The 57671-nt window shown below is 71.2% G+C and carries 44 protein-coding genes and 2 pseudogenes (1 of these 46 running past the window's edge); 25 read left to right on the top strand and 21 right to left on the bottom strand.

What is annotated here, in order from left to right:
- Nucleotides 1-341: the 5' portion of an SLC13 family permease gene (locus tag ACFQUZ_RS24940; RefSeq protein ID WP_377446333.1), read on the bottom strand. The gene continues 1324 nt to the left of window position 1, outside the view; the window shows 341 of its 1665 coding nt (coding positions 1-341); its start codon is at nucleotides 339-341; its stop codon lies off the left edge, out of view.
- 125 nt (nucleotides 342-466) lie between these two features.
- On the opposite strand from ACFQUZ_RS24940, the gene ACFQUZ_RS24935 reads away from it, so the two are divergent.
- The 4 genes from ACFQUZ_RS24935 to ACFQUZ_RS24920 are packed head-to-tail and all read left to right on the top strand — an operon-like array spanning nucleotide 467 to nucleotide 4555.
- Entirely contained in the window at nucleotides 467-1216 is a 750-nt protein-coding gene (locus ACFQUZ_RS24935) for an NUDIX domain-containing protein (protein ID WP_377446332.1), read from the top strand.
- On the top strand, nucleotides 1213-2181 hold the full coding sequence (locus tag ACFQUZ_RS24930; RefSeq protein ID WP_377446330.1) for a serine/threonine protein kinase: 969 nt from the start codon (nucleotides 1213-1215) through the stop codon (nucleotides 2179-2181). Before ACFQUZ_RS24935 ends, ACFQUZ_RS24930 begins: the two co-directional genes overlap by 4 nt.
- Before the next feature lie 35 nt (nucleotides 2182-2216).
- Nucleotides 2217-3176 carry a hypothetical protein gene (locus tag ACFQUZ_RS24925; protein ID WP_377446329.1) on the top strand — a complete coding sequence of 320 codons (960 nt, stop codon included), beginning with the start codon at nucleotides 2217-2219 and terminating at the stop codon, nucleotides 3174-3176.
- On the top strand, nucleotides 3173-4555 hold the full coding sequence (locus ACFQUZ_RS24920; RefSeq protein ID WP_377446327.1) for an adenylosuccinate synthetase: 1383 nt from the start codon (nucleotides 3173-3175) through the stop codon (nucleotides 4553-4555). The genes ACFQUZ_RS24925 and ACFQUZ_RS24920 overlap by 4 nt, the downstream gene beginning before the upstream one ends.
- 10 nt (nucleotides 4556-4565) lie before the next feature.
- Here the strand turns inward: ACFQUZ_RS24920 and ACFQUZ_RS24915 are convergent, their stop codons facing one another.
- Nucleotides 4566-5051: a hypothetical protein gene (locus ACFQUZ_RS24915; protein ID WP_377446325.1), complete on the bottom strand. Its 486-nt coding sequence runs from the start codon at nucleotides 5049-5051 to the stop codon at nucleotides 4566-4568.
- A 253-nt stretch (nucleotides 5052-5304) separates the two neighbouring features.
- Here ACFQUZ_RS24915 and ACFQUZ_RS24910 point away from each other — a divergent pair.
- The 4 genes and pseudogenes from ACFQUZ_RS24910 to ACFQUZ_RS24895 all read left to right on the top strand — a co-directional run bounded on the left by ACFQUZ_RS24910 (nucleotide 5305) and on the right by ACFQUZ_RS24895 (nucleotide 7769).
- Nucleotides 5305-6071, top strand: a pseudogene (locus ACFQUZ_RS24910) (Scr1 family TA system antitoxin-like transcriptional regulator).
- Nucleotides 6058-6246: a DUF397 domain-containing protein gene (locus ACFQUZ_RS24905; protein WP_377446324.1), complete on the top strand. Its 189-nt coding sequence runs from the start codon at nucleotides 6058-6060 to the stop codon at nucleotides 6244-6246. Before ACFQUZ_RS24910 ends, ACFQUZ_RS24905 begins: the two are co-directional and overlap by 14 nt.
- Nucleotides 6247-6384: 138 nt before the next feature.
- Nucleotides 6385-6768 (top strand): hypothetical protein, encoded by a 384-nt coding sequence (locus ACFQUZ_RS24900; protein WP_377446322.1) that lies wholly within the window; start codon nucleotides 6385-6387, stop codon nucleotides 6766-6768.
- A gap of 215 nt (nucleotides 6769-6983) precedes the next feature.
- Complete coding sequence (locus ACFQUZ_RS24895) at nucleotides 6984-7769, top strand: alpha/beta fold hydrolase (RefSeq protein ID WP_377446320.1); 786 nt, start codon at nucleotides 6984-6986, stop codon at nucleotides 7767-7769.
- A 347-nt stretch (nucleotides 7770-8116) separates the two neighbouring features.
- On the opposite strand, the gene ACFQUZ_RS24890 is transcribed toward ACFQUZ_RS24895, so the two are convergent.
- A complete protein-coding gene (locus tag ACFQUZ_RS24890) occupies nucleotides 8117-9355 on the bottom strand; it encodes an MFS transporter (RefSeq protein WP_377446318.1) in 1239 nt (412 codons plus the stop codon).
- Nucleotides 9356-9380: 25 nt separating this feature from the next.
- On the opposite strand from ACFQUZ_RS24890, the gene ACFQUZ_RS24885 reads away from it, so the two are divergent.
- Nucleotides 9381-10265: a winged helix-turn-helix transcriptional regulator gene (locus ACFQUZ_RS24885; RefSeq protein WP_377446317.1), complete on the top strand. Its 885-nt coding sequence runs from the start codon at nucleotides 9381-9383 to the stop codon at nucleotides 10263-10265.
- A gap of 177 nt (nucleotides 10266-10442) precedes the next feature.
- Here ACFQUZ_RS24885 and ACFQUZ_RS24880 read toward each other — a convergent pair whose 3' ends face one another.
- Nucleotides 10443-11318 (bottom strand): class I SAM-dependent methyltransferase, encoded by an 876-nt coding sequence (locus ACFQUZ_RS24880; RefSeq protein WP_377446315.1) that lies wholly within the window; start codon nucleotides 11316-11318, stop codon nucleotides 10443-10445.
- A 103-nt stretch (nucleotides 11319-11421) separates the two neighbouring features.
- Between ACFQUZ_RS24880 and ACFQUZ_RS24875 the strand changes: the two genes are divergently transcribed.
- On the top strand, nucleotides 11422-12375 hold the full coding sequence (locus ACFQUZ_RS24875; RefSeq protein WP_377446313.1) for a GNAT family N-acetyltransferase: 954 nt from the start codon (nucleotides 11422-11424) through the stop codon (nucleotides 12373-12375).
- On the opposite strand, the gene ACFQUZ_RS24870 is transcribed toward ACFQUZ_RS24875, so the two are convergent.
- From ACFQUZ_RS24870 to ACFQUZ_RS24855, 4 genes are all read right to left on the bottom strand, one after another.
- Nucleotides 12309-15017 (bottom strand): glycoside hydrolase family 2 protein, encoded by a 2709-nt coding sequence (locus tag ACFQUZ_RS24870; protein WP_377446311.1) that lies wholly within the window; start codon nucleotides 15015-15017, stop codon nucleotides 12309-12311. The two genes, ACFQUZ_RS24875 and ACFQUZ_RS24870, sit on opposite strands and share 67 nt — an antisense overlap.
- A 44-nt stretch (nucleotides 15018-15061) precedes the next feature.
- Nucleotides 15062-15940, bottom strand: a complete 879-nt coding sequence (locus ACFQUZ_RS24865; RefSeq protein WP_377446309.1) for a carbohydrate ABC transporter permease — start codon at nucleotides 15938-15940, stop codon at nucleotides 15062-15064.
- Nucleotides 15937-16893, bottom strand: coding sequence for a carbohydrate ABC transporter permease (locus tag ACFQUZ_RS24860; protein ID WP_377446307.1), 957 nt, complete (start codon nucleotides 16891-16893; stop codon nucleotides 15937-15939). Before ACFQUZ_RS24860 ends, ACFQUZ_RS24865 begins: the two co-directional genes overlap by 4 nt.
- Nucleotides 16894-17011: 118 nt before the next feature.
- A complete protein-coding gene (locus tag ACFQUZ_RS24855) occupies nucleotides 17012-18292 on the bottom strand; it encodes an ABC transporter substrate-binding protein (RefSeq protein ID WP_377446305.1) in 1281 nt (426 codons plus the stop codon).
- 343 nt (nucleotides 18293-18635) lie between these two features.
- Here ACFQUZ_RS24855 and ACFQUZ_RS24850 point away from each other — a divergent pair.
- Together ACFQUZ_RS24850 and ACFQUZ_RS24845 are read left to right on the top strand one after the other, a co-directional pair.
- Nucleotides 18636-18840 (top strand): annotated as a pseudogene (locus tag ACFQUZ_RS24850) (LacI family transcriptional regulator); the annotation flags it as partial.
- 159 nt (nucleotides 18841-18999) lie between these two features.
- Complete coding sequence (locus ACFQUZ_RS24845) at nucleotides 19000-20325, top strand: MFS transporter (RefSeq protein WP_377446303.1); 1326 nt, start codon at nucleotides 19000-19002, stop codon at nucleotides 20323-20325.
- On the opposite strand, the gene ACFQUZ_RS24840 is transcribed toward ACFQUZ_RS24845, so the two are convergent.
- Complete coding sequence (locus ACFQUZ_RS24840) at nucleotides 20307-21722, bottom strand: M20/M25/M40 family metallo-hydrolase (protein WP_377446301.1); 1416 nt, start codon at nucleotides 21720-21722, stop codon at nucleotides 20307-20309. The genes ACFQUZ_RS24845 and ACFQUZ_RS24840 overlap by 19 nt on opposite strands.
- A 260-nt stretch (nucleotides 21723-21982) precedes the next feature.
- Between ACFQUZ_RS24840 and ACFQUZ_RS24835 the strand changes: the two genes are divergently transcribed.
- Entirely contained in the window at nucleotides 21983-22411 is a 429-nt protein-coding gene (locus ACFQUZ_RS24835; protein WP_377446299.1) for a PspC domain-containing protein, read from the top strand.
- A 59-nt stretch (nucleotides 22412-22470) separates the two neighbouring features.
- Nucleotides 22471-22758 carry a hypothetical protein gene (locus tag ACFQUZ_RS24830; protein ID WP_377446298.1) on the top strand — a complete coding sequence of 96 codons (288 nt, stop codon included), beginning with the start codon at nucleotides 22471-22473 and terminating at the stop codon, nucleotides 22756-22758.
- A 68-nt stretch (nucleotides 22759-22826) separates the two neighbouring features.
- Here the strand turns inward: ACFQUZ_RS24830 and ACFQUZ_RS24825 are convergent, their stop codons facing one another.
- The gene (locus ACFQUZ_RS24825) at nucleotides 22827-24266 is read right to left on the bottom strand and encodes a hypothetical protein (protein ID WP_377446296.1); all 1440 of its coding nucleotides are present in this window, start codon (nucleotides 24264-24266) and stop codon (nucleotides 22827-22829) included.
- Nucleotides 24267-24324: 58 nt separating this feature from the next.
- Complete coding sequence (locus ACFQUZ_RS24820) at nucleotides 24325-25380, bottom strand: LacI family DNA-binding transcriptional regulator (protein ID WP_377446294.1); 1056 nt, start codon at nucleotides 25378-25380, stop codon at nucleotides 24325-24327.
- A 141-nt stretch (nucleotides 25381-25521) separates the two neighbouring features.
- Between ACFQUZ_RS24820 and ACFQUZ_RS24815 the strand changes: the two genes are divergently transcribed.
- From ACFQUZ_RS24815 to ACFQUZ_RS24805, 3 genes are read left to right on the top strand one after another with little or no spacing between them, the layout of a single operon-like run.
- A complete protein-coding gene (locus ACFQUZ_RS24815) occupies nucleotides 25522-26676 on the top strand; it encodes a Gfo/Idh/MocA family protein (protein WP_377446293.1) in 1155 nt (384 codons plus the stop codon).
- 5 nt (nucleotides 26677-26681) lie between these two features.
- Nucleotides 26682-27839 (top strand): dihydrodipicolinate synthase family protein, encoded by a 1158-nt coding sequence (locus tag ACFQUZ_RS24810; protein WP_377446399.1) that lies wholly within the window; start codon nucleotides 26682-26684, stop codon nucleotides 27837-27839.
- Nucleotides 27821-28663: a sugar phosphate isomerase/epimerase family protein gene (locus ACFQUZ_RS24805; protein WP_377446292.1), complete on the top strand. Its 843-nt coding sequence runs from the start codon at nucleotides 27821-27823 to the stop codon at nucleotides 28661-28663. Before ACFQUZ_RS24810 ends, ACFQUZ_RS24805 begins: the two co-directional genes overlap by 19 nt.
- 150 nt (nucleotides 28664-28813) lie before the next feature.
- On the opposite strand, the gene ACFQUZ_RS24800 is transcribed toward ACFQUZ_RS24805, so the two are convergent.
- Complete coding sequence (locus ACFQUZ_RS24800; protein ID WP_377446398.1) at nucleotides 28814-29248, bottom strand: winged helix-turn-helix transcriptional regulator; 435 nt, start codon at nucleotides 29246-29248, stop codon at nucleotides 28814-28816.
- A 160-nt stretch (nucleotides 29249-29408) separates the two neighbouring features.
- Here ACFQUZ_RS24800 and ACFQUZ_RS24795 point away from each other — a divergent pair, with 160 nt between their 5' ends.
- The 3 genes from ACFQUZ_RS24795 (at nucleotide 29409) to fxsT (ending at nucleotide 36276) form a co-directional block, all read left to right on the top strand.
- Nucleotides 29409-30833 (top strand): MFS transporter, encoded by a 1425-nt coding sequence (locus ACFQUZ_RS24795; protein ID WP_377446290.1) that lies wholly within the window; start codon nucleotides 29409-29411, stop codon nucleotides 30831-30833.
- A 230-nt stretch (nucleotides 30834-31063) separates the two neighbouring features.
- Nucleotides 31064-32314, top strand: a complete 1251-nt coding sequence (locus ACFQUZ_RS24790) for a TIR-like protein FxsC (RefSeq protein ID WP_377446289.1) — start codon at nucleotides 31064-31066, stop codon at nucleotides 32312-32314.
- A 2-nt stretch (nucleotides 32315-32316) separates the two neighbouring features.
- The gene (gene fxsT, locus ACFQUZ_RS24785) at nucleotides 32317-36276 is read left to right on the top strand and encodes an FxSxx-COOH system tetratricopeptide repeat protein (RefSeq protein WP_377446288.1); all 3960 of its coding nucleotides are present in this window, start codon (nucleotides 32317-32319) and stop codon (nucleotides 36274-36276) included.
- Nucleotides 36277-36300: 24 nt separating this feature from the next.
- On the opposite strand, the gene ACFQUZ_RS24780 is transcribed toward fxsT, so the two are convergent.
- The 5 genes from ACFQUZ_RS24780 to ACFQUZ_RS24760 all read right to left on the bottom strand — a co-directional run bounded on the left by ACFQUZ_RS24780 (nucleotide 36301) and on the right by ACFQUZ_RS24760 (nucleotide 41329).
- A complete protein-coding gene (locus tag ACFQUZ_RS24780) occupies nucleotides 36301-38154 on the bottom strand; it encodes an HEXXH motif-containing putative peptide modification protein (protein ID WP_377446287.1) in 1854 nt (617 codons plus the stop codon).
- Complete coding sequence (locus ACFQUZ_RS24775) at nucleotides 38139-39377, bottom strand: FxsB family cyclophane-forming radical SAM/SPASM peptide maturase (RefSeq protein WP_377446286.1); 1239 nt, start codon at nucleotides 39375-39377, stop codon at nucleotides 38139-38141. Before ACFQUZ_RS24775 ends, ACFQUZ_RS24780 begins: the two co-directional genes overlap by 16 nt.
- Nucleotides 39378-39387: 10 nt before the next feature.
- Nucleotides 39388-39561, bottom strand: coding sequence for an FxSxx-COOH cyclophane-containing RiPP peptide (fxsA, locus tag ACFQUZ_RS24770; RefSeq protein ID WP_377446285.1), 174 nt, complete (start codon nucleotides 39559-39561; stop codon nucleotides 39388-39390).
- Nucleotides 39562-39658: 97 nt separating this feature from the next.
- A complete protein-coding gene (locus ACFQUZ_RS24765; RefSeq protein WP_377446283.1) occupies nucleotides 39659-40486 on the bottom strand; it encodes an aminoglycoside N(3)-acetyltransferase in 828 nt (275 codons plus the stop codon).
- A gap of 234 nt (nucleotides 40487-40720) precedes the next feature.
- Nucleotides 40721-41329, bottom strand: coding sequence for a Clp protease N-terminal domain-containing protein (locus ACFQUZ_RS24760; protein WP_377446281.1), 609 nt, complete (start codon nucleotides 41327-41329; stop codon nucleotides 40721-40723).
- A 339-nt stretch (nucleotides 41330-41668) separates the two neighbouring features.
- On the opposite strand from ACFQUZ_RS24760, the gene ACFQUZ_RS24755 reads away from it, so the two are divergent.
- A complete protein-coding gene (locus tag ACFQUZ_RS24755; protein WP_377446280.1) occupies nucleotides 41669-42934 on the top strand; it encodes a phosphatase PAP2 family protein in 1266 nt (421 codons plus the stop codon).
- Nucleotides 42935-43022: 88 nt separating this feature from the next.
- Entirely contained in the window at nucleotides 43023-43463 is a 441-nt protein-coding gene (locus ACFQUZ_RS24750; RefSeq protein WP_377446279.1) for an OsmC family protein, read from the top strand.
- A gap of 99 nt (nucleotides 43464-43562) precedes the next feature.
- Here ACFQUZ_RS24750 and ACFQUZ_RS24745 read toward each other — a convergent pair whose 3' ends face one another.
- Nucleotides 43563-45401: a glycoside hydrolase family 2 protein gene (locus ACFQUZ_RS24745; RefSeq protein WP_377446278.1), complete on the bottom strand. Its 1839-nt coding sequence runs from the start codon at nucleotides 45399-45401 to the stop codon at nucleotides 43563-43565.
- Between the two features lie 35 nt (nucleotides 45402-45436).
- Here ACFQUZ_RS24745 and ACFQUZ_RS24740 point away from each other — a divergent pair, with 35 nt between their 5' ends.
- Together ACFQUZ_RS24740 and metH are read left to right on the top strand one after the other, a co-directional pair.
- Nucleotides 45437-45619 (top strand): hypothetical protein, encoded by a 183-nt coding sequence (locus ACFQUZ_RS24740; protein ID WP_377446277.1) that lies wholly within the window; start codon nucleotides 45437-45439, stop codon nucleotides 45617-45619.
- A gap of 99 nt (nucleotides 45620-45718) precedes the next feature.
- Nucleotides 45719-49348, top strand: coding sequence for a methionine synthase (metH, locus tag ACFQUZ_RS24735; RefSeq protein WP_377446276.1), 3630 nt, complete (start codon nucleotides 45719-45721; stop codon nucleotides 49346-49348).
- 105 nt (nucleotides 49349-49453) lie between these two features.
- Here the strand turns inward: metH and ACFQUZ_RS24730 are convergent, their stop codons facing one another.
- Nucleotides 49454-53200 (bottom strand): S8 family serine peptidase, encoded by a 3747-nt coding sequence (locus tag ACFQUZ_RS24730; protein WP_377446275.1) that lies wholly within the window; start codon nucleotides 53198-53200, stop codon nucleotides 49454-49456.
- 123 nt (nucleotides 53201-53323) lie between these two features.
- Here ACFQUZ_RS24730 and ACFQUZ_RS24725 point away from each other — a divergent pair, with 123 nt between their 5' ends.
- Nucleotides 53324-54295 carry a helix-turn-helix domain-containing protein gene (locus ACFQUZ_RS24725; protein ID WP_377446274.1) on the top strand — a complete coding sequence of 324 codons (972 nt, stop codon included), beginning with the start codon at nucleotides 53324-53326 and terminating at the stop codon, nucleotides 54293-54295.
- 93 nt (nucleotides 54296-54388) lie between these two features.
- On the opposite strand, the gene ACFQUZ_RS24720 is transcribed toward ACFQUZ_RS24725, so the two are convergent.
- Nucleotides 54389-56896, bottom strand: a complete 2508-nt coding sequence (locus tag ACFQUZ_RS24720; RefSeq protein ID WP_377446273.1) for an RICIN domain-containing protein — start codon at nucleotides 56894-56896, stop codon at nucleotides 54389-54391.
- Nucleotides 56897-57017: 121 nt separating this feature from the next.
- Complete coding sequence (locus ACFQUZ_RS24715; protein WP_377446272.1) at nucleotides 57018-57392, bottom strand: hypothetical protein; 375 nt, start codon at nucleotides 57390-57392, stop codon at nucleotides 57018-57020.
- Nucleotides 57393-57671: the final 279 nt, after the last annotated feature.

Genomic DNA, 57671 nt, shown 5'->3' with positions numbered 1-57671 from the left:
AGCAGGCCGCCCACCGGAATGGGCACCGCCTCGGTGATCCACAGGACGATCACGCCGATCAGGATTCCGGCCAGGGTGTGCTGCCGGGCCGGCATGTCCAGCGGCAACGCGAGGAAGATCAACGCCAGCGCGGGCGCGAGGAAGAGCCCGAGGGTGCGTCGACGCTTCTCGAATCGTTCCTCGGTGTCGGAGAGACGCTGCTCGGCCAGGCCGCGATAGGTCGTCCCGCCGAGTAACGCCTTGTCGACGTCGACCTGGGACCCGCCGTCGGCTGCCGGGCCGGATCCGCCGGCATCGACAGTGGCCTGTCCACCCCGTCCCTCGCCATCGATGTCAGCCATCGACACAGCATGCCGGTGTTGGTTGACCGGCACAACCGCTGGCGGCGCGGCGCCCGCCGTGAAGGTGGTTGACATCCCCGCTAGTTACTCTCAAACTGAGTCTTACTCGTACTGAGGAGGACACGGTGGAGGAGCGGTTTCTCGCCGGGTACGACCCGGACAGCTACCCCCGGGTTGCCGTCACGGTCGACATCGTGGCGCTGACCATTCGCGACGGGGAGCTGAACCTCCTGCTCATCCAGCGCGCCGAGGCACCGTTCGCCGGCCTGTGGGCGCTGCCCGGCGGCTTCGTCCGCCCGGCCGAGGACCTGGCCGGCGCCGCCCGCCGGGAACTGGCAGAGGAGACCGGCCTCGACGCCGACCGGCTCGGCCGCACCCACATCGAGCAACTCGCCAGCTACGGCACACCCGACCGGGACCCCCGGATGCGCGTCATCTCGGTGGCCCACCTCGCGTTCGCGCCGGACCTGCCGGCCCCCAACGCCGGAACCGACGCCGGTGACGCCGAATGGCTGCCGGTCTCCGCGCTGCCGACCCGGCACCTCGCCTTCGACCACGACCGGATCGTCGCCGATGGCCTGGAACGGGCCCGCTCCAAGCTGGAATACACCCCGCTCGCCACCCGGTTCGTCGCCGACGAGTTCACCATCGCCGACCTGCGGTCCGTCTACGAGACGGTGTGGGGCCACCCGCTGCACGCCGCCAACTTCCACCGCAAGGTGCTCTCCGTGCCCGGGCTCGTCGAGAGCACCGGCCGGACCACGGAGCGCGGCGGCGCCAAGGGCGGCCCCCGGGCCCGGCTCTACCGCGCCGGCGATGCCCGCCTGCTGCACCCCGCGCTGCTGCGACCGGCCCGGGAGGAGACGATCCGATGAGACTCCTCGACGCCATCTCCCACGTCAGCAGGGCCGTCACCGACGACGACCTCTTCGGCCGCGACGACCCGCGCCGGCGCTACCGCGAACTCGCCGCGGCCCTGCACCCGGACCGCACCACCGCCGCCGCCGAGCCGGTGCGCCGGGCCGCCACCGCCGCGTTCGTCACCCTCACCGGGCGGTGGCGGGAGCGGGACCGGCCGACCATCCACGGGTACGTCCTCGGTCCGCGCGCCCACACCGGCGACATCGCCGACCTGTACGACGTGGGTGCCGACCGGCTGCTCAAGCTGACCCGGGATCCGGCCAACAACGACCTGGCCGCCCGCGAACAGGTCGCCCTACGGCGCATCGAACGCGACGGCGACCCGCGGTACCTGCCGTACGTGCCGCGACTGGTGGACACCTTCCGGCACCGCGACGACACCGGAGCCGAACGCCGGGTGAGCGTGCTCGCCACCGTACCCGGGCTGCACAGCCTCACCGAGGTGCGGCGCCGGCGGCCCGGCGGCCTGGACCCGCGCGATGCCGCCTGGATGTGGCGGCGGCTGCTTGTCGCGCTGGGCCTGGCCCACCGGGCGGGTGTGGTGCACGGCGCGGTGCTGCCCGACCATGTTCTCGTCCAGCCCGCCGACCACGGCGTGGTGCTGGTCGGCTGGGGTGCCTCGGTGGCCGACCCCGGCGACGTCGTGCCGGTCCTGGTGCCGGGCTATCAGGACTGGTACCCGGCCGAGGTCGGGCGGCGGCAACCGCCCGGCCCCGGCACCGACATCGCGATGGCGGCGCGCTGCATGAGCACCCTGATGGGCACCGGTGCGCCGCCCGCGCTGCGTGCCTTCGCCACCGGCTGCGCCGCTCCCCGCCTCGACCAGCGTCCCGACGACGCGTGGCGGCTGCTCGGCGAACTCGACGAACTGCTCGACCGGCTCTACGGGCCACGCACCTTCCGGCCGTTCCAGCTCTGATCTCCGTCCCACCCGTCCCTGGCGAGGAGGCCATCATGGGAAGTGGAATCTGGTCCACCGACGTCTACGACGCCGCCGACCGTTACCGGCGGTCGACCGGCACCAGCGCGTTCGCCTACAGCGACAGCGGCGCGCGCACCGTCCACCCGGCCCTCGACCCGAGGGACGCCCACCGGGAGAGCCGCGACTCGGCCGAACACCCCGAGTCCCTGGCCATCGCCGTGCTGTTCGACGTCACCGGCTCGATGCGGGCCGTGCCGACCGTGCTGCAACGCAAGCTCCCGCAACTGCTCGGCCTGCTCCAGCGCAAGGGTTACGCCCGCGACCCGCAGATCATGTTCGGCGCCATCGGCGACGCCACCTGCGACCGGGTGCCGCTGCAGATCGGCCAGTTCGAGTCGGACAACCGGATGGACGACGACCTCGGCCGCATCGTGCTGGAGGGCGGCGGCGGGGGCCAGCGGACCGAGTCGTACGAACTGGCGCTGTACTTCATGGCCCGGCACACCTCCATCGACTGCTACGAGAAGCGAGGCAGACGTGGATACCTGTTCATCATCGGCGACGAGATGGCGTACGACCGGGTCAAGGCCCGCGAGATCCGCCGGCTGATCGGCGACCGCTACGCCGAGGACGTGCCGCTGCGCGGAATCGTGGCCGAGACCCGGCGGATGTACGACACCTACTACCTCCTGCCGGCCGGATCGAGTTACGCGGGAAGCCGGACCGTCCTCGGGTTCTGGCGCGACCTGCTCGGCCAGAACACCATCGAGGTCGACGACCTCGACGCGGTGTGCGAGACGATCGCCCTCACCGTCGGCCTCGGCGAGGGCACCATCGACCTCGCCGCCGGCCTGGACGACCTCGCGGCCGCCGGCTCCGAGGCGACCGGCACCGTGTCCCGGGCCCTGGCGACCGTCCACGCGGCCGGGCCGGCGATCAGCGGCGGCCGGCTGCCGGCACCGGGCGGCACCGACCGGATCCACCGACTGTGACGTACGTAATGGTCGTCGACCTCGGGTTCGGCGACGCTGGCAAGGGCACGGTCGTCGACTGGCTCTGCGCGCGCGGTATCGGCGGGCGGCCGGTCACGGCGGTGGTGCGGTTCAACGGGGGCGGGCAGGCGGCGCACAACGTCGTCCTGCCCGACGGCCGCCACCACACGTTCGCCCAGTTCGGCGCCGGCACCTTCCGTCCCGGGGTACGCACCCACCTGTCCCGCTTCATGGTCGTCGACCCGCTGGCGCTGGCCGTCGAGGCGGACCGGCTGGCCGAGTCCGGCGTGCCCGACCCGTTCGACCGGCTGACCATCGACGGGGCGGCCCTGCTGGCCACCCCGTGGCACCGGGCGGCCAACCGGATCCGGGAGCTGGCGCGCGGCGACGACCGGCACGGATCCTGCGGCCAGGGCGTCGGCGAGACGATGGCGTACACGCTGGCCCATCCCGACGACGCGCCCCGGGTGGCCGACTGTCTCGACCCGGCGTTGCTCGGGCGGAAACTCGCCGCGCTGCGCGACCGGCTGACCGCCGAACTCGGGCCGCTGGCGTGGCCCGGGAGGGCGGCCAGTGCCGCGTCGGTGGCGGACGCGGGTGCGTTGCCTCTCGGGGTGGCGGTGCCGCCGGTGGGCGCGGCGCTCGACGCGTACTCGGCCTTCGCCTCCCGGGTGTCCATCGTGGATGCCGATCACCTGGGCCGGCTGCTGGACGCCGGGCCGGTGGTGTTCGAGGGCGCGCAGGGGGTGCTGCTCGACGAGTGGCACGGCTTCCACCCGTACACGACGTGGAGCACCACGACGTTCGCCAACGCGGAGACGCTGCTCGCGGAGGCTGGCCGGGCCGGCGACGGGTACCGGCTCGGCGTCCTCCGTGTCGCCACCACCAGGCACGGCCCCGGACCGTTGGTGACCGAGGACCCCGGCCTGCCGCTTACCGACCCGCGCAACCCCACCAACCGCTGGCAGGGAACGTTCCGGTTCGGCCACTTCGACGCCGTCGCCCACCGGTACGCGCTGGAGGTGGCCGGGGGAGTGGACGGCATCGCCCTGACCCACCTCGACGTGGCGCCGCCGGCCCTGCGCGTCTGCCACGCGTACGACTGGACGACCCGGCTCGCCCCCGGACCCGCCGGCGACCTCGACCGCCAGGCCGCACTGACCCGGCGGCTGCTGCAAAGCACACCGCTGTACGACGAGCCGCCGCCGCGCGACTGGGTGGGCGCGGTGTCCGACGCGCTGGACACCCCGGTGGTGGTCACGTCGCACGGCCCGACGTCCGCCGACAAGCGCGTCCTCTCCGGTGCCGGGCTGCCGCCCGGTCATGACCGGGCCAGCTCCTCGCCCGTCATGACCGGGCCAGGTCCTCGCCCGTCATGACGGGGTCAGGTCAGCGCGCGGAGCCCGGCGCGGCGGAGGCGAGGCCCAAGGCGCCGAGCAACTCGGCGAAGGTGTCCTCCACGAACACGTTCCGCCCGGTCAAGGCTTTCTCCAGGGCCACCGTGGAGGACGTGAGACCGGCCTCGACCGACCAGGCGACCGCCCGCCGGAGGACCTCGTCGAGGGGGTACGGCGCTGGGGGTGCGCCGTACTCGCGCGCCGTCTCCTCGTGGAGATACGCGCGCCAGGCTACGCCGCCGGGTGTCAGCGCCTGGACGTCCGCCACGTCGCTGTCCATGACGTACGCGGTCAGGACAGGTGCTTCGGTGTCGGCGACGAGCGCCCGCAACACGCCGCCCGGATCACCGTCCAGCTTCGCGAAGCGCCAGCCGCCGGGCAGCATGTCCTCTTCGAGGGCGACGACACCACGAACCGCTGGCAGTTCCGACAGCGCCCGGTCGGAGCGGGCGACGAGGATCCGGCCTGAGTATCCCAACTGTCAGCCTCCGATTCGACCGGGTGGACGGCCAGACGATACCGCTGCCCGGCACGAGCCGAGACCCCCATGATCGAAGGAGGAAAATGGTGCGGTTTCCCGGCGTGTCGAGTCCATTTTCCTCCTTCGATCATGGCGAACCAGGTCGACGGTCAGCTGGTCACCAGTAACTCCACCGGTCGTTGTGGCGCTGCCGGTCGCGTAGCGCCCGCTTGAGGCGTGAGTTCTCGTCCGCCAGCCGGCTCAGCTCCTGATTGAGGGTGGCCAGTTTCGGGCCTGCACATGGTGCGCGGCCCAGGTGCGCCGGTTGCGCACGGCCGCCGGGCAGAGCCCGGAGGAGTTCGGCCGGCAGGTGCACTACTCCGACTCGATGGTCTCTGCGATCGAGCTGGGTCAGCGACTGCTGGACCGGGCCTACCTGGCTCGCTGTGACGAGGTGTTGCTGACCGGCGGCCTGCTGGTCTATCTGCTGGACATGGCCTCGGGGAGGGTCAGCCCGTCTGGTTCCGGCCGTGGCGGGACGCGGAGCGGGCCGCGACCCAGCTCCGGTACTTCCAACCGAACCTGATCCCCGGCCTGCTGCAAACGGAGAACTACGCGCGGGCCCGTCCTGCGGCTCATCGACACCTGGCCCGACGAGGAGGTGGAGAGGCACGTCGCCGCCCGGCTGGAGCGGCAGGAGATCCTGCGCCGGGACCAACCGCCCCAGGTGGTCGCCGTCATCGACGAGCCGGCGCTGCGACGCACCGACGCCATCATGGCCGACCTGTCGTTCGTCCACGCCATCCCGCTGCACGCCGGTCTGCATGTCGGACTGTCCGGGCCGCTCCAACTGGCCCGGATAGCCGACGGAACTGGGTCGGCCACCTCGATAACCAGTTGGGCGGCTCCAACGTGGACCGGGACGATGAGCTCGCTACGCTTTTGGAGCGATGGGAAGGCGTCCGCACCGAGGCCCTGCCGCGCCAGCAGTCGATCGATCTGATCAAGGAAGCGCAGGAGCGGCATGCACCTCAGTAACCCGCGGTGGCGTAAGTCCACTCGCAGCAACTCGGCCGGTGGCGACTGCGTCGAGGTCGCCGACAACCAGCCGGGCGTGGTGGGCGTCCGGGACAGCAAGGACCCGACCGGCCCGGTGCTCGTCTTCGGGCCGGCCGCCTGGAAGTCCTTCGTGGTCTCGGCCAAGCACCGGTAGCCCGGACGCCAGCGCTACCGACGGCTGCAAGGTCGACATCGAGTCGTTCGTGAAGGCACCACGATGGCGATCCACGTCTGCGCCCCGCCGATGGACCCGTCGCCGCGATGTGAGTCGTCGACACCAAGGAGGTGCGGGTTGACGGACGATCGGGAGGAGATCGCCCGGCGGGTCGAGGCACAGGTGCGGGTCCGGCCGCCGGCCGCCCTGCTCGACGTGTGGACTGGCGTGCGGACGGTGGACACCGAGGCCGCCGACGAGGTGGTCGACCTTGCCCTCTACGGTCCGGACGAGATCGCCGAACGGAACCTCACGTACGAGATCGCGGAGTATGCGCCCGATCTGCTGCTGATCGGGGACGATGGCGGTGGCCGCGGTCTGTTCGTCGCCGGGAACGACTCCGATCCCGAGGTCGTTCTCGTCGGGTTGGGGGCCGTGGGCTCCGACGGCGGCACCCGAATAGGCCGATTGTCGAGCCTGCTGGAGAGCGGTTTCCGCGCGTTGGTCGAAGCGGAGGGGTAGGCGCATCCCGTCCGACCGATTCTGGCGCTCACCAACCTGCTCGCGGTCCTCGGCCGGGCTGCCACGACGCTGCTGTTGCCGATCGCGCTCACCGTCATCCAGATCGTCGGCGCCAGTATCGGCCAGCCGGGTCGATCGAAGGCCGGGCCGGGTCAGCCGGCCGGATTCCGGGGATGGGCAGCGCCACCAGGCCAGCGGGGCGGAGGCTGGGACACGTGGGTCACCCCGACGGACAGGCTCTCCACCACGAGACGACCGGCGCCGGCCGGCCGCTGGTGCTGCTGCACGGCGGGCTCGGCACGACCGACATGTTCGCCCGGGTGGCGCCGGCCCTCGCCGCCCACCGGCGACTGGTCATGGTCGACCTTCCCGGGCACGGGCGCAGTCCCGCCGGTGACCGACCGCTGCGGTTCGAGACGATGGCCGACGACATCGCCGGGTTGCTCCGGCGGCTCGACCTGTCCGGCACCGACCTGCTGGGATACTCGCTCGGCGGTGGGGTGGCGCTGCGACTCGCCATCCAGCATCCCGGGCTGGTCCGCCGGCTGGTGCTCGTCTCCACCCCGTACCGGCGGGACGGCTGGTACCCCGAGGTGCTGGCCCGGATGGACCGGCTCACCGACCTGGCCACCGACCGGGAGTCGCCCGCGTACGAGACGCACGCCCGGGTGGCGCCGGACCCGGCCGGTTGGTCGACGCTACTGGCGCGGCTGACCGACCTGCTGGGCCGCGACTACGACTGGTCCGCCGAGGTCACCGCCCTCGCGGCGCCCACCATGCTGGTCTACGCCGACGCGGACTCGGTGCGGGTCGAGCACATGGCGGCGTTCTTCCGCCTGCTCGGTGGCGGGCGGCGGGACGCCGGCTGGGACGGCACCACCCGGCCGCTGGCCCGACTGGCCGTGCTGCCGGGCCTGACCCACTACGAGATAGTGACCGCCCCGGCGCTGCCGGCGGTCGTCGTTCCGTTCCTCACCGAGCCGATCCGCCCGCCCACCTAGTAGTGCTGCTGTCACTTTCCGCAACTAGCGCCGACCTGCCCACCTACTCTGACGAACCGGTGAACGATCCTGGACCCCGCACTAGACGATCTATTCCAGAGGGTACGGGGCAGCGAACAGAAGCGACGGTGTCCATGATCGACGTTGCGAAGCAACGATGACCATGGAGGCCACGTGCACGTCGACCGGGACACCCTCGCTACCGCAGTGTACGTGAAGATCGACGACGAGTTGAAGTCGTCACCGCAGCTCAACCGGTGGCGACCTGCGGTCGGTATCGCCCCGAAGATCACCGACGCGGAGCTGATCACCCTCGCGGTGTTGCAGTCCGTGCGGCCACGGAGGGTTCATACCCGGGCCTCGGCGGATTCCGCGGTGGCGTCGAGCGGCAGGTCGCGCATCCGGCGGATCGGGGTGGACAGGTAGATGATCGGGGACAGCACGGTGAGCGTCCCGAAGATCAGCAGAGTGGTTCGGGCTCCGAGCGGGCCGGCCAGGGCGCCGGCGAGCAGCCCACCGAGCGGGATGGCGCCCCAGGAGACGAACTTGACGGTGGCGATGACTCTCGACAGGAGTTCCGGCGGGCTGGCGAGCATCCGGTAGGTGCGGGTGGTCACGCTGAGTACCACCGAGGAGACGGCCAGGATCACGTTGCCCGCGGCGAAGGCGAGGTAGCCGACGGTGCCGGTGCCGAGCGGGATGGTGAGCGCGCCGATCACGCCGACGAAGGACGCGAGGATCAGGCCACGCGCGGTGCCGACCCGATTGGTGAACCTGGTGGTCAGCGTGGCGCCGAGGAGTGCGCCGAGCCCGTCGGCGGCGAGCAGCAGGCCGACCATGATGGGTGGCGCGTCCAGCACACGGACCAGGTAGTACGGGAAAAGGGCCAGCATCGCGCCGTTGACGAAGTTGGTCACGGTGGCGTCCCACATGGCCGGGCCGATGATCGGGTGCCGGAGCACGAAGTGCCAGCCCTCACGGATCATCGTGACCATCGGTGGTCGGTCGACGTGTCGCTGCACCCGCCGGGCCGGCAGCGTGCGCAGCAGCACGGCGGAGACCAGATAGCTGAGGGCATCCACGAACAGCGTCGGCACGGCACCGAGCACCTGCACCGCGAGTCCGCCCAACGATGGCCCGCCCAGTTGGGTGGCGGCGTGCGTGCCGGAGTTGAGGCTGTTGCGGGCCTGCAACTGCGCGGCCGGCACGATCTCCGGCAGGAACGTCTGGTTCGCCACGTCGAACAGCACGTTGGCGAAACTCACGACAAGGGCGACCGCCACCAGTTGGGCCACGGTCAGGGCGTCGAACCACCACGCCAGGGGAACGGACGCAACGGCGAGGGCCCGGATGAGATCAAGGGTGACCTGCATGCCGCGCAGCGGCAGTCGCTGCACGATCACCCCCGCCGGCAGGCTGATCAACAGGTACGCGAGATAGCCGGCAGACGTGATCAGGCCCATCTCGAAGGCTGTCGCGTCCAGCACGGTCAGTGCGGTCAGCGGCAGGGCCACCCCGCCGACCGCCGAGCCGAGATGACTTGTCGAACCGGCGATCCACCAGCGCCAGAACGCAGTAAGTTTCATAATGGAACGGACTATAGTGGTGGGCGTGAGAAAAGTCGATCTCGCTGATGCGGACTGCGGCATCGCGCAGTCCCTCAGCGTGTTGACGGACTGGTGGACCTTTCTATTGGTGCGCGACATCGCCGGCGGCGTGACCCGCTTCGACGGCCTGCAACGCGGCCTCGGGTTGAGCCGCCGTGCCCTGGCCGAGCGCCTTACCGCCCTCGTCGAGCATGGTGTGCTGCACCGCCGGCGGTACACGGACCGCCCACCGCGCCACGACTACCTGCTGACCGCCAAGGGCGAGGGCCTGCTGCCGGTGCTGATCGCACTGCAGGAGTGGGGCGACCGGCACGTGCTCGGCGACGGGTCGCTCACCGCCACGGCGGCGGCCGGGTCGGCGGAGGCCCGCCGGATGCACGCCCTTGTCGGGCGCAAACTCCCCGAACTGACCCTGGTGGGCCACGATGGCGTACCGGTGCCGCCCGCCGACCCAGAAGCATGGACGGTGCTCTACTGCTTCCCCGGCGCCTTCGCGCCCGGCGTGCAAGGCCTCCCGCCGTCATGGGGGGACATCCCCGGCGCCGCCGGCTGCACCCTCGAGTCCACCACCTATGCGGCGCACACTGCCGCTTTCGCTGCCGCCGGTGCGCGAATCCGCGGGGTCAGCACCCAGCGCCCGGACCAACTGGCCGCCTTCGCCGCCCACGCCGAACTGCCGTTCCCGCTGCTCTCCGACGCCGGCGGGCGGCTCGCCGCGGCCCTACTGCTGCCCACCTTCCGGGCCGCCGGCACCGACCGGCTCAAGCGGGCCACGCTGCTGCTCGACCGATCCGCGACGGTGCGCGCGGTGCAGTTCCCGGTGACAGATCCGGCCGGCTCGGTCAGCGAGATGCTGAGCCTGGTCCGGGAGCACGGTCTGGCCGGATGAGCTAATGCGGTGTCCAACGCCGCCGGTCGTCGTCTGGACCCGGCGCGGCCCGGTGAACGTTCCTGGCCACCGCACTGGCCCACACGGGACCGGCGCGCCGCACGCCTGGCCGTTCCTCGCCGAGCCGATCCGCCCCCGGCCTGATCGGCAGCGGTCATCTCATCGGCGGTGGCCTCCTCATGATTGGCCGAGCAGCGCGTAGAACAGCGGGATCCGGGGCGCGTCGTCGGGCAGCCGCCACCAGCCGTCATCAGTGGGCACCATGTGCGGCCACCGGGGCCAGGGCAGCGTCCCGCTCTCCCGCAGCCGGGTAACGGTGATGCCGGCGTCGACAAGCGCGGTGACCACCTCGCCAAGCCCGTGTGCCCACTCGTAACTGGTGGTCGAAGTGCTCAGCGCCGGCCCGTCGGTGTAGGTCCGGGTGGCGTCCAGCTCGATCGGCCCCCGGCCGGCCAGGCAGTCGTTGCGCAGCACCAGCTCCCGCCCGTCGCCGTTACCCGGCACCAGCCCGAGCGAGGTCAGCACCGGGTGGAACTCCACCACGTACACCCGACCGCCGGGGCGCAGCAGCCGCCGGATCACATCGGCCCAGCGGCCCAGGTCGGGCAGGTAACACAGCGCGCCCTTGCCGGTGTAGATGACGTCGAACCGCCGGTCGCCGAGCGCGGCAGGCGCGTCGTAGACGTTCGCGTGCACGTACTCGATGTCCAGGCCGGCCCGCGTGGCGATCCGGCGGGCCTCGGCCACCGCCGCCCCGGACAGGTCCAATCCGACGGTACGGGCGCCGCGTTGCGCGAAGGCGGCGGTCTCGGTGCCCAGGTGGCACTGCAGATGCAACACGTCCCGCCCGGCGAGGTCACCCAGGTCCGCCCACTCGTAGTCGGCGAACCAGGCGGCCGGGTCCCGGCCCTCGACGTCGTAGAACCGGCTTGCGGCGTGGATCGGGGTGCGTTCGTCCCAGTTCGCCTCGATGAGGTTCATCAGCCGGCGGGTGGTGTCGTCGAAACCCTCGGTCATCCGTCCATCCAGCCACAACCATCGGCTGCGGTCCATCCGGTATCCGTCATCCACGGTGGTCGGTGTCGACCGGCCGGCCGACGCCGACCGCGGCGAAAATGATTCGTCGGCTCGGCAAGATCGTGGCACGGTGCGCACCATGACCGACTCGGAGCTGATGACCGCCGCCGACATCCCGCTCATGCAGGGCCTGGCGCAGCGGGTTACGGCGAGCCGCCCGGATCTGATCAGCGCCGGTGCCTCGTACGGGGAACTGGCCTGGGTCTGGGGCCAGGGGGCCGCCCGGTACCGGGCGACCTGGCCGCGCCGGCTGTGGTTCTCCGGCGCCGACCTGGTGGCCTGGGGCTGGGCCCTGCTCCCACGCCAGGTCATGCGCAGCGACGGGTCAGTCAGGGAGGTCACCGGCGCCGCGCTGAGTTACCAGATTCATCCCGACCACACCGACCTGGTCGACGAGGTGATCGAGTGGTACGACGGGGTGGCCGCCGGGCTCGAGCGAACGGTGTGCCCGACGAACGCCGAGGAGGTCGCCCTGAAGCGGTGGGCGGCCCACGGTTACCAGACCGATCCGGCCTCGCAGGGCGACGACGGCGACTGGACCCAGCTCAACGCGCGGGACCTCGCCGACCTGGAGCCGCCGGCACTGCCGGACGGGTTCCGGTTCCGCACCGCCGACGAGGCCGGCCCGCAGGCCGCGGTCCAGGCCCACGTGGACGCCTGGTCTCCCTCGGCGTACACGGCCGAGAGTTACCGGGACGTCAGCCAGACGGCCGCCTATCGCGGTGACCTGCACGTTCTGGTGGAGGCGCCGGACGGGACGATGGCAGCATCCACGATCATGTGGTTCGACGAGGCGAACCGGACCATCGAGTTCGAGCCGGTCGGCACCCATCCCGACTACCGGCGGCTCGGGCTAGCCCGGGCCATGATGCTGCACGGGATGGGGCTGGCCCGGGCGGCCGGCGCCACCCACGCGACGGTCGTCTGCGTCGGGGCGCCGGCGCGTCCGCAGGCGCGCCGACTGTACTACGGCCTCGGGTTCCGGGAGCTGTCCCGGGACGTGCCGCTGATCAAATCCTCGGCGGCGGACTGAGGACCAGCGGACTGAGGGGCCGCGGACTGAGGAGCCGCGGACTGAGGAGCCGCGGACTGAGGATCGACGGGACGCGGATCGGCTGACCGCGGACGTCCTGGCACCCCCTCGACCAACTGGTTGGCGCAGCGCAACACCGTGGGGGAGAGCAGCACGTCCGGATCGAGGTCGGCGTCGCTGGTCACCCGCCAGGTCACGCTCTCGCCCGGCAGCAGGGTGCGCAGCGCGTCGTCCACCACGGCAGCCGGGTCGACCGTGTCGACGAGCAGCGTCAGGTCCCGCACGATCGTGGCCGCGGTGACCGTGACCGTGTATCCGCCGTCCTCGCGCCGTACCTCTCCCGCCACGATCGGCGCCGGCAGGTCGCTGTGCCGGTCCTCGGCGAAGAACCACACCGCGCGGGCGGTGCCGATCTGCGCGATCAGGACCTCGCTGGCAGCCTTGTCTGCGGTGGCGATGTCCGCCGGCACGACCACGTTCCGGGTCGACCAGGCCGGGCAGTCGACGTCGAGGGTGCCGGCGGCCAGCACCGTCCCGTCGTAGCCCCGGCGGGACAGCGCCACGGCACCGGTCCACGGCTCGGCGGAGTCATTGACCAGCGCAACCCGTAGCCCGGCACCGTCGGGTTGCACCGTCACCAGCCGGTCCGCGTGCGCCTGGCGCAGCGCGTAGAAGGCCGGCTTGCGCCGCCCGGCACCGTCCACGACGGCCCACGACACCACCGGCCAGCAGTCGTTGAGCTGCCACAGCACGCTGCCGGCGCAGTGTGGGCTCAGCGACCGGAAGTACTCCACCCCGGTCCGTACCGCCCGGGCCTGGTTGAGCGACATCGCCCAGTGCCAGTCCGCCATGGTGGTCGGCAGCCGGAAGTGGGGGAGCAGGCCGTCGGTGAGCTTGACGTTGCCCTCGGCCGCCTTCTGGTGCACCAGCATGCCCGGTGACTCCGGGGTCAGCGGCTCGTCGGAGAGCGCGGCGCGCAGCGTCGCCCAGGTTGGCGGGCCCTGCCAGCCGTACTCGGCGGCGAACCGGGGCCGCAGCCGCCGGTACGCGGTGTAGCCGAGCCGGTTCCACACCTCCCAGTCGTGGGTGGACCCGTGGTCAGGGTCGTTGGGGTGCCGGTCGGGGTGGGGGGACCACGGACTGCCGGGGGTGTACGGGCGGGTCGGATCCAGCTCGGCGACCAGTTCCGGCAGGGTCTGCGTGTAGTAGCCGTGCCCCCAGGTCCGTCCGTCCAGTCGTTCCGGCCAGCCCCAGTCGGCGTACCCCCAGAGGTTCTCGTTGCAGCCGTTCCACAGCGCCAGGCTCGGATGGACCGTCAGCCGGGTGATGTTGTCCCGGGCCTCCGCGACGACCTCCGATCGCAGCGGCTCCTCCTCGCTGTAGGCCGCGCAGGAGAACAGGAAGTCCTGCCACACCAGGATGCCGCGGGCGTCGCACTCGGCGTAGAAGTCGTCCGCCTCGTAGATCCCGCCACCCCAGACCCGCAGCAGGTTGACACCGGCGTCGGCGGCCTGGTCGAGACGGTCGGCGTACCGGGCCCGGGTGACCCGGTGCGGGAACGCGTCGTCGGGGATCCAGTTGGCTCCTTTGACGAAGATGGTGCGGTCGTTGACCACGAACGCGAACCGGGTGCCGTGCTCGTCGGCGCCGGTGTCCAGCCGGAGCGTGCGGAAGCCGATCCGGCCGGTCCACCCGTCCAGTCCGCGGCCGGCGGCGGGTTCGCGGGTGGGGTCCGCCGTGCGGCCGGTGGTTGCGGAGCCGGCGGCGTCGCCGGGAGCGTCCCCGGCGTCGAGCCGCACGGTCAGGTCGTACATCGGCTGCCCGCCGTGCCCGCGCGGCCACCACAGCCGTACGTCGTCGACGGCCAGCCGCAGCACCGTGCCGGTCTGGTCGGCGGGCAGCATGGTGGTCACCTCCCGACCGGCGATCTCGGCACTGACCCGGAGGTCGCCGCCGCCGGCGCTGACCTGGCCGTCGTGGCCCCCGCCCGCGCGGACCACGTCGACGTGCACGTCGACGGTCCCCCGACCGTCCTCGACCTGGACGACCGGGCGGATCGTGGCGAGCCGGGCGGTGCGCCAGGTGTGCAGCCGGACCGGCCGCCAGATGCCGGCGGTCACCAGGTCCGGACCCCAGTCCCAGCCGAAGTTGCAGGCCATCTTGCGGATCGCGTTGTACGGGTGGTGGTTGACGTGCGGCCGGGCGCCCTGCTCCAGGCTGGCCCGGTCGGCGTACCGGACGGCTGACGAGAAGGTGACCGCCAGCGTGTTGGTCCCGGTCCGCAGCGCGTCGGTGACGTCGATCCGGTAGGTGCGGTGCATGTTCCGGGTCTCGGCGACCGTGCGGCCGTTGACCTCGACGCGGGCGACCGTGTCCAGCCCGTCGAAGACGAGTTCGGCGCGGTCGTGGCCGTCCGGTCGGAGCTCGACGGTCGTCTCGTACCGCCAGTCGGTGAGGCCGATCCAGCCCAGCAGCCGTTCGTTGTCGTCCAGGTACGGGTCGGGGATCAGCCCCGCGGCGAGCAGGTCGGTGTGCACCGTCCCGGGTACGGTCGCCGGTACCGGACCGGCGGCGTCGACCTGCGGCGGGACGGGCCCCGCGACCGGCCGGACCGTCCAGTTGTCGTGCAGTGTCCGGAGCATCGATGGCCCTTCTGTAACCGATGACGCGGTGACGGGTGATTCGGTCACTTGATGGCACCCGAGGTGAAGCCGTTGTAGATGAACCGTTGCAGGGCCAGGAACACCAGCAGGGTCGGCACGAGCACCAGGATCACCCCGGCCGAGATGACCTCCCACTGCGCGCCGAACGGGCCCTTGAAGCGGAACAGCGACGTGGAGATGACACCCAGGTCCCGGTCGGGCATGTAGAGGAACGGGATGTAGAACTCGTTGTAGACGACGACGCCCTTGATGATGACCACGGTCGCGATCGCGGGTTTCATCAGCGGCAGCAGCACCCGCCAGTAGATCGTGAACGGGTTGGCCCCCTCCAGCGCCGCCGCCTCGTCCAGTTCGCGGGGGATGCCGCGCAGGAACTGGAGGAAGATGTAGATCGCCAGCAGGTCGGCGCCCAGGAACAGCGCGATGGCCGACCACCGCGTGTTGTACAGGCCCAGGGTGTTGACCACCTGGAAGGTGGCCACCTGGGTGGTCACCTGGGGCACCAGGGGGGCCAGCAGGAAGGCGCCGATCACCAGGCGTTTCAACCGGAAGTCGAAGCGGTCCAGCGCGTACGCGGCCATCGAGCCGAGCAGCACCGTACCGGCGACCGAGATGGCGAGGATGATCGCGGTGTTGACGAAGCCCTGGACCATTCCGCCCTTGGTGAACGCGGTGACGTAGTTGTCGACGTTGAACCAGTTCCCCGGTGGGTCGAAGGGTCGGCTGCCGAAGAACTCGTCCTTGGTCTTCAGCGAGGCCATGAAGACGACCACGATCGGCAGCATGACCACCGCGCTGGCGGCGACCAGCGAGAGGTACTTGAGGGCCACCGCCAGCCGGCCGGCCGGGGTCAGCCGCCGGTTGCGCCGGCGAGTCCTCCGTGGCACCAGGACGCCTGTCATCGCCCCACCTTTCGTCGCACCTTCTCGTCGGGCAGCGCCCGCCGCTGGATCCAGGTCAGCAGCAGGATGATCAGCAGGAGGATGACCGCCATCGCCGAGGCGAGCCCGACCTTGTGGAACTTGAAGGCCAGGTTGACGGTCTGGATGACGAACGTCTCGCTGCCGTTGGCGCCGCCGGTCATGATGTAGGGGATCTCGAACACCGACAGCGATCCGGAGATCGCCAGGATGAACGACAGCCCCACGATCGGCCGGATGCCGGGCAGCACCAGATGCCGGAACTGCTGCCAGCGGTTGGCCCCGTCGATGTCCGCGGCCTCGTACAGTTCGGCCGGGATCGACTGGATCGCGCCGAGAAACAGGACGAAGTTCAGCCCCAGGTACCGCCACACCGAGGTGCCGGCCAGCGAGTAGTTGATGATCTCCGGGTCACCGAGCCACTGTTGCGACAGACTCCCGAGGCCCAGGGCGGAAAGCGTGGTGTCGAGCGTGCCGCCGGGCTGAAAGAAGAACAGGAAGATCATCCCGATCGCGACGCCGTTGATCAGGTACGGGAAGAACAGGATTCCCTTGAACAGGTTGCGGAACCGTACGTTGAAGCTCAGCACCATGGCGAAGTAGAGCGCCAGCCCGATCTGCACCACCGACGCGCCCACGTAGTACAGGCTGACGGTGAGCACCTCCATCAGCTCCGGCCGCCGTGCGATCTCCACGTAGTTGTCGAGGCCGACGAACTCCTTCGCCGGATCGAGCCCGTCCCAGGACGTGACGCTGTAGCCGAACATGGCCAGCACCGGGACGTAGGTGAAGGTCACCATCAGGATGAGCGGCACCAGCAGGAATCCGTACGGGGTGATGGTGCGGCCGGGCCGGCGGGGCGGCTGGCGCCGGGGGAGGGTCGGGCGGCTCGCGGGCGCCGCCGGTGAGCGAACGAGCTGGGCGGATGTGTTCATGTCGGGTCCTTAAGCGAGGGCGGCCAGCGCGAGGATCGGTGCGGTGGCGCCGGAACGGCGCGGACACCGGCCCGAACGGGGGTGCGGTGCGTGGTGTCCCGCCCGCACCCCCGTCGGATCAACTGACCTTCTTCATCGCCTCGGCCCACCGTTTGTTCAGGTCGGCGAAGATGGCCTCCTTGGACTCCTTGCTGGCGCCCCGGGCGGCATCCACCAGCCGCTGCCGGTGCTTGCCGTCGAACAGGCCGATTTCCGCCTCGGTGTCGACCTTGTTCGCCAGGCCCTCCTCGCCCTTCGGCGGCGGGTTCAACTCGAACAACTTCGTGTTCGCGGCGGTCAGGTCGGCCAGCGTGGCGGGAACGCCCTCACTGATGACGGGGGAGATGCCGCCCTGGTCGACGGCATAGTTCGACTCGTCGGCGAACCAGTCCACCCAGGCGCGCGCGGTGGCCTTGTTCTTGGAGTTGATGTTGATGGCGTTCTTGTAGTCGCCACTGATCGTGGAGTGGAACGAGCCGTTGGCCTGGGCCGGGAACGGCAGGTAGCCGATGTCCGCCTTGTCGGGGGCCGCCGCCTGCATCTGCACGACCGCCCAGGACCCGAGCATCATCGTGGCCACCTTGCCGGTGCCGAACAGTTGTTTGGAGTTCTCCCAGTTGGTGGTGGTCGGGTCCGGCTCGGTGAGTTTCGCGGCGACCGCGTCGTACAGCAGCGAGTCGATGATGTGGTGTTCCTTGCCCTCGGCCCAGGGCGAGTCGTCGTGCGCGAGCTTGGTGACCGCGTCGGGGTCACCGCTGACCGCGCCGCGTGCCCCCTCCCACTGGCCGAGCGGCCAGCCCTCCTTGTAGTTGGTGTAGAGCGGGATCGCGTCGGTCTTCGCCTTGATCGCGGTCAGCGCGGCGAGGAAGTCCGCCGGGGTCTTCGGCGGCTCGGTGACGCCGGCGGCGGTCCACACCTTCTTGTTGTAGACGAAGCCCTGGGCGTTGCCGGTGATGGCGATCCCGTACACCGTGTCACCGGACGCCTGTTCATGGACGAAGCGGTACTTCTTCCCCATCTCTTCGACGGTGCCCAGCGGTTCGAAGAAGGTAGGTAACTGGTCGCTGGTGATGGAGTTCGGGATGACCAGCACATCGCCGTACTCCTTGGTGTTCATGCGGATTCGGACTTCGCCCTCGTAGTCGGTGATGGCTTCGAACCGCACCGAGGTGCCGGGGTATTTCGTCTCGAACTTCTTCTTGTAGTCGGCGAACACCGTGTCGATGAGGTCCGTCCGGTGGGTCAGGACGGTGATCTCACCCTCGATTGTGCCGCTGTCGGCCGTGTCGCCGCCGTTCCCGCACGCCGTGACCGTCAGCGCGGCGCTGAGCATGACGGCGGCGGCACCCAGTCTTCTCATCTGGTACGTCCCACCTCTCAATGTGCGTGTCTCCTGCTGTCGTGCGTGGTGCAGGGCTGCGCTGTCGCGACGTCCGGGGTGGCGTGGCACGCCGAACGCGGTACTGAACCGGATAAGTGGACACACCTTAGGGTCGCCTTGTTGCGCCTGTCAATATGCGAATCAGGCCGGATGTCCACGGACTTGAGGCGCCACACGCGGGCTCCCGGCTAGCACTTAACCGAGTAAGTCAGTTGCCGTACGATCGAGGTCGCCGCATGGCATGTCCGCCCGAGGGGAGCGCCGTGAAGCGTCCGACCATCGCCGACGTGGCTCGCCGGGCGGGCGTCTCCAAGGGCGCGGTGTCGTACGCGTTGACGACTCGCCACTGTGCCGGATCGTCCATCCGGCGCTGACCGCGCTCAGCCGGGACATCCCCGCCTACGGGGCACCCGCCGCCCGGCAACTGCTGGCCGTGATCGGGCGCGGCGACGAGCGGGCTCCAGGACGAGACGGCCCGGCTCACCCCAAGGGGCAACACCGCCCCGCCGCACGGCGCGGTTGCCTGACACTCCGTACTGAAACTCTTTCGATCTGTAGTTTTGCCAGCTCAGCCGCTACCCTGATATTGGGCGAATATCAGGTATTCGCATCCTTTGTGCGCTATGCGGTGCTGGAGGAGCGGTGCGCCGTGGTCCGGGTGGCCGACCCGTCCGAGGGCGACAGCGGTGAGGGGCACCTGGCGGCAGCTACGCTCCTTCGACCGGTGCCTACGCCTGCTGCTGCTCAACCAGTTCGGCATCAACCTCGGGTGCTACCTGCTGATGCCGTACCTGGCCAACCACCTGGCCGACGGCCTCGGGATGGCCGCCTGGACGGTGGGCCTGGTCCTCGGCGTACGGGCCCTCAGCGACCAGGGACTGTTCCTGATCGGGGGCCTGCTCGCGGACCGCCTCGGCTTCAAGCCCTTGATCATGATCGGCTGCGCGCTGCGTACCGCCGGGTTCGCCGCCCTGGGGTTCGTCACCGCGCTGCCCATGCTGCTGGCCGCCGCGGTGGCGACCGGGCTCGCCGGAGCGCTGTTCGGCCCCGCCGTCCGGGCCTACCTCGCGGCCGAGGCGGGCGACCGCCGGATCCCGGCCTTCGCCCTGTTCAACGTCTTCTACCAGGCGGGGGTACTGATCGGCCCGGTGCTCGGACTCGTCCTCGTCGGAGTGAGCTTCCGCGCCGTCTGCCTGACCGCCGCGGCGATCTTCGGAGTCCTCACCGTGTTGCAGGCCAGGGTGCTGCCGGCTCGCCCGCCGGACCCACCACGCCAGCGGGGTCCCGGCGGCGTCCGGGTCGACTGCGCCGAGGTCCTCGGCAACCGCGCCTTCCTGCGGTTCTCCCTGGCCATGCTCGGCTCGCACGTGCTGGCCGCGCAGATCTACCTGGCCCTGCCGCTACAGGCCGCCCGGGAACTGGGCGACGGCGGCGCGGTCGGTAGTGGCGCCCTGTTCGCGCTCTCCGCCGTGGTGGCGGTCGTCGGACAGGTACGCGTCACCGGCCGGCTCCGCCAACGCTGGTCGGCCGGGCGAGCCATCGCCGTCGGGCTCGCCCTGATGGCCACGGCGTTCCTGCCGGTGGCGGCCACCGCCAGCGGCTCCGGCCGGAACGACACCGGCACGGCGGCGGCGCTGGCGCTCCTGCCGGTCCTCGCGGCCACCGCCCTGCTCACCATGGGCACCGTGGTGGCGTACCCGTTCGAGATGGACGCCCTCGTCGCGCTCTCCCGCGACCGGCTCCTCGCCACCCACTACGGCCTGCACAACACCCTCGCCGGACTCGGCATCGCGGCCGGGAACCTGGCGACCGGCGTCCTGTGGGAACTGGGCGACCGGTGGGCCACGCCCGCGCTGTCCTGGCTGGCCCTGACCGCTGTCGGGATGGCGGGCGCCACCGCCGTCGCCCTACTCGCCCGGTCGTGGCCGGTCGGAACGGCGGTGCCGCCGGGGAGTCTCGGCTCCACCGGCGGCACCGCCGCACAGCACCTCGATCAGCGGGCGGTCGCGTAGGTGGCGGCCCCGATCAGCTCCATCGACACCTGGAGCCGCTCCAGGCTGATGTTCTTGACGATGGTGTCCTCCGGGCTGTGGTAAGGCGGCTCCAGCAGCGCCGGCGACTCCTCACCGCGCCAGGAGAAGTTGGCGCTGGCGATGCCGACCTCCTGGAACGACTGGTGGTCACTGGCCCCACGCTGGGTGACCGGAGAAATGCGCGGCTGGTAGCCCAGCCGGGTAGCCGCGGCCGCCACCTCGTCGGTGGCCCGGTTCGACTCGCCGGTGAAGGACAGCAGCCAGTACCGGGTCGCCGGGTCCCAGCTCGTGCCCACCATGTCGTTCTGGTACACCGCGAGGATCCGGTCCCGCTCCGCCTGCGGCAACTGCGCCACGTAGTAGCGGGAACCGATCAGACCCTGCTCCTCCGAGCCCCACAGCGCGAACCGGAGGGTGGCGTTGATCGGCAGCGACTTCAGCACCCGGGCCAGCTCCAGGCAGAGCACCGTACCGGAACCGTCGTCGTTCGCACCCGGCGCGCCGATCACGCTGTCGTAGTGGGCGCTCACCATCACCACCGGGCCACCCGCCCCGGACCGCCCGGTCCGCTCGGCGAGCACGTTGTGCGAGGTGAGGTTGCGGTGCGCGGAGGTGGCGATGGACAGGACGAGTCGACGGTCGGCCAGCCGCTCGCGTAACCGGTGCTTCTGCGCCTGCGCCACGCCCACCACCGGGATCGGAGCCGGCTGGGTCTCGAACGTCGGCAGGGTCGGCGAGAACGCCTGCGCCCGGCGCGGGTACACGCCGTCGGCCGGCAGGAAGACGACCGCCGCCGCGCCCTTGGCCACCGCCGTGGCGACCAACTGGTCCTTCTCGGTAGCGACGTAGTCGACAAGCACGATCTTGCCGGCGACGTTCGCGGGGTAGTTCTCCGGCGCACCGGCGGCCACGTCCACCACCTCGGCCCGCACGGTCGTGTCCAGCGCGGCGTTCGGCGAGGCTCCGGCCTGCCAGTTCAGGTCCCGGGGGAGCCCGGCCGGGGAGGACAGCTGGGCCAGGAACTTGTCCGCCACCGGGAACGGCTGAAGCTCGGTGTCGTACCCCAGCTTGTCGAGGGTGCGGGCGATGTGGTCGGCGGCCCGGCGCTCGGAGGCGGTACCACCGATGCGGGGTCCGATGTGCTCGGAAAGCGTCCACAGGTGAGGGAGAGCGCGAACGGACGACACCCGCCCGGCAACCATGCGGTCGCCCGGGGTGAGGGACGGCGGCTTGGTCGCGCCGGGACGCTTGTCGGTCACGGCCCAGGCGGGGGCGGGCAAGGTGACGGCGGCGGCTGCGCCGCCGAGGGCCACGGTCAGCATGCGGCGCCGGTTGAACGCGGACTGCGGCGTCGAGGTGCTGGAGGGGTCGGACAAGGCTGCTCCTGATTGGCTCGGCCGGGGTCGCCGGCTGGGGGATGGCGGTTATCAGGCCAGGAAGCCCTCAATCTAGCTGCGAAGCCGGCATTGTCAAGATCATGAATCTCGATCGCCGGCATTACCCGGTAAGCGCCCTCCGTGCACCCGGCGTTACTCGGCGCCCACCCGGTGGTGGGACGTAGGCCCCGCCCCGCTGCCCGAAAGCCTCTGGGTCCGCGCCGCTGGCGGGGGCACCGTGGAGACAGAGGAGGTGCGTCATGACGTATCAAACGTCCGAGGCTCCGCTCGGTTCGGCGCCCCCGGTCCGCTCGTTGCGGCGCAGCCGTACCGACCGGTTGATCGGTGGCGTCTGCGGCGGACTCGGTCGCTACCTGGGAATCGATCCGCTGTTGGTGCGCGTCACCGCCGTCGCGCTCGTTCTCTCCGGCGGCACCGGCCTGCTGGCGTACGTCATCGGCTGGATCCTGATCCCGGAAGCCGGCCCGGGAAGTGAAGCGCAGCCGCCCGCGCCCGCCACGCCCGTCACGGTCACCGTGCTGGTCGGAGGCCTCCTGCTGGTCGCCGGCGCCGTGCTGCTGCTCCGCCGGCTTCTGCCGTGGGTCGAGCTGGGCATCGTCTGGCCCGTCCTGCTGCTGCTGGCCGGCGCGCTGGTCGTGGTTTCCGGACTGCGGCGCAAGGAACGGTGACGAGAAGGAGAACGGGTGGTGACGGCGAAGCCGGCCCACCGGGCACAAGGGAGGGAACCATGGCTACCGAATCCGCACAGTGGCAGGAGCTTTCGAGCCGGGTCGAGGCGCTCGCGCTGAAACTCCGGCTGCACCTGGCGCAGGCCAGCGACGACGACGCGGCCCGAGCCGCCGTCGGCAGGCTGCGAGCCACGATCGACGACGCGTTCGAGGCTGCGGGCAACGCGATGTCCGACAACGCCGTCCGTCAGGACATCCGTGAGGTCGGACGGCTGCTCGTCGACGCTCTCGACACCACATTCGCCAGGGTGGGCACGGACATCCGGGGGGCGCTCCGGCAGCGCTGACCCGGCGGCATCGGGACCGGCGGTGACGATCGGCCCGGCGGGTTGCCGGCGCAACAGTCGCCGTCGGTTCAGGAGTCGGTGGTGAGCCGGGGCTGCACGATCCGGATGGTGGCGGGCGACCCCGGCAGGCCGCCGCGCCGGGACGCGTACGCCGGCACGCCCACGCAGGTGAACAGCAACGTCGCCAGGTCGTCCGGCGCCGCCAGCAGGGCCGGGACCTCGCTGTCGAGGAAGGTCATGCCGGAGGCGCTCGCCCCGAGGGCGTACGCGGCCAGGTGCAGCCGCCCTTCCACCAGGCCGGCGGCGAGCTGCGCCTCCCGGTAGCTCCGGTCGTCGAGGCCGGCGAGCGGGCTCGCCGCGACGACGACGTACCCGGCGTCGCCGCCGAGGGACTGGTCGAGGCAGACCCGCGCCGTCTCGTCGCGCAGGTCACCGGTGCGAATCGGACGGTCGAGGTCCGGCCACCGGTAGACGCCCGGCGCGACCCCGTCGACACCGTGCACCACCACCCAGTGCGGCACGTCGACGCCGCGCAGCGCCGCCCGCATCGGCCAGTCCAGGACGGTACGCGGCAGGGTCCGGCTCCGGTCCATCAGGCGTTGCGAACCCCGGCGCAGCACCACCTCGTCCACGGTGTCCGACGGCGGGGCGTCGGTCAGGGCGGGGCCGTCCGGCCACGGCGCCCCAAGGCCGTCCCGGTCGCCGGCCCGCTGTGCCAGCGTGCACAGGGGGAACTCGACCGGCGGCAGCTCGCCGGCCGCGGCCGGGCCGCCCGGCACGATCGCCGGCTCCGCGTCGCCGAAGGACAGCAACGCGAGCGGGAACTCGTGCACACCATCGGCGCCGACCAGGTCGCGCATCTGGGCGTCGGGAAACCGGCTGCGCAGCCGGGGGCGCAGCCCGGCGCCGTACGCCGCGGTGGACAGCTGCGCGAGCAACGTCCCAGCGTCCCAGTACAGGTGCCGCCAGCCGCGCTCGGCGTACCGCCAGCCGGTCCGCCACGGAACGCCGGTCACCACCAACGTGGTGGCCTCACCCCCGGCCGGCGGACCCACCCGTACCAGGGCGTGCTGCTCGCCGTCGTACCAGTGCACGCCGTCCGGCACCCCGGCGACACCGCGGGCGCTGACGTAGACCTCCAGCGGGAAACGCGCGCCCGCCGAACCCGAGGCGCGGTAGACGAACCGCCGCCCGTCGCGTTCGGCGATCCGGACCACCCCCGCGCCGAGGAAGAGGATCCGGCCGAGCTGCGCGGCGTCCAGCGGCTGGGTCACCACGTCCAGGCCAGCCAGCGCCGCGGTCGCCGGGGTGCCGGGATCCGGCAGGTCACGCGGCAGCGGGAGGATCGGCAGGTCGGCGTACGCCTTCATGGCCGGCGGCCGGGTGTCCGGGTCGTTCGGCGTCAGGTCGTGCCGCACCCGCGGGTCGTCGGCCGGGACGTCCCACTCGCGGTCCGGTGTGTACGACGTCAGCCGGTGTAACAGGCCGGCACCCGATTCGAGATCCACGACCTCATCCTGCCACCGGTGGCGGCCGGCCGGACGCCCGCCCGACCCGCGTCCGGGGTCAACCGGACCGTTGCCGGGCGCGGCGGGGGACCGGCGGCGGGGGAGCGGTGCTGCCGCGCAGCACCAGTTCGGTCGCGACGTGCTCGACCACCGGCGCGGAGCCGGTCGGGCCGCCGTTGCCCAACGCGAGCGACATGGCGCGGGCGCCGATGTCGACAAGTGGGAGCCGGACGGTGCTCAGCGGCGGCGTGACGTCGACCGAGACCGGCATGTCGTCGAAGCCGATCAGGCTGATCCGGTCGGGCACGTCCAGGCCGCGCTCGCGCAGGCAGGCCAGCGCGCCGATGGCCATCGAGTCGTTGAGCGCGGCCAACGCGGTGAGCCCGGGGTGCTGGTCCAGCAGGGCGGCGGCTGCCACCGCGCCGCCGTTGCGGTCGAAGTCGGCGTACGCGATGTGCCGGCCGGTGAGCCGGCGACCGTGGTCGCGGGCCGCCCGACGCAGCCCGGCCAGCCGGTCGGTGGTGGTGGTGAGGTGGCGCGGTCCGGCGATGACACCGATCGTGGTGTGGCCCAGCCGGTAGAGCGCGTCGCCGGCCAACCAGCCGCCGTGCTCGTTCGCCGGCACGATCGCGTCCCCGGCCAGCTCGTGCCGGCCGATGACGGCGACCCGGCCGCCGGTCTCCTCGAACAGCCGCAGTCGCCGGTCCAGCCGGGCGGTGACCGGCGTGTCGTGGTAGCCGGAGCCGGCCAGTACGATCGCCGCGGCCTGGTGGGCGTGCAACAGCTCGACGTACGCCAGCTCCCGCTCGGGGTCCCGGTAGCTGTTGCAGATGATGACGAGCCGCCCGTGGTCGGTGGCGATCCGCTGCAGACCCCGGGTGATCTCCGCGAAGTACGGGTCGGAGACGTCATGCACGATCACCCCGACCGCGCTGCGATCGGCCCGGGCCAGTTGCCGCGCGTTGGCGTTGGGGACGAACTGCAACTCGGCGACGGCGGCGAGGACCCGTTGGCGCAGCGCGTCGGCCACCGGTTTGGGGCTGTTGTTGATGATCCGGGAGACGGTGGCCGTCGAGACACCCGCGCGTCGCGCGACGTCCGCCAAGGTGGCCATTCTTCCCCTTCCGGCCGGGTGCCGGCCGGCCCGGATCTGGTCGACAGGGTAGCCCACCCGAGCCGGCACGCAATCGCTTGCTTGACCGAGTCTACCGCCGGTAGCCTGCCAGGAAAGCGCTTACCTGAAGGGTAGGGCGAGATGTCCGAACGCGTCCCGGTGGGGATCGTCATGAACGGTGTGACCGGTCGGATGGGCTACCGGCAACACCTGATCCGGTCCCTGCTGGCCATCCGGGAACAGGGCGGTGTCCCGCTGCGCGGCGGCACCCGGCTGTGGCCCGAGCTGGTCCTGGTCGGACGCAACGAGGAGAAGCTGCGCGAGGTCGCCGGGCGGCACGGCCTGACCGACTGGACCACCGACCTCGACGCGGCGCTGGCCCGCCCGGACGTCTCGGTCTACTTCGACGCCCAGGTAACCAGCGAGCGGGAGAAGGCGATCCGGCTCGCGATCGATGCCGGCAAGCACGTCTACACCGAGAAACCGCTGGCGACCACCCTGTCCGGCGCGGTCGACCTGGCCCGCGCGGCCGACGCCGCCGGGCTGCGGCACGGCGTGGTGCAGGACAAGCTGTTCCTGCCGGGGCTGCGCAAACTCGACCGGTTGGTGCGCAGCGGCTTCTTCGGTCGCATCCTGTCGGTGCGCGGCGAGTTCGGCTACTGGGTGTTCGAGGGCGACTGGCAGCCCGCCCAGCGGCCGAGCTGGAACTACCGCGCGGCCGACGGCGGCGGCATCGTGGTGGACATGTTCCCGCACTGGCACTACGTGCTGGAGCAGATCTTCGCACCGGTCCGCGCGGTCACCGCACACGTCGCCACCCACGTCCCGACCCGCTGGGACGAGGACGGCGCGGAGTACGCGGCGACCGCCGACGACGCCGCGTACGCCATATTCGAACTCGACGGCGGCATCGTCGCGCAGATCAACTCGTCCTGGGCCGTCCGGGTCAACCGCGACGAGCTTGTCGAGTTCCAGGTCGACGGCACCCTCGGCAGCGCGGTCGCCGGGCTGCGCGGTTGCCGGATCCAGCACCGCGCCGCGACCCCGAAACCGGTGTGGAACCCCGACCTGCCGACCACCGAGGACTTCCGGGCCCAGTGGCAGGAGGTGCCGGACAACGCCGAGTTCGACAACGGCTTCAAGGCGCAGTGGGAGATGTTCCTGCGGCACGTCGTCGACGACGCCCCGTACACCTGGGACCTGTGGGCCGGGGCCCGCGGCGTCCAGCTCGCCGAACTGGGGCTGGTCTCCGCCCACGAGGGCCGCCGGATCGAGATCCCGGAGCTGACCTCGTGAACCGGGTGACCCTGCCCGACGGCCCGCTGACCCTGTCCGGGGCGGGTGGCGAGTTCGCCACCCCAGGGCCACGGTTCACCAGCCGGGTCGCGTACGCCGCCGCCCACGTGGTGGCCGACCCGGCCGCCGAGAACGTACCCGGCGCGCCCGCGGCCGTCGACTGGGACGCGACGCTCGCGTTCCGCCGGCACCTGTGGGCGTACGGCTTCGGTGTTGCCGAGGCGATGGACACCGCGCAGCGGGGGATGGGGCTCGACCACCCGACCGCGCGGGAGCTGATCCGCCGGTCGGCCGCGCTGGCCCGGGCCGAGGGCGGGACGATCGCGGCCGGGGTGGCCACCGACCAGTTGCCGGCCGGACCGGCCACCCTGGACCAGGTGCGGGCGGCGTACGCCGAACAGCTCGCGGACGTGCAGGCGGCCGGCGCCGTACCGGTGCTCATGTGCAGCCGGCACCTCGCGGCGGCCGCCCGCTCGGCCGACGACTACCTCGAAACGTACGGCAAGCTGCTCAGCGAGACCGACCGCCCGGTGGTGCTGCACTGGCTGGGCCCCGCGTTCGACCCGGCGCTGGCCGGCTACTGGGGGGACGACGACCCGCTCCGGGCGATGGACACCGTGGTCGGCCTGATCGAGGCGTACGCCACAAAGGTCGACGGGATCAAGCTGTCCCTGCTCGACGCAGAGCTGGAGATCGCGTTGCGTCGCCGGCTGCCTTCCGGCGTCCGGATGTACACCGGTGACGACTTCAACTACCCGGCGCTGATCCGCGGCGACACCGACGGCCACTCCGACGCCCTGCTCGGCGTCCTGGCGGCGATCGCGCCGCCCGCCGCAGCCGCGCTGCGCGCGCTCGACGCCGGCGACCTGGACGGCTACGACCGGCTCCTCGACCCCACGCTGCCGCTGGCCCGGCACCTGTTCGCCGCGCCGACCTACCACTACAAGACCGGTATCGTATTCCTCGCCTGGCTGGCCGGCCACCAGGACCACCTCACGATGGTCGGCGGCCTGCACAGCGGCCGGTCCCCGGCGCACCTGGCCCGGCTGATCCGGCTCGCCGACGCCGCCGGCCTGCTGCCGGACGCCGACCTCGCGGCGGCGCGGATCAACGCCTGGGGCACCACGGTGGGGGTGGCGACGCCGTGCACCGGTTCTCGCTGAACCAGGCCACCACCAGGCACTGGCCGCTACCGGAGCTGGCCGCCGGCTGCGCCGACGCCGGGGTCACCGGCGTCGGCCTGTGGCGGGAGGACGTCCAGTCCTTCGGCCTGGACGCCACCCGCGAGCTGATGACCGACGCCGGGCTCGCGGTGACGTCACTGTGCCGCGGCGGGTTCTTCAACACCCCCGACTGGTACGACGAGAACCGGCGGGCAATCGACGAGGCGGCGGCCATCGGCGCTCCCGTGCTGGTGCTGGTCTCCGGCGGGCTGCCGGCCCCTGGTGATCCGGCGTCCGGCGGTGGGGTGCCGGCGTCCGATTGGCGGGACCTGGACGCGGCGCGGGAACGTGTCGGCGAGGCGATCGGCGCCCTGGTGCCGCACGCCCTCGCCGCCGGTGTCCGGCTCGCGATCGAGCCGCTGCACCCGATGTTCTGCTCCGACCGGTGCGTGGTGGTAACCCTCAACCAGGCGCTCGACCTCGCCGCGCCGTACCCGTCGGCGGCGGTAGGGGTGGTCGTCGACACCTACCACCTGTGGTGGGACGACACCGTGTGGGCGCAGATCGACCGCGCCGGGCGGGAGGACCGGATCGCCTGCTTCCAGCTCGCCGACTGGGTCACCCCACTGCCTGCCGGCGTGTTGCTCGGCCGGGGCCTGCCCGGCACCGGCTGCGTGGAACTGCGGCGTTTCCGGGCGGCCGTGGACGCGGCCGGCTACGCGGGTCCGATCGAGGTGGAGGTGTTCTCGGCCGAGGCGTGGGCCCGGCCCGGCCGGGAGGTGCTGGCCGAGGCGCTGGCCGGCTACCACGCCACCACCCCGTGATCCGGCAGAAGGTTGTGGTGATCCGCGCGCCCGAGGTGCCATCGACGGGCCCGCGAGGGTGGCCTCGTACCGGGAATCCGCGCCGGTACGGGGTCATCCTCGCGTCTGGGGCCCGTGTCGTCGGTCGGGCCGAGGGCGTCGGCACCGTTCCTAACGCCGGCCGGCCAGCACATCGCGGGCGATCGCGTCCCGCTCGGCCGCCTCCCGTTCGGCCTGCTCCTGCTCGGCCGCGGCGCGGCGGTCGTACGCGTCGCGCGCCTCGACGATCTCCCGCTGGTGCGACTCGGTCCAGGTGACCAGGGCCCGGATCGTCTCGTGCAGGGTGGTCCCGAGCGAGGTCAGCTCGTAGTCGACCCGGGGCGGCACCGTCGGATGGACGGTGCGGCTGATCAGGCCGTCGCGCTCCAGGTGTCGCAGGGTCCGGGCGAGCATCCGCTGACTGATCCCGTCGATCATCCGGCGCAGCTCGGTGAACCGTAGACTCCGCCGGTCGAGCAGGGCGATCACGAGCAGTGACCACTTGTCGGCGATCCGATCGAGGATCTGCCGGACCTCGCAGTCTTCCCGGGTGTCCCACTGGAGCACGTCGTAGTCGGGGCCGGTATCCGCGCAGTAACTGACGGACGGCGAAGTTCCTTCTTCCACGGCCACCGATAGTGCCCGACGATTCTGCTGGTTACAAGAAGGAACCGGCAGGCCGTGCGGATACCGCACCTGTCGGTTCCCCAGTGAGGGGGGTTTCGACATGTCTACGACCCGCGACCGGGACGGCCGCGCGTGGGGTGTGCTGCTCGTCCTGTGCGGCGCCGTCTTCCTGGAGGGCGTCGATATCGCGATGGTGAACGTCGCGTTGCCGGCCATCCGGGCCGACCTGGGACTGTCGACAGGCACGCTCAGTTGGGTGGCCAGCGCGTACGTCCTGGGTTACGGCGGCTTCATGCTGCTCGGCGGGCGGGCCGCCGACCTGCTCGGCCGGCGCCGGATGTTCCTGCTCTGGCTCACCGTGTTCCTGGTGTTCTCGGGGCTCGGCGGCTTCGCCACCGAGGGCTGGATGTTGCTGATCGCCCGGTTCGTGACCGGAGTGGCGTCCGCCTTCATGGCGCCGGCCGGCCTGGCGCTGGTGGCCGGCAACTTCCCCGAGGGGCGCAGTCGGACCCGGGCCCTCGCCATCTATGCCGGCATCGCGTCCGGCGGGTTCTCGCTCGGCCTGGTCGTCGGTGGGCTGCTCGCCGCCGTGGGCTGGCGGTGGGTCTTCTTCGCCCCGGTGATCCTGTCCGCGATCATCCTGGTGGCCGCCATCCCGTTGATCAAAGACACCGTGCCGGATGTCCGGCGGACGGCCGGCTTCGACATCGCCGGGGCGCTCACCGTCACCGGCGCGATGCTGCTCCTCGCGTACGGAGTGGTGCGGCTCGAACACGGCACCGACGGCATCGGCGGCACGGTCACCGTCTTCGCCGCCGGGCTGGCCCTGCTCGCGGCGTTCGTGGTGATCGAGCGCCGGGCGACCAATCCGCTGGTCCGGCTGGGCATCCTCCGTTCCGGCCCGCTGGTGCGGACCAACCTGTCCGCGCTGCTGTTCATGGGGGCCTTCGCCGGTTTCCAGTTCATGCTCACCCTGTACCTCCAGGAGATCCGTGGCTGGTCCGCCCTGCAGACCGGCCTGGCGATGCTCGTGGTGGCCATCGACATGGTGCTCGCCCCGACCCTGACGCCGCGGTTGGTCAACCGGTTCGGCACCGTCCGGGTACTGTTCGGCGGCCTGCTGCTGGCGGTGGCGGCGTACGCGCTGTTCCTGCCGGTGGCACCGGACTGGACGTACGCCGCGATGCTGCCCACCATGGTGCTGCTCGGCCTGGCCTTCACGCTCGCCTACGGTCCGCTCACCATGGCCGGGGTCGAGGGCATCGACGAGACCGAGCACGGCCTCGCCGGTGGACTGCTGTACACGGCGTTCCAGTTCGGCATGGCCCTGGGCATCTCGGCGGTGACCGCGGTCAGCGTGGCCGCGGTCCGGGACGGCACGGAGCGGGTCACCCTCGACTCCGTGCGCGCCGCCCTGGTCATCCCCGTGGCGGCGGCGGCACTCGCCGCGATCGTCACGGCCTTTGGCCTGCGTCGCCGGGTGGTCGCCGGGGTCGCGCCCGAACCCGTCCGGGCATCGGCCTGACCACATTCACGAAAGCGCCGTGGGGAAGGTCCCTTACCAACGCAATGCGTTGGTAAGGGACCTTCCCCACGGCGGAGCGACATTCATGACCGTAACGGGCTGCTACACTCTAGGCTCCCTGGGGAGTGGGCCCGTGACCAGCCCGATCATCGGTGATCGGGTGATGTCACGTGATCGTGCACAACAGCGAGCAAGGGCGTTGGTCTTTCGTTGCCTGGCAGGAGGCTGGCGTGACAGAAGGGCTCCCGTACTTCTTTCTCAGTTACGCCCGCGGAGACGACGACGCCTACGTTCGCAAGTTCTACGAGGAACTGTGCAAAGAAGTGCGGATACGTTCGGGTGATCTCGCGAATCCGGATGTGGGCTTTCTCGACACCCGGGGGATCGCGCTCGGGGCGCCGTGGTCGGACGAACTGACCCGGGCCCTGCACCGCAGCCGGACCTTCCTCGCCCTGTGCTCACCGCTCTACTTCAACAGCGAATACTGCGGCAAGGAATGGGCCGTCTTCGCCGACCGCGTGCAGCGGACGACCGAGAAGACGGGCGTCCGGCCACCGGTCATGTTCCCGCTGGTCTGGATGCCACGCACCGAGATGCACCCGGCCGCCCAGGAACTCCAGCAGACCACCGACCGGCTGGATCCGCGCTACCGCGAGCATGGCCTGCGCACCTACATGCGGCTGGCGAAACACCGGGACCGCCGGTTCAGCTTCGTCTCCGCCCTCGCCGAGATGATCGTGGCGAACGCCCGGCTCTACGAGCTGCCGCCGCCCGCGGGTCACCCGGACATCACGCTGGTGCCCAGTTCCTTCACCGCCACCCTCAACGCCGGGCGGACCTCGCCGCCGTCGAACCGGCAGACCACGAAGTACGTGCACTTCGTGGTCGCCGCCACCGCGCGCTCGGACATGCGTCCGCACCGAAGCAGCCTGGCCTACTACGGCGACACGTACCGCGACTGGGCGCCGTACCAGCCGGAACTCACCCAGCCGCTGGGCACGTACGCCACCGCCATCGCCACCCGGCAGCGGTTCGGGGCCGAGGTCGCCGCGATCGCCGACCTGCCGACGCACCTGCGCCAGGCGAAGGAGCGCAACCAACTCCTGGTGCTGCTCGTGGACGCGTGGGCGCCGCACCTGTCCGAGTGCGAGAGTGTGCTCGCCGCGCACGGGGCGGGCGACTCCGCAACCACCGCCGTGATCGTCCCGGTGAGCCGCAGCGACGACGAGAGCATGCACAACTGGGTACGGCTCGACGACCGGTGCCGCGTCCTCCTGCAGGGCCACCTGCGCAGCCAGGATCTGCGCATGTTCCGGTTCGGCGTACCGACCCACGACCACTTCGGCGAGGTGTTGACCGAGGTCCTGGAGACCGCCTACAACCGGCTGCTCGCCGAGGGGCGGTCGCTCCGCACGCCCCCAGACCCGTTTGTCGAACGTCCCATTCTGGACGGCCCACAGCCCGACACACCGGAGAACTGACCATGAGCGACTCACCGACGACTCCCGGTCCGGCAGGTTCGTCCACCGGTCAGATCATCACGTTCTATTCCTACAAGGGCGGCACCGGCCGGACGATGGCGGTCGCGAACGTGTCGTGGATTCTGGCGAGCAACGGTTTCCGGGTCCTCACCCTCGACTGGGATCTGGAATCACCCGGTCTGCACAAATACTTCCAACCATTCCTTGTCGACAAGAAACTCCAGTCCTCGCCCGGCGTCATCGACCTGCTCCAAAGCTTCGGGGCGGCCCCGCTCAGCCCCGGCCCGGAGACCGGCGGTGACACGTGGATCCGGGAGTACGTCCAGATCGGCGACTACGCGGCCTCCCTGGAATGGGAGTTCCCCGGATCCGGAACCATCGATTTCGTCCCGGCCGGGCGGCAGAACTCCGCGTACTCGCTGGCGGTGAGCACCTTCAACTGGGACAAGTTCTATTCGGAGCGCAGGGGAGGCACCTTCCTCACCACGCTCCGCGACGTCATGCGGGCGGAGTACGACTACGTGCTGGTGGACAGCCGCACCGGACTCAGCGACGCGGCCGGGGTCTGCACGGTGCTACTGCCGGACGTCGTCGTGGACTGCTTCACCATGAGCGCGCAGAGCATCGACGGCGCGGTGGCGGTCGCCCACTCGATCCGGAACAAGCGACGGGATCAGCCGATCCGCATCCTGCCCGTGCCGATGAAGGTGGAGGACGGCGAGCAGATCAAGCTGGAGGCCGGGCGGGACTACGCGCGGGCCGGTTTCGACACCTTCCTCTCCCACCTGTCGGCCGGCCACCTCAACCGGTACTGGGGCGACGTGGAGGTGCCGTACAAGTCGTTCTACGCGTACGAGGAGATCCTGGCGACGTTCGGGGACCGCCCCCACCAGGAAAGCTCGCTGCTGGCAGCGTACGAGCGGCTCGCCAGGGTGCTGACCGACGGGCAGGTCAGCGAGGTTGGTGCGATCGACGAGGCGGAGCGGCGCACCTGGCTCGCCGAATTCGAACGTCCGCGGGCGGATCCGATCTCCGACGTGCTGGTGAGCTACTCCGCTGAGCAACGGATCTGGGCCGAGTGGATCACGGCCGAGCTGACCGCCGTGGGGATCAAGGCGACGTACCAGAACGTCGACGCCCCCGACAGCGGTGAGGTGCTGGCCACCCTGCACCGTGCGCTGAACCGGACCAGCCGGGTGATGGCCCTGCTCTCGCCGAGCTACCTCGCCTCGGAGACTGCCGCCCAGTTCTGGAAGACGGTAAGCGCCGACGACGCGAAGAAGTTCCAGCGCTACCTGATCCCGGTACGGCCGGAACCGGTGCGCGTCGGTCCGCCGTACACCGACCAGGTGCCGATCGACCTGTTCGAACGGTCGGCGGAGCAGGCGCGGACGGCACTGCTCAACGGGATCGGCCGACGGTTGGTCGGGTCGGGGACCGTCGGCGGGCACGGCGCCCGTTTCCCTGGTGCTCGCCCGCCGGTGTCGAACGTGCCGCAACGCAACCTGGTCTTCACCGGCCGCAACGACCTGCTGGAGCACCTGCGGGACGAGTTGGCGGGGACCGTCACGGTGGTGATGCCGCAGGCCCTCTACGGATTGGGTGGTGTCGGCAAGACCCAGGTGGCGCTGGAGTACGCCAACCGGTTCGCGGCGCACTACGACATCGTCTGGTGGATCTCCGCCGAGCAACCGGCCCTGGTCCGGACGGCGCTCGTCGAACTCGGCGAGCGGCTGCGCCTTCCGGCCGAGGACAACGAGAACGCCACCGCGCACGCCGTGCTGGACCACCTCCAGCGAGGTGAGCCGTACGCCCGCTGGCTGCTCATCTACGACAATGTGAACGAGCCGGCCGACGTGCGGGAATACATCCCGCAGGGTCCCGGAGACGTGCTGCTGACCTCCCGGAATCCCGCCTGGAGCAGCAAAGCCCGGCCCGTCGAGGTGGGTGTGTTCGGCCGGCTGGAGAGCATCGCGTTGCTGCGCAAGATCGTCCCGGGGCTGTCCGACGTCGATGCCGACCAGGTCGCCGAGAAACTCGGCGACCTACCGCTGGCGATCGAGCAGGCCGGGGCGTGGCTGGCGACCACCGCGATGCCGGTCCACGAATACCTGCGGGAGTTGGACCAACTGCTGCCCCAGGTCCTCGCCGAGAACCCGCCGCCCGGGTACGAGGAAACCGCGGCGGCGATCTGGACCCTGTCGTTGGACCGGCTGCGGCAGCAGCGTCCGGGCGCCGCGAAGCTGATGGAACTCTGCTGCTTCTTCGGACCCGAGCCCATCCCCACCTCCCTGATCTACAGCAAGCGTTGCCTGGCCGTCCTGGCCCAGCACGACCCGACGCTGCGCGACCTCGAGGACCGCATGCTGGTCGCCCCGCTGGTCCGGGAGATCCACCGGTACGCGTTGATCCAGTTCGGCGCCGGGCAGAGCACCATCCAGGTGCACCGGCTCGTGCAGGCGGTGATCCAGGACCGGTTGTCGGCCGAGGCGGAGGAGAACCTGCGGCACGTCCACGACATCCTGGCCGAGGCGGAACGCAAGGACCCGGACGAGCCGGGCAACTGGATCACCTACGACGGGATCTGGCCGCATCTGGTGCCCACGAAGGCCGACGCGTCCATCGAGCCCCCGGTCCGCCAACTGATCATCGACGTGGTCCGGTACCTGTACCGGCGCGGCTACTACGTGAGCTGCCAGGAACTCGCCGAACGCAGCCTGAACCGTTGGGCGGCGGCCGGGCTGTCCCCGGACGACCCGGTGACCCTGCTGTTGCGGTTCCACCTGGCCAACGCGCTACGCGGGCAGGCCGACTACGCCGGCTGCTTCGCCGCGAACGAGGACATCCTGGAGCGCCAGGAGCGGACGCTCGGCTCACACCACCCGTACACCCTGCTCACCGCCCGCAGCCTCGGCGCCGACCTGCGGACCGCCGGCCGGTACGCCGAGGCCCGCGCACTGGACGAGCGGACCCTGAGCCGGTTCCGCGAGGTGTTCGGTGACGGCCACCGGGACACCCTCCAAGCGGCCAACAACCTCGGCGTCACCCTGCGGCTGGTCGGGGATTTCCAGGCCGCCGCCGAGCGGGACGAGGAGACACTTCGCCTGGGACGGGTGGCGTTCCGCGACGAGCGACACCCGGTGGTCCTCGTCTTCGCCGCCAACTACGGGCGCGACCTGCGCGAGATCGGCGACTTCGACAACTCGCACCGGATCCTGGAGCAGGCGTTCGACGCCCACCGCGAGGTGCTCGGCGAGGACCACGCGGACACCCTGCGAACGGCTCGCAGCCTGGCCGTGACCCTGCGAAAGCTCGGCGAGCTGGAGGCGGCCCGCGAACTCAGCCGGGACACCCTGCAGCGCCACGAGCGCCGGCACGGTCCCGAACACATGGACACCATGGCCTGTTCGCTGAACCTGGCCTGCGACGAGTCGGCGCTCGGCGACGACCGGGCGGCGCAGCAGCGGGCAGAGGCGGTGCTGCACCGCTACCGCCGGCTGTTCGGCGAACACCACACGTTCACCATGGCCTGCGCCAACGACCTGAGCATCTTCGTCCGTCGGTTGGGTGACCACCAGGCTGCCCGTCGACTGTCCGAGGAGGTCGTCGAGGTGTTCCGCGAGGTGCTCGGCGACGATCACCCCTACACCCTGGCGAGCCGGGCCAACCTGGCCAACGACATCTACTCGATGGGGGATTTCGACCAGGCCCGGAGCCTCGACCAGGAGATCCGCGACCGATTCGAGCGGGTGCTCGGCGACAGGCATCCCGACACACTGGCGGTCGCCGCGAACCTGGCCATGAGCCAACGGGGCACCGGTGACGTCGCCGCCGCCCGGAAATCCGCCAACAAGGTCCTGACGAGGATGACTGAGGTGCTCGGCAAGACCCATCCGAATGTCACGGCGGCACAGACCGGCCAGATCCGGTTCAACTGCGACATTGAACCGCCGCCGACCTGACCAGCGTTGATCAAGAGGTCCGCGTCATGTGGAAGCGCTTCCGATGACGCGGATCTCTTGATCAACGCCGTGACCTGGGTCGGCGGTCGACCCGGCGAGCAACCAGCGTGCCGTCTCGTCGAGGTCGGCGGACCCGATCCGCTGGTACAACGCCCGCACCACCTCGGGTCGGCGGTCCAACGCGAGGGCGAGGGCGTCGCGCGGCGCCGCCCGTCGGGTGGCCAGCGCCAGCCCCACCCACCCGTCGACATCGGCCGGATCCGCCGCCACCGCGCGGCGGTAGCTGTCGACCGCCGCGTCCCAGTCGCCGGCCAGGTAGGGGCGCACTCCGGGCCGTTCCCGATCGGTGAGCGGCTCCCCGGTGATCCGCTGCCGGGCGACGCGGGCGAGCACCGGAAGCGGGGCCGGACCCGGTGCGGCCGCGCGCAGTTCGGTGGAGATCGACCATCGGGATCCGGTCCGCCACGCGGTCACGAGGCGATCCACCTGGTCGCTGGGCGGTCTGACGTTGGTCAGGCGCCAGGCCACCGCGGACGCCTCCGTCATGTCGGCCACCGCGGCTCGGACCGCGGGCCGGACCGGAACGTCCCGCCAGCGGTCCAGCGTCTCGGTCATGCCGGTGACGAACCGGATGCCCGCCGCAGTCAGCTCACCCGAGTCGAGTAGCGTGCCGGCGGCCTCGGTGGTCTGCGCCAACCAGTACGCGAACTCGACTTCCGCCACCGGACCGGCGCCGCCGCGGCAACGTTGCCGCCAGTAGTCGGCCACGCCCAGGTGGGCGTAGGCGCCCTGGAGCAGCGCGCCGACGGGGCGGGGGTCCGCCCGCCACGGCGCCCGGTGCCGCGGCGGGCCACCCGGCTCGTACAGGGGCAGCAGGTCGAGCAGGCCGCCGAGCTTCATGTGCTGCGACTCGTGGATGAGCAGCAGCGCCACGGCGTCCGGGTCGCCTGGGTCGGCGAGCGCGATGGCACCGAACGCCAGTCGCGACGTCGCGCTCACCGTCCTGCGGGTCGGTGTCGCGACCAGCGGAACAATCGAGCGCAGGGTGACCCGGAGGGCGTCCGCGTGGGCGGGATGATCCCTGACGATCATCCTCCAGGCGTGGTCGAGCCGCCCCCGCCACCCGGCCACGGAGGCGTCGTCCAGCCGTGCCGCCGGCGGCTGGTGGTAAAGGGCGCGGTCCGGGTCCACATCGTCGAGGGTTACCGTCAACGGCACGGCGGCTCCCGACGTGCGGAACCGTCGGGCCGCCGCCCAGCCGGCACCGCCCACCGACGGCACCCTGCGGTCGCCCGCGTCGCCCGCGTCGCCCGCGTCGCCCGCGTCGCCCGCGTCGCCCGCGTCGCCCGCGTCGTCAACCGTCACCGTGCCGGCCGGCCCGGTGATCCGCACCGTCCCGCGTCGGTGGTGGACGACGGCCTGGCCGGCACCGAGCCCGTGCGCCGTACCGATGGTGGGCAGCGCCACCGTGCCCGCCCGGATCGGGACCGTCATCTCACAGTCGAGTCCCGCCCGGATGGCGGCCGCCGCGGCGTAGCCGCGCAACTGTCCCAGATCGGTGGCCAGCGTGTCCGCATCCACCTCGGGGAGGTGCAGCCGGCGCAGGCATCCGGCCGCCCAGGCCGCGAGGAACGGGTGGCTCAGCACCTCGTCGGCCGCGTACGGATCGTGCCGCCGGGCCCGGTCCAGCAGCGCCACCGCCGCCGGGATGCCCGCCGGCTCGGCGAACTGCCGCCGTTGTGCCTGGGCGACCAGCGTGCGCAGCAACAGCAGCCGGCTGGAGCGCTGTCCGTCGACGAGCAGACGCAGGGCCGCCTCGTCGCCGTATCCGGCCGCGAGACCCCGCAGTTGTGCCGCGGTGATCAGGTGCTCGCGCATCCGTCCACCGGATCGGTCCCGGTGCCGGCCCCAGCCCTGACGCCGGCCGTGGCTCCGGTGCCGGCTGACCGGAGAGCGTCCAGGTCACCGGCCAGTCGGCGCCGGATGTGCGTGATCAGGGTGAGCAGGTCCGGGCAGTACACGGACGGCCGGTCGAAGCCGTGTCGTGGATCGAACCGGTGAGCGCGCAAACCGCCGCCGCAGACCCGGACGATGGGACACGCCCGGCAGGTCGAGCCCAGTCCCGTGCCGCCCCGTCCCGTCCGCCACCCGGGATGCGCCAGGACGTCGTCGAACGAATTGTCGAACACCGAGAGGCCGGTGGCGGCACCACCGTCGACGGTCGTCTTGAGGGCGTCGTGCTGCTCGATGGTGCCGTCCGTCTCCACCACGACCAGGTCCGTCGGGTCAGGCCCGATGACCTCGCTGCCTCCCGGTCCACCCAGCAGCAGGCTGATCGCCGAACTGAACAGCCGGATGTCGGTCTCCCGCCGGGGCGCGTCGTACCAGCGGTCGAACACGGCGATCAACCAGTCGGCGTACGGCGTCGCGGGGGAGCCGGGCAGCCGCCCGGGGGGTGGCGCCTGCCAGTTGCCGTGCGGCAACAGCAGGTCCAGCCTCGGTGGGGCAAAGGCGAGGAGACTCTCATAGGTGGCGACGGGGTCATTGGCGAGGTCGATGGTGCACAGCAGGCCGGCGAACCGGGACCGGTGTCGTTGCTGGTTGAGCAGTGCGATGCCGCGGGCCACCCGCCGGTAGCTGCTCCGGCCGTCGGTGTACCGCCGGTGCCGGTCGTTCGCGGCGGGGTCGCCGTCGACGCTCACCCCGACGGTGATGTCGTGCTGGTGGAACACGTCGAGGAACGTCTCGTCGAGCAGCGTGCCGTTGGTCTGCACCCCTATCGCCACCCTGGTGGACGCCCGCACGGACCGCCGGATGCGGTCCGCCCCGTAATCGATGAACGAGGCACCGGCCAGGAGCGGTTCGCCTCCGTGCAGAACGATCCGTACGCCGCTGATGTCGCGCTCCTCGACGTGCGCGGCGATGCGATCGGCGGCGCGATCCACCACTGCCCGGGACATGACTCCGGTCCGGCGGCGCCAGCCCTGGTCCGCGTGCTCGTACACGTAGCAGTAGTCACAGGCCAGGTTGCACCTGCCATGCACCTTCAGCAGGATCTGCCGGAGCGCCGCCGCCGGCCGACCGGTGCGGGAGCCTTCCACCGGGGTCCGATCAGATGACGGAGGTGAACGGTGAGACGGACTCCTGGTCGGGCAGCGCAACGCTGTCCAGCATCCGCCGTACCGAGGAGGCGAACACCGTGTCATCGAGCGCCAACAGATCACCCAACGGGATGTCGCCCACCTCAAGCACGTCCGACGCGATGTCGTGCTCGATCGAATCCACTACTGGTCCCACCTCATCGAGTAAAACCGGATGCGTCAACCGCTGACGACCGTACTGTCTCAGGTCCGCGGGTCCGTGATGGGCCCGATCGGAAGTCTCACACTGACGACATGTCGGCGAGCCGGGAGGGCCGGTGTCGTGCCATCCACTGGACGGCGAAGTCGGCCGCCCGGCGCGCCGGCAACGCGAGGCTCGCCGCAGCCCCGACCAGTCCGTCGGTCACCACGTCGGTCCGTTCCCGGAATTCACGGCCGAGTTCGCCGAAGTCCGTGGCGTCCAGCGCCACCGAGGTGTAGGTCACCCAGTTCCGCTCGCCACCAACCAGCACCGCACACGAGTTGGTCCGGACGGGTGGGTCGGGCAGCCGGTATTCGGCAAGGTGGAACGTCGTACACGCCTCGAAGCCCACGCCCACGAGCAGTACCGTGGCGTCCCGTTCGACAAGTCTGGCCAGCGGGGACCGCTCGCCCAACGGGCTGTCGAGCGCGTGGTCGGCGAGGATCTCGGCGGCGGCCGGCCCGATGCCGGCGAACGAGGTCTGCGGGTGGGCGCTGCGCGACGCTCCCGGCCAGGTGCGGATGCGCTCGGCCACCACGCCGACCGTCTCGCTCGGCGTGATTGCGGGATCGAACGCCGGCAGGTGCTCCCGGAAGACCGGCCACCACTGCTCCGGCAGCGGCGGGTCGGCGAGCCGGGAGGGATCGCGGTTGAGCGGCGTCTGGGCGGGCGCCACCACCGTCCCGGTCGGACCCAGCACGTCGAGCAGGGCGTGCACCAGTGCCGTGGCACCTCCGACGACCCAGCCGACCGCCCGCAACGAGGAGTGCAACAGAACCGTGTCGCCCGGACGGACGCCGAGCCGCCGGAAGTCGTCGGCCAATGTGCTCCGCGTCGGCGGACCGACCGGTGTCGGATCTCCCAGCACGATAGGTCCTCCGGAGCTGGCCCTGGTGGCACGCACCTGATCGCCTCACAGCGGCAGGTGAGATTGGCGCGTGAACAGTCCGCCTGGTCGGGCCCTGGTGAGGGGCCCCGAGGCAAAGCGAGCAACGGTACCACGCGGCGACCGTGGCCTGCGGCATAACGGCCGATCAGGTGCGCGACATCGAGACCGGACGGCCGGTGCCGTTGCCGATTTCGGAATCGGCCTGGACCGCGGTCAGGACGCGTAGCGCAGCGTCGCCACCGTCACCGCCGCGACCAGGGCCAACAGAGCCACGACCAGCGCGGGGCGGCGACGGACCGCCCGGCGTAGCCGGTCCCACCGCAGTCGCCACCGTGCCCACCGCCACCGCCACCGGCGCACCGGTCCGAGGCGCGCCGGCAGCCTCTCGATCTCCGGCACCCGATCGAGTACGGCCCGTGCGGCGACGCGGGTCACGCCGGCCTCGGTAAAGGCCACGACCACCGCGGCTGGGCCGTCGTCGACGAGCGCCAGCAGCAGGTGCCGCGTGCCGACCCGGTCGGCGCCGGTGAGCAGAGCTGTGCGGCGGGCCCGCTCCCACAGTGCCCGAGCGGTGGCGTCGAGCCGTACCACCGGCGCGCCGGGCCGGTAGGTCCCCCTGGGCCGCAGCCGTTCGACGAGCCGGTCACGGTCGACCCCCAGCCGGTGCCAGACGGTCGTCGCGGCACCGTCCCGCTCGCCGAGCAGGGCCAGGGCGACGTCATCGGCGGAGATCTCGGTACGACCGTCGTGGCGCGCGGTCACCCCGGCGGCCAGTAACACGGTCCTCGCCTCGACCGTGACGAAGTCGAACCAGCTCGGCATGAGGCGGCAGCCTACCGGGCGGGCAATGGCCGGCCGGCCTGGGAACGGTGGGAGGGTTGACGCTATCGAACCACCCGATTACGGAGGGTGCTGAGGGGATTGCTCGGCGACTTCCCCCGGGCGATACGCAATTCCCATTCCGTGGAGCCGTCGGAATTGAATATTTCATGAATGTCGTCGATGGCATCTGTCCCTCCACCCTGTCCCTTTGGCCCATCGACCATCTCCTTTAACAATGTCTATAGTCACTGGGTTCAATATCGACGTCTCCCTGTTCAGGTCAAGGGTGATCTGTGTGCGGGGGGAGTGAGGGGACACACTGTGACAATCAAAGGTCGAATGGCGCGCCGGGCGGTTGCCCCGATCGTCACCGCGATCCTGGTGACCGGGTCGTCGCTCGCCTACGGGCCACCGTCCGTCGCGGCGACCGAGGCGTACACCAATCCGATCCTCACCTGGGACCGGATCGCCGAGACCGCGATCTTCGACGTCGCCGGCCACGCGCCGCAGATCCAGTCCCGGGGCGCCTCGATGGTGCATGGCGCGATCTACGACGCGGTGAACGCCATCGCCGGCACGCCGTACCAGCCGTACCTCGTCGCACCGCCGGCCACCGGCTCCGAGTCGACCGACGCCGCGGTCGCCACGGCCGCCTTCCGGGTGCTGGATTCGCTCTTCCCCGCCCAGCACGCCTCGCTCCAGACGAGGTACGACGAGTCGTTGGCCGCCATTCCGAACGGCACCGCGAAGACCCGCGGCATCGACATCGGCACGCGGACGGCCAGCGCCATGATCACTTTCAGGCAGAATGACGGGGCCTTCGGACCCCAGACCTTTCCCGTGGGGACGCAACCCGGTCAATGGCGGCCCACCCCGCCGGGCTTCGGCAATGACGGGGCCTGGGTCGGCCACATGAAGCCGTTCCTGGTGCCCAGCGCCACGATGTTCCGCACCGCCGGGCCGCCGGCGCTGACCAGCTCGCAGTACGCCCGGGACTACAACGAGGTCAAGAAGCTCGGCCGGGTCACGGGTTCCACCCGTACCGCCGACCAGACCGAGGCGGCGATCTGGTGGCACGACCGCCGGCTCCCGGCATGGGAGATCAAGCGCCAGCTCGCGACGAACCAGCGACTGAGCGTCCTGCGGACCGCCCGGATGTTCGCCATGGTCAACCTGACCGAGGCCGACGCGGACATCGCCTGCTACAACGAGAAGGCGGCCTGGGGCCGGTGGCGGCCGATCACCGCCATCCAACTCGGCGACACCGACGGCAACTCCGCTACGGTCCCCGACCCCACCTGGACACCACTGCTGGTCACGCCGCCGCACCCGGATTACACGTCCGGGCACACCTGCCACACCGCCGCCACCATGTCGACGCTTGCCTACTTCTTCGGTCGGGACACCATCCCGTTCAGCGCCTACAGCAGCGACTCGGGCACCCGGCGGCACTTCGGCAGCTTCTCCGCGGCGCTGGCCGAGGTGATCGAGGCGCGGATCTGGGGCGGCATCCATACCCGCAGCGCCGACGAGCAGGGCGCCCGCATCGGGCTGAAGACGATGGCCTACATGAAGGACCGCTACTTCCGCCCGACCGCCGGCTGAGCGGGACGCGACGAGCAGGCACCGAAGCCGGTTCGGCGGTCCGACCGTCCCACGGCGGGCCACCGAACCGGCCGGTAGGTTCTGGTACGTGGCAGACGAATCCTTGCGCTCGGTCGACATCGAGCGCAGCAGCGCCGGCCGGTACGTCGTGCGCAACGCACGCGGCGGCACCATCTCCATCGGTACGGGGAAGGACGACGACTTCACCCCGGTGGAGCTGCTGCTGGCGGCCCTCGGCGGCTGCTCCGCGGTGGATGTCGACCTGGTCACCAGCCGACGCGCCGAACCGGACGAGTTCCGGGTCCGGGTGACCGGCGACAAGATCCGGGACGAGACCGGCGGCAACCGGATGCGCAACCTCCGGGTCGAGTTCGCGGTTGCCTTCCCGGACGGCCCCGCCGGAGACGCGGCCCGGGAGGCGGTGCCGCGCACCATGCGGCTGTCCCACGACCGGATCTGCACCGTCTCCCGCACCGTGGAGGCCGGCACCCCGGTGGAGCTCAGCCAACGGTCGGCCTCGGAACAGTAGCGCCGCCGGAACCCGACCTCCCCGACGCGGCGTTCGTCCGGATTCACACCGCCTGACCTTCCCGCGGTACCGTTTCCGGAGCCTGGCCCGAGGGTGGGCTCAGCCCCGGTCGGTACGCACCAGTGCCCGGATCACCTCCACGGGCAGCTTCGGGGTCCGGTCGGCCCGCAACAGCCCGTTGGTCTCCTGCCCGGTGTCGGTGAGCTGGGTGTAGCAGAACCCGGCCAGCCCGCGGGCGCGCGCCGCCGCCGGAACCAGGTCGGTGAGTCGCCGCTGGAACTCCTCGGCGGAGGTCGCCGTCACGTAGCCCCAGGCGCCCGGTTCCGCGCCGGTGTCGTACCCGATCCCGCCGAACTCGGTCACCATGAACGGCTGCCCCCGGTCGGGCGCGTCGTCGAGCCGCATCCGGTGACCGTTCGGACCGAACCGGTCCAGCAGCTCCGGCATCCGATCCGGATCGTCGTACCGGTCCCGGAACCGGTCACCGTCCTGTGTGTAGTCGTGCGTCGTCCAGATGTCGGAGTCGACGTGTTCCCACCCGTCGTTGGAAACCACCGGCCGGGTGGGGTCCAGCGCCCGGGTGAGGCTGGCCAGCGCGCGGGCGTAGTGCCGCTGCGCCGCCACCCCCGGGCCGCGCGGCACCCCCCAGCTCTCGTTGATGGGCACCCAGGTCACCACGCACGGATGGGACCGGTCCCGCCGGACGATATCCATCCACTCCGCGGTCAGCAGTTCCACCGACCGGGCGCCGAAGGCGTACGCGTTGGCGGTCTCGGCCCACACCAGCAGGCCGAGCCGGTCGGCCCAGTAGAGGAAGCGCGGATCCTCGACCTTCTGATGCACCCGGACGGCGTTGAAGCCCAGCTCCTTGATCAGTTCGACCTCGCGGCGCAGCGCCGTCGGGGAGGGGGCCGCCAGGTGCGACTCCGGCCAGTAGCCCTGCGCCAGCACCGAGCGGACGAAGATCGGCCGATCGTTTATCAAAAAGACGCGCCGTTCGGTGGCGACGCTGCGCAGCCCGGTGTAGCTGGCCACGGTGTCGACGCCCGCTTCGTCGGCCACCTCGACGGTGACGCCGATCAACGTAGGGTTCCACGGCGCCCAGAGCAGGTCCTCGTCGGCGCCGTTACGCAGCCGCGCGATCGGCACCCGGACGGGCAGCACCCGCTCGCTACCGCTCACCTCGACATGGCCGAGCGGAACGCCCTCGTGATCGAGCCGCACCGCGAGCCGGCCGGCGCCCACCGGCCGCCGGTTCAGCTCGACGGTGACGTCGAGAGCGCCGCCGGGAACGTCAGGGACCAGCAGCACGTCGGTGGCGTACGTCGGCGGTACGGCCTCCAGCCACACCGGTTGCCAGATCCCGGTGCTGCGGTGGTACCAGATCCCGTGTGGCCGCTCCCGCCAGTCCTGCTTACCCCGCGGCTGGTCGACGTCGCCGGGGTCGTCGACCGCCCGCACCACCAGGTCGAGCGGGCCGGTGGCGGCCTCGACCCGCTCGGTGATGTCGAAGCTGAACGGCGTCTGGCCGCCCTCGTGGTGGCCCAGGTACCGGCCGTCCAGCCACACGTCGGCCCGCCAGTCCACCGCGCCGAAGTGCAGCAGCAGGCGCGGGCGTGCCGCGTCGTGCCCGGCCGCGACCAGATCGTCGGTGGTGATCCGTCGCCGGTACCACACGACGGGCGCGAACCCGGTTTGCCCGATTCCCGAGACCGGCGACTCGGGCGGGAACGGCACGACGATCCGCTTGTCGAAGTCCACTCCGACGGGCGTCGCCCGGTCGTCGTCGACGCCGTACCCGAAATCCCACAGACCGCACAGGTCCGCCCAGCCCCGACGGACCAGTCGCGGCCGCGGATAGCGGCCGTCCTGGGTGACGGCGTCCGGCGGCCCGACACCCGCGGCGCGGGGATCGGCGGGGTCGGTGACCGGCGTCATGGCGGGAACCTCCGGGTGTCGCGACTGCGGGCGGCTTGATCATTCACCATGTCGGCACCACGGCCGACGTCGAGGCGCTGACCTGGACGCCGGTGGACCGGGACGCGCCGGTCGAGGCGGCCAGGGTCACCGCCCCGCCAGGGGTCACCCGCCACGCGCTGGCCCAGATGCCGGGCACCTTCGTGGCGGATCCGTCGGGTTCCGGTAGCCTCGGGTGAGGTCGAGAGGCGCTGCAACGGGCTGAGCCCGCCACGCTCGGCTGGAAGTTCCACCACGACCAAGGGCGCCTCCGATCGAAGATCGACGGAGGTGGTCGTGTGAGTGGGAGTCAAGGCCGGTCGGGTGCCGAAGCGGCGCTGCGTGAGCTGCTGGACCGCCGTATCGCGGTGCTCGACGGGGCGTGGGGGACGCTGCTCCAGGAGGCGAAACTCAGCCCGGCGGACTACCGGGGCGACCTGATCGCCGAGGACCACCCGAAGGACGTCACCGGCGACCCGGACCTGCTCAACCTGACCCGGCCGGATCTGGTGCTCGACGTGCACCGGCGATATCTCGCCGCCGGCGCCGACATCACCACCACGAACACGTTCACCGCCACCAGCATCGCCCAGGCCGACTACGGGCTGGAGTCGCTCGTACCCGAGATGAACCGGCGGAGTGCGCGGCTGGCCCGGCAGGCGGCGGACGAGGCCGGCGGACGCTTCGTCGCCGGCTCGGTCGGCCCGCTGAACGTCACCCTCTCGCTGTCGCCCAAGGTCGACGACCCGGCCTTCCGGACGGTGACGTTCGACCAGGTCAAGGCCGCGTATGTCGAGCAGATCGACGCGCTCGCCGAGGGCGGCGTCGACCTGCTGCTCATCGAGACCATCTTCGACACGTTGAACGCGAAGGCGGCCATCGCCGCGGCCCGCGAGGTGGCCCCGCAGCTGCCGCTGTGGATCTCCTTGTTCATCGACATATCCGGGCGCACCCTGTCCGGGCAGACCGTCGAGGCGTTCTGGCGCTCGATCGAACACGCCGAGCCGCTGGTCGTCGGGGTGAACTGCTCGCTCGGCGCGACCGAGATGCGGCCCCACGTCGCCGAGTTGTCCCGGTTGGCCGGCACCTACGTCGCCAGCCACCCCAACGCCGGCCTACCGAACGCGTTCGGCGGCTACGACGAGGCCCCGGACGAGACGGCCGGCCTGCTCGCCGAGTTCGCCCGGTCCGGCATGGTCAACCTGGTGGGCGGCTGTTGCGGCACTACCCCGGCGCACATCGAGAAGATCGCGGCGGCGGTCGCGGACCTGCCGACCAGGACGGTGCCCGCGTCGGCGCCGGCCACCCGGTTCAGCGGCCTGGAGCCGTTCGCCATCGGCCCGGACACCGGATTCGTGATGATCGGCGAGCGGACCAACGTCACCGGGTCGGCGAAGTTCCGCCGGCTCATCGAGGCCGACGACTACCAGGCCGCGGTCGAGGTGGCCCTCGACCAGGTGCGCGGCGGGGCCAACCTGCTCGACGTGAACATGGACGCCGACCTGCTGGACAGCGAGCGGGCGATGACCACGTTCCTCAACCTGCTCGCCACCGAGCCGGAGGTCGCCCGGATCCCGGTGATGGTGGACAGCTCGAAGTGGAGCGTGCTGGAGGCCGGCCTCAAGTGCGTCCAGGGCAAGGGCGTGGTCAACTCGATCAGCCTCAAGGAGGGTGAGGAGCCGTTCCTCGCGCAGGCCCGGCGCATCCGCGACTACGGCGCCGGCGTGGTGGTGATGGCCTTCGACGAGCGCGGCCAGGCCGACACCCGCGACCGCAAGGTGGAGATCTGCGCCCGCGCCTACGACCTGTTGGTCAACAAGGCCGGCTTCCCGCCCGAGGACATCATCTTCGACCCCAACGTGCTCGCCGTGGCCACCGGCATCGCCGAACACAACGGGTACGCCAAGGCGTTCATCGACGCGCTGCCATTGATCAAGGAGCGGTGTCCGGGCGCCCGCACCAGCGGTGGCATCTCCAACCTGTCGTTCGCGTTCCGCGGCAACGACGTGGTCCGCGAGGCGATGCACTCGGCGTTCCTGCTGCACGCCGTGCGGGCCGGGTTGGACATGGGCATCGTCAACGCCGGGCAGCTCGCCGTCTATCAGGACATCCCGGCCGACCTGCTGGAACTCGTCGAGGACGTGCTGTTCGACAGGCGCGAGGACGCCACCGACCGGCTGGTCACCTTCGCCTCCACGGTCACCGGCAAGGGCAAGCAGCGCGAGGTCGACCTGTCCTGGCGGGAGGCGCCGGTGGCCGAGCGGCTGTCGTACGCGCTGGTGCACGGCATCGTCGACTACATCGAGGACGACACCGAGGAGGCCCGCCAGCGGGTGGCGCGACCGCTCGAGGTGATCGAGGGTCCGCTGATGGACGGCATGAAGGTCGTCGGTGACCTGTTCGGCTCGGGCAAGATGTTCCTGCCGCAGGTGGTCAAGAGCGCCCGGGTGATGAAGCGGTCGGTGGCCTACCTCGAACCATTCATGCAGGCCGAGAAGGAGCGGGCGCAGGCCGAGGGCCGGATCGACAACCGGGGCCAGGGCAAGGTGGTGCTGGCCACGGTCAAGGGCGACGTGCACGACATCGGCAAGAACATCGTCGGTGTGGTGCTGGGCTGCAACAACTACGAGGTCGTCGACCTCGGCGTGATGGTGCCGACCGCGAAGATCCTGGACACCGCGGTCGCCGAGGGCGCCGACGCGGTCGGCCTGTCCGGACTGATCACCCCATCACTGGACGAGATGGTCACGGTCGCCACCGAGATGCAGCGCCGCGGCCTGAAGCTGCCGCTGCTGATCGGCGGCGCCACCACCTCCCGCCAGCACACCGCGGTACGGATCGCGCCGGCGTACGACGGGACAACTGTGCACGTGCTGGACGCCTCGCGGGTCGTCGGCGTCGTCTCCGACCTGCTGGACCCGGGCCGGGCCGAGACGCTCGACAAGGCCAACCGGGCCGACCAGGATCGGCTGCGCGAGCAGCACGAGTCCCGGCACGCCCAGCCGCTGCTCACCCTCGACCAGGCCCGGGTCAACCCCGAGCGGGTGGACCTCGCCGACCCGCCGGTGCCGTCGTTCACCGGCGTCCGGGTGAGCACGCCCGACATCGCCACGCTGCGCGAAATGATCGACTGGCAGTTCCTGTTCCTGGCCTGGGAACTGAAGGGCAAGTTCCCGGCCATCCTCGACCAGCCGGTGGCCCGGGAGCTGTACGACGACGCCAACACGCTGCTCGACACGATCATCGCCGACGGGTCGCTCACCGCGCGCGGCGTCTACGGGCTGTGGCCCGCGCACGCCGAGGGCGACGACATCGTGGTGGACACGGACGAACCGGTGCGCTTCCCGATGCTGCGCCAGCAGACCACCAAGCCGGCCGGCCGGGCCAACCGGTGTCTCGCCGACTACGTGGCCCCGGCCGGGGACCACCTCGGCGGTTTCGCGGTGGCCATCCACGGCGCCGAGGACCTGGCCGCCCGGTACGAGGCGGAGCACGACGACTACCGGGCCATCATGGTGAAGGCGCTGGCCGACCGGCTTGCCGAGGCGTTCGCCGAATACCTGCACCTGGAGGCGCGCCGGGCCTGGTTCGAGCCGGACGCCCAGCCCGACCTGGCCGACCTGCACGCCGAGCGGTACCGGGGCATCCGGCCCGCGCTGGGCTACCCGGCCAGCCCCGACCACAGCGAGAAGCGGGAACTGTTCGACCTGCTGCACGCCACCGACCAGGGGATCGGGCTGACCGAGACGTTCGCGATGACCCCGGCCGCCGCCGTCAGCGGCCTGATCTTCGCCCATCCCGAGTCGCGGTACTTCACCGTCGGCCGGATCGGCCGGGACCAGGTCGAGGAGTACGCGGCCCGGCGCGGCCTGCCGATCGCCGACGTCGAACGGTGGCTGCGCCCCAACCTCGCGTACGAGCCGGAGTGACGCCAGCGGCCGGAACGCTCCGCCCGCCCACCGGCCGGGCCGAGCGTTCCGGCCGTCGGCCGGTCCGGTCAGGCGCGAGGCCCGACCGGACCGGCCGAGGTCCGGCTAGCGGGTCACCTTCCAGGCGCGGCTGATCGTCTGGTCGAGCCGGTTTCCACCGGCGTCACGGACCGACACTCGCACGGAGGCGAACTCGGCGCCTGCCGGCGCGGCCGGCATGATGGCGGTGAACCCGTCGCCCCGGTCGACCTTGACCGGCAGCCAGGTTCCGGCGTCGTCGTAGGACACCTGAACGGTCACCGCGAACCGGCCCCGCCCGGTCGCTCCCGGCTGGTAGCCGGGATCCAACCGCAGCGGGTACGGCCGGTCGGCTCGTACCGTGTTCGTCAGGTCGGTGTCGATGTCATAGCCGACCTGGAGCAGGGGAAGCATGGCGGGTTTGTCCCCGGTGGGACGCTCCGATCGGAATCTCCAGGTGGACGAGGTGGCGGTCGAGGTGGTCCACCAGGGCTCGTCGGCGACCTGGTCGCGGCTCACGTCCAGAGTGAGCCGATAGGTTCCGCCGCCTCGGCCCACGGTGAACTGGGCGGACGAGGCGTCGGCGGTGCCCACCACCCGTGAGCCCTGGCGCAGGGTGAGCCGGGCGCGGTCGGACTGCCCGTCAAACCAGCCGTACTGGGTGACGGCGCCATCGGCGTACTGCGGGATGGCCACCCGGATGGCGTCGTGGAACCGGTTCGCCGGCAACCCGTATGCGTAACTCGGCAGGGTCTGCGGCACGGCTGGCCGGGTGAGCGCCGGGAACCATACCTCCCGCGCCCGGTCTCCCGCGCGAAGCTCTCGCAGCGGTCCGTACATCGTGCCGTACCCGCCGCCCAGGTTGCTCCCTTCGAGGGTGGCCGTGGTCCGCCAGAGCACGCCGGTGTTGACGTGGTCCACGCGCCGGTGCGGCCGTGTGATCCACCTGCCGGTGGAGAACGCCACGTCGACTCCCGGCGGGTAGCCGGCCCGCCGGTCGACCGCGAGCATGTCCGGTGCGTGGCTGTGGAACTCGCTGTCCACGATGGCCAGCGCGAGGTCCTTGCGGGTGTAGTGCAGGTCAGCCGGGATCCGACCCGGCTCCGGTAGGAGCAGGTCGTAGCGGTACGGGGTGACGGCCTGCCCGCGTAGGACCAGCTCGACCGGGCCGGCGGCCAACCGGTCGCGCAGCCGGCCGGCGTCGGCGGTGCCCACGAAGTAGGTCGGCAGCGGTGGCAGCCCCCACGCGCTGGCCTGTCCGTACACCTCTTCGTCCGGAGCCAGCAGGAGGGCGTGAACCCCGGCGTCGGCCGCGGCCCGAATCTGCTCCTGGGTGGTGGCGAAGTCCTGGTACCGCACCAACACCGCGGCCCCCCGGACATCCGGTCGGTCGAGGTCTGCCGGAGTGCCGGCGCCACCATCGACGAGCCGCAGCTCGCGCGTACCGTCGATCAACGTGCTTTCCGGGATGGGCCGCGGATCGGCCAGACCGAAGCCGTCCTGCCCGGCGACGGTGGCGGTCAGCGGCGGTTTGGCCAGATCCCACCGGCTGAAGAACTGGTAGGTTCCGGTGCGGACCGGGCGGGTCGGGGTGGCGTAAACCCGTCGCACCATGCGGGCATCGACCATCATGCCGCTGAGCAGGGAACGGGCGGCCGTCTCCCGCTGCCAGGCGAGGCCGATGCTCTCGGCGACTGTCGGCTCGGGCAGATCGATGCGGATCTCGGTGGCCCGCCGGGCGTCCAGCCGCACCGTCCGGTCCCCATCCACCGTCAGCTCCGGCTCACTGAGCACGGAGATGTCCTTCTCGGTCCCGTCCGGACGCAGACTGAAGATCCAACCGGTGAGGGCGTACCGGCCGGCCGGGACGTCGAGGGTGGCCGGTCCGTCCTCCCGGAAGAATCCGTAGTAGCTCTCGCCGGTGTCGAGGTTCCACACCTCGACGTTGCTGGCGAAGCCGCGGGCCGGGTTCCCGTCCCGGTCGGTCGCGGCGACGGTCAGGGTGTGCGTCGGCGCGGTAACGGCCAGACCCACCGGCGTCCGCAGGGTCCGACCGGCGGCGCGGGCGGTGAGCAGGCCGGTGTACAGGTTGGGTGCCGTGGCGGCCGGGTCGAGCCGGACCGTCGCGGTGGCCTCGCCACCGGCCGGGATGGTGAGCCGGGTCGGCGTCACCGAGAGAGCCGCCGGCCGGGCGGCGGCCCCGGCGTCCGTGGCGGCGACGGAGAGGTTCGCCGTGACCGGCCGGGGCCGGGTGTTGCGGTAGGTGACCCGTGTGGTGACGGGCTTTCCACCGGCCGGAAGCCGACCGAAGGCGACGCTGGCGCGGTCGACGGTGACTGGTGGGTCGAGCGCGGCGGGCACGTCCACGCGGCCGGCGCCCTGGGCCCAGACCGGCGCGTCGGTGACCGCGGCGGCGGTTGCGACGAGGGCGGACTTGAGCTGGTCGGCCCGCCAGTCGGGGTGGCGCTGCGCGAGCAGGGCGGCCGCGCCGGTGACGTGCGGTGCCGACATCGAGGTGCCCGACATCGAGGTGTACGACCGGTCGACGATCTGGCCGAGCGAGGTGCCGGCGGCCCGGGCGGCGACGATGTCCACACCTGGCGCGGTGATCTCCGGCTTGGCGGCACCGTCCCCGAGGCGTGGTCCACGGCTCGAGAAGCTGGCAAGTTCGTCCGCCTTGGACACGGCACCGACGGTGAGGGCACGGTCGGCGGTCCCCGGCGTGCCGAGGGTCTGCACGTCAGGGCCGGAGTTGCCGGCGCTGACCACGAAGAGCGCGCCGGAGGAGGCGGTGAGCGAGTCGACCGCCTCGGTCACCGGGTCCGGCCCTTCGGCCGCCGGGGCGCCGAGGCTCACGTTCACGATCCGGGCGCCCTGCGCGACCGCCCATTCCATGCCGGCGATGACCGCCGACAGGTTGCCGCTTCCGTGCTGGTCCAGAACCTTCCCGACGATCAGGTCGGCGTCGGGCGCGACGCCCCGGGCACCGGCGCGGCCGGCGGTGCCGCTGCCGGCGATGGTGGCGGCGACGTGGGTACCGTGGCCGAAGGTATCGGTGGCGTCCGGCTCGCTTGTGAAGTTCTTCGCGGTGGCCACCCGACCGGCGAGGTCCCGATGGTCGGGATCGTAGCCGGAGTCCAGTACGGCGACCTTGACACCACGCCCGGTGTATCCGGCGGTCCAGGCCGCGGGCGCGCCGATGCGGGGGACACTGTCGTCCAGGTTGGCACGGACCTTGCGGTCGAGCCAGACGCGCTGGACCCCGGCGGACAGCGTGGTGGGTCCGGTCGCCACCGCCTTCCAGAAGGTGCGAGCGTGCCGCTTGTCCTCGCTTACCGCCACGGCGCCGATGCTGGGGAGCTGGCGGTTGGCGGTGGTGCCGGGCGGAGCGGCCGGGGCCGCGACGCGCTTTCCGGGACCGCCCGGGGCCCCGGCGACGAGCAGCGGCAGGGTCGGCTGCCGGGCGTCGTCGTAGCCCTGGGCAACCAGGTCCGTGAGGTTGAACAACTGCGGGTCGACGCGGCCGGACGCCACGAGTGGCAGGACGTCGGCAGGGGTCAGGTAGACGTCACCGTCCCGGCGACTGATCCGGTATGTCGCTGCCGGCCGGGAAGGGTCGCGTTCCACGTTGGCGTCCTGCCGGCCGTCCGGGAACGTGGTGAGCCGGGCGACATCGCCGGTGACGAGTGTGATCGTGTGCGTCGTACCGGAGGAGTGCGTCGCATTGGTTGGCGTCGTTGCGCCACCGGTCGGCGGTGCCGCCCCGGCCGCGCCCGGGATGACGATCGCGAGCGCGGCCACGCTCGCCACCGTCGTTCTCCACCATGTCCTCATGAGATCTCCCTTGACGTGCAACGTCGGCCGCCGGCAGCCTCACATCTCGTAACTGCCGCCGTAAAGGATCATCAAGCCGCGTGTCTGCGCCATGGCGCAGGTGGGCCATGGGGGTTGCCGCCGATGTTCGAAGTCGCCGGACTGTCTCGAACCGAGGAGGCCGTCTATATCTGTCTCGTCCGGACGGGCAGCACGACCGTGCCACAGCTCGCCCAGCGCACCGGGCTCGGCGTGGCGCAGGTCCGCCGGGTGGTGGCCGCGCTGGGCCGGAAGGGACTGGTGCACCGCACCCCGGCACCGCACGAGCGGGTGGTGCCGGTGCCCGCGGACGTGGCCGTCGAACAACTGGTCCGGCGGCGGCAGGACGAACTGGACCGGGCCAGAGAGGCCGCGTACCGGCTGGCCGAGGAGGCACGCGGCCGGTCGAGCAACAGGCGGACCGAGGACCTCATCGAGATCGTGTCCGGTCGGGCCGCGGTGGGGCGGGCGTTCGAGCGGTTGCAGCGCACCGCCCGGCAGGAGATGCGGGTGCTGGTCGCGCCGCCGTACGCGATGCCGCGACCGGCCAACACGACACAACTGGCTCGGGAAGCCGCGGGCATCAGCTACCGCGCGGTCTACGAACGGTCCGTCATGGAGGACCCTGAGATGGCTGCCGGCGCCGCCACCCACATCCGCTCCGGTGAGCAGGCGAGGCTTGTGGACTCGGTGCCGACGAAGTTGGCGGTGGCCGATCGGGAACTCGCCCTGCTGCCGTTGGCCTCCGCCGTGGCCCCGCACAACTCGGCGCTGTTGGTGCATCCGTGCGGTCTGTTGGACGCGCTGGTCGCGCTCTTCGAGACGGTGTGGAGCAGGGCGACCCCGCTGGTCGTCACCGGTCCGGAGGAGACGGCCCTCCCGGGCGAGGTGCTCTCGGCCGACGACCGGCACCTGATTTCGTTGCTCCTCGCCGGGCTCACCGACGAGGCGGCCGGTGCGCGGTTGGGCATGAGCCGGCGCACGGTGGTCCGGCGGATCCAGCACCTGATGGCGGTGACCGGCGCCCGGTCCCGGATCCAGCTCGGCTGGCACGCCCGGGACCGCGGCTGGCCCTGATGACGGTGGTGCGCCGGGGGCGTCGGCCAGTGCGGCGACCGGTGGGGCCGGTGCTCCGTCCAGTGTCGGGAGCACCGGCCCGCGGCGGCTAGCTCACGGCAGCGTCCACCGCTGGTTGGCGCCGCCGGTGCAGGTCCAGATCTGGGCCTGGGTTCCGTCGGCCGAGTTGTTCCCGGCGATGTCGAGACACTTGGCCGAGTTGGGGTTGCGCAGCGTGCCGTCGGCCTGCGCCACCCAGTTCTGGGCGACCGTGCCGTTGCACGTCCAGAGCTGCACCTTTGTGCCGTCGGCGGTGCCCGCGTTGGAGATGTCGAGGCACTTGTTCGAGTTGGGGTTGCGCAGCACCTGACCCTGCACGGTCCACACCTGGGCCCCGGTGCCGTTGCAGGTCCAGAGCTGGACCTTGGTGCCGTCGGCCGTACCGGAGTTGCTGATGTCCAGGCACTTGCCGGCCAACCCGACGACCGGTCCGCTGCGGACGCCGCCCCCACCGACCAGCGTGTTGAGGGTGTACCACGCCTCGGTGCTCCACAACGTCTGTCCGCTGGCCGAGCTGAACGGGCGTGGCGACCGGACGTAGACCACCCGGCCCGCCTGCAGGCCGGTCAGCTTCAGGGTGACCTTCCGGCCGTCGGCCGACAGGGTGGCGGAGGTGACCGGCAGCGTCTCCTCGTTCAGCTTCGGTCCGCCGTACCCGGAGGTGGGCTGGTAGCGCCACTGCTTGACCTTGTAGCGGGTGGCCAGGGCGGTGGCCGTCTCGGTGGACAGCGGCTGGGTGTACTCCAGTTCGAAGCCGCCGTCGATCGCTCGCATCGCCAGGATGTCGAATGTGCTGGTGCCGTTGGGCGTCAGCTTCTGCAGCCCGTACGCCAGCTTGCCCTCCTGGCCCCAGTTGCCGCCGGCGCCGAGCCCGCCGGCGTAGATCGCGCCGTCCGGGCCGAGGCTGATCCGGGTGACGCCGGCCTCCAGTCCCTGGGTCAGCCGGAACACCGCGCCCTGGTACTCGCCGCCGACCTTCTCCAGGTACGCCCGCTGGATGCCGCCGTAGGTGACGTCGCCGAACAGCAATTGCCCCGCGTACGTCCCGGAGCCGATCTGGATCGGGGTGGACGGCGAGTTGGCGATCTCGTTCTGCGGGAGCCAGAGCACCGGCTGGGTCACCGGGTTCGCGTCGAACGGCCCGGCCGGGTTCATGTAGTGGTTGAAGAACCGGCCCTGCTTGACGTGCAGCAGCTTGGACGACGGCAGCCAACCGCCCTGGTTGTCGGTGACGAAGATGCCACCCTCGGGTCCCCAGCCGATGCCGTTCGGGGTGCGCAGCCCGCCGGCGACGTAGCTGACCTGGCCGGTGTCCTTGTGCACCTTGATGGTGGTGCCGCGGTTCGGCGCGGGTTGCGGGTCGGTGGTGGCGCCGCCGTAGTTGATCGACACGGACAGGTTGAGGTAGAAGTAGCCGTCCTGGTAGAGCATGCCGAAGGCGAATTCGTGGAAGTTCCCGCCGAACGGCCAGGTGGCCACGGTCCGGTAGGTGTCGGTGACACCGTCGCCGGTGCTGTCCACCAGTTCGGTCAGCCGGTGCTTCTCGGAGACGTACAGCCGCCCGTCGACGACCTTGATGCCCATCGGCTCCTTGAGGCCGGAGGCGATCTTCTTCGTGGTGACCTGCCCCGGGCCGGTGGAGCCGGTGACGTTGGACAGCACGTACACCTCGCCGAGGGTGTTGTCGGTGCCGCCCCAGGTGGCGATGGCCAACCGGCCGTCGGGATACCAGTCCATGGCGCTGACCTGTGGCTGGAATCCGGCGGGTCGCAGGTTGGTCAGGGAGTAGCTGGGATGGACGCTGGTGAGCGGCAGTCCGTCGCCGGGGGAGTCCTGCCCACCCTCGCATTCCTTGCGGCCCGGCGCGGTAACCCGCACCACGCCCGCGTCGGTGCTGAGCACCGAGTTCGGTACGACGGAGAAGGCGGTGGCGCCCGGCGGTTTCCATTCCAGGGTGAGCTGCTGCCCGCCGTCGCGTTCGAAGTGTTCGATGCGCAGCGCGTGGTAGCCGGTGCCGAGGTCGACGGCGCCCTCCTTGCCGGTGGGGCCGTGCAGCCCGTCGTGGTTGATCACCAGACTGTTGTCGATCAACAGTCGGGAGCCGTCGTCGCTGGTCAACCGGAAGGCGTGGGAGCCGGCGGTGGCGATGTTGACGTTGCCGAGCACGTGGGCGAGAAAGCGGTCCTCGAAGCCGAAGTCGGCGGCCGAGGTCCAGTTGACGGTGGACATCAGTTTGTCCACGTTGGGCGTCTGGCCGGGCTTGACGGTGCACAGCTCGGTGAGCGGGACCTGGACGTCGTACACCCGGAGGGTGACGCCCGGTTCCTGCGGTGGTGGGGCGGCGTGGCCGGTGGCCGGGGACATCGAGAGGCTGCCGGCGAGGAGGAGGGCGGCGGACAGGGCGGTGACGGGCCTGCGGAGGCGGCGGTGCGTCCGTGTGGTCACGGCGGTCTCCAGGGTGGGTGACTGGTGCGCGGACCGGGTCGAACCGCCGCCGATGTGGTCGCCCGGCTGAAGATGCGTGTCGCCGGTCGTGACGCCCCGACCGACATCGATGTTCATGCGTCCGAAACATCGATGAACGACAGGCTAGAGAACTTACCGAGAGGTGTCCACAACTTTTGAAGATGTACAGCCATCTTTTGACTGATCCGTCAAAAGTTGGTCGAGTCCGTCTGTCACATCACGAGTTGCCCGTGGCGATCATGTATGCGGCCCCGAACGTGCTCAGTACGACGAGGTAACCCAGCCCGATCCACGCCGCACGCCACCGACGCGGCCAGATCCAGGCTCCGCCGACCGCGACGCCCAGACCGACCACCGCCCCGGAGACGGCGAGCCAGAAGACCAGCTGCTGTCCACCTGGGGTGCAGATCAACGGTTCGTCCTGCTCGTAGCAGGCATCGCTGCCCATCACCAGGAAGCTGGACAGGAAGAACTCGGCCGCGGCCAGGACGACCAGGCCCGCGGTGGCTACCGCCGCGCCGATCGTCGCCAGTGTCCGTCCGCGACCGGCCGGGTCGGGTACGTCCATGGTGCCCCGCTCTGTCGATGACATGGTTGGCCAGGCTATCCCGAGCGGGATGCGAGCCCCGTGCCTCCCCGGTCTGAATGCGCCACCCGGGTGGTCTGGGTCTGGTCCGACTTCCGCCGAACTTGATCAACGCGTTGTCGGTGATGTTGGGGGGTTGGAGCGCGTCGGATAGCCCTGTTTCGCCGACATCGAGATGATCGAGCGCGTGGTGGGCCGGGGCGCGATCGGCGACCGTCCGGTTGTCGGTTGCGTGGGTGGTTTGACCGTGACCGGGGGCACGCTGGGGGTGGAATGCGGGCGGGC

The organism is Plantactinospora sp. GCM10030261, assembly GCF_042666615.1.
Classification (GTDB): Bacteria; Actinomycetota; Actinomycetes; order Mycobacteriales; family Micromonosporaceae; genus KBS50.
The sequence above is the reverse complement of the archived record's forward strand: the minus strand, read 5'-3'. Positions and strand labels throughout refer to the sequence as shown.

What these genes read in the sequence shown, in the direction of transcription:
- ACFQUZ_RS24720 (WP_377446273.1), bottom strand. Translation starts at nt 56,896, where the DNA reads ATGAACATCGATGTCGGTCGGGGCGTCACGACCGGCGACACGCATCTT.
- ACFQUZ_RS24820 (WP_377446294.1), bottom strand. Translation starts at nt 25,380, where the DNA reads ATGGCCACCTTGGCGGACGTCGCGCGACGCGCGGGTGTCTCGACGGCC.
- ACFQUZ_RS24865 (WP_377446309.1), bottom strand. Translation starts at nt 15,940, where the DNA reads ATGACAGGCGTCCTGGTGCCACGGAGGACTCGCCGGCGCAACCGGCGG.
- ACFQUZ_RS24755 (WP_377446280.1), top strand. Translation starts at nt 41,669, where the DNA reads ATGGCGCGCCGGGCGGTTGCCCCGATCGTCACCGCGATCCTGGTGACC.
- ACFQUZ_RS24855 (WP_377446305.1), bottom strand. Translation starts at nt 18,292, where the DNA reads ATGAGAAGACTGGGTGCCGCCGCCGTCATGCTCAGCGCCGCGCTGACG.
- ACFQUZ_RS24725 (WP_377446274.1), top strand. Translation starts at nt 53,324, where the DNA reads ATGTTCGAAGTCGCCGGACTGTCTCGAACCGAGGAGGCCGTCTATATC.
- ACFQUZ_RS24795 (WP_377446290.1), top strand. Translation starts at nt 29,409, where the DNA reads ATGTCTACGACCCGCGACCGGGACGGCCGCGCGTGGGGTGTGCTGCTC.
- ACFQUZ_RS24760 (WP_377446281.1), bottom strand. Translation starts at nt 41,329, where the DNA reads ATGCCGAGCTGGTTCGACTTCGTCACGGTCGAGGCGAGGACCGTGTTA.
- ACFQUZ_RS24830 (WP_377446298.1), top strand. Translation starts at nt 22,471, where the DNA reads ATGGCTACCGAATCCGCACAGTGGCAGGAGCTTTCGAGCCGGGTCGAG.
- ACFQUZ_RS24875 (WP_377446313.1), top strand. Translation starts at nt 11,422, where the DNA reads ATGACCGACTCGGAGCTGATGACCGCCGCCGACATCCCGCTCATGCAG.
- fxsT (WP_377446288.1), top strand. Translation starts at nt 32,317, where the DNA reads ATGAGCGACTCACCGACGACTCCCGGTCCGGCAGGTTCGTCCACCGGT.
- ACFQUZ_RS24930 (WP_377446330.1), top strand. Translation starts at nt 1,213, where the DNA reads ATGAGACTCCTCGACGCCATCTCCCACGTCAGCAGGGCCGTCACCGAC.
- ACFQUZ_RS24815 (WP_377446293.1), top strand. Translation starts at nt 25,522, where the DNA reads ATGTCCGAACGCGTCCCGGTGGGGATCGTCATGAACGGTGTGACCGGT.
- ACFQUZ_RS24870 (WP_377446311.1), bottom strand. Translation starts at nt 15,017, where the DNA reads ATGCTCCGGACACTGCACGACAACTGGACGGTCCGGCCGGTCGCGGGG.
- ACFQUZ_RS24890 (WP_377446318.1), bottom strand. Translation starts at nt 9,355, where the DNA reads ATGAAACTTACTGCGTTCTGGCGCTGGTGGATCGCCGGTTCGACAAGT.
- ACFQUZ_RS24880 (WP_377446315.1), bottom strand. Translation starts at nt 11,318, where the DNA reads ATGGACCGCAGCCGATGGTTGTGGCTGGATGGACGGATGACCGAGGGT.
- ACFQUZ_RS24715 (WP_377446272.1), bottom strand. Translation starts at nt 57,392, where the DNA reads ATGTCATCGACAGAGCGGGGCACCATGGACGTACCCGACCCGGCCGGT.
- ACFQUZ_RS24780 (WP_377446287.1), bottom strand. Translation starts at nt 38,154, where the DNA reads ATGCGCGAGCACCTGATCACCGCGGCACAACTGCGGGGTCTCGCGGCC.
- ACFQUZ_RS24835 (WP_377446299.1), top strand. Translation starts at nt 21,983, where the DNA reads ATGACGTATCAAACGTCCGAGGCTCCGCTCGGTTCGGCGCCCCCGGTC.
- ACFQUZ_RS24905 (WP_377446324.1), top strand. Translation starts at nt 6,058, where the DNA reads ATGCACCTCAGTAACCCGCGGTGGCGTAAGTCCACTCGCAGCAACTCG.
- ACFQUZ_RS24925 (WP_377446329.1), top strand. Translation starts at nt 2,217, where the DNA reads ATGGGAAGTGGAATCTGGTCCACCGACGTCTACGACGCCGCCGACCGT.
- ACFQUZ_RS24860 (WP_377446307.1), bottom strand. Translation starts at nt 16,893, where the DNA reads ATGAACACATCCGCCCAGCTCGTTCGCTCACCGGCGGCGCCCGCGAGC.
- ACFQUZ_RS24730 (WP_377446275.1), bottom strand. Translation starts at nt 53,200, where the DNA reads ATGAGGACATGGTGGAGAACGACGGTGGCGAGCGTGGCCGCGCTCGCG.
- ACFQUZ_RS24745 (WP_377446278.1), bottom strand. Translation starts at nt 45,401, where the DNA reads ATGACGCCGGTCACCGACCCCGCCGATCCCCGCGCCGCGGGTGTCGGG.